General features: G+C 66.7%; 55 protein-coding genes and 1 tRNA gene (1 of these 56 running past the window's edge). 39 read left to right on the forward strand and 17 right to left on the reverse strand.

Annotated elements, in window-relative coordinates; genetic code table 11:
* Positions 1–408 precede the first annotated feature (408 nt).
* Together ACFPOB_RS13950 and ACFPOB_RS13955 are read left to right on the forward strand one after the other, a co-directional pair.
* Positions 409–1443 carry an aspartate-semialdehyde dehydrogenase gene (locus ACFPOB_RS13950; protein ID WP_377799071.1) on the forward strand — a complete coding sequence of 345 codons (1035 nt, stop codon included), beginning with the start codon at positions 409–411 and terminating at the stop codon, positions 1441–1443.
* A 261-nt stretch (positions 1444–1704) separates the two neighbouring features.
* The gene (locus ACFPOB_RS13955; protein WP_377799072.1) at positions 1705–2652 is read left to right on the forward strand and encodes a DMT family transporter; all 948 of its coding nucleotides are present in this window, start codon (positions 1705–1707) and stop codon (positions 2650–2652) included.
* Between the two features lie 25 nt (positions 2653–2677).
* Here the strand turns inward: ACFPOB_RS13955 and ACFPOB_RS13960 are convergent, their stop codons facing one another.
* Complete coding sequence (locus ACFPOB_RS13960; protein ID WP_377799073.1) at positions 2678–3346, reverse strand: TetR/AcrR family transcriptional regulator; 669 nt, start codon at positions 3344–3346, stop codon at positions 2678–2680.
* Between the two features lie 149 nt (positions 3347–3495).
* Between ACFPOB_RS13960 and ACFPOB_RS13965 the strand changes: the two genes are divergently transcribed.
* The 6 genes from ACFPOB_RS13965 (at position 3496) to ACFPOB_RS13990 (ending at position 8851) form a co-directional block, all read left to right on the forward strand.
* On the forward strand, positions 3496–4701 hold the full coding sequence (locus ACFPOB_RS13965; protein ID WP_377799074.1) for an HlyD family secretion protein: 1206 nt from the start codon (positions 3496–3498) through the stop codon (positions 4699–4701).
* A gap of 162 nt (positions 4702–4863) precedes the next feature.
* Positions 4864–6453 (forward strand): DHA2 family efflux MFS transporter permease subunit, encoded by a 1590-nt coding sequence (locus ACFPOB_RS13970; protein WP_377799075.1) that lies wholly within the window; start codon positions 4864–4866, stop codon positions 6451–6453.
* A gap of 311 nt (positions 6454–6764) precedes the next feature.
* A complete protein-coding gene (gene irrA, locus ACFPOB_RS13975) occupies positions 6765–7298 on the forward strand; it encodes an iron response transcriptional regulator IrrA (RefSeq protein ID WP_092156793.1) in 534 nt (177 codons plus the stop codon).
* A complete protein-coding gene (locus ACFPOB_RS13980) occupies positions 7295–7582 on the forward strand; it encodes a (2Fe-2S)-binding protein (RefSeq protein WP_377799076.1) in 288 nt (95 codons plus the stop codon). The genes irrA and ACFPOB_RS13980 overlap by 4 nt, the downstream gene beginning before the upstream one ends.
* Positions 7583–7693: 111 nt before the next feature.
* Positions 7694–8182 carry a bacterioferritin gene (gene bfr / locus ACFPOB_RS13985; protein WP_092156792.1) on the forward strand — a complete coding sequence of 163 codons (489 nt, stop codon included), beginning with the start codon at positions 7694–7696 and terminating at the stop codon, positions 8180–8182.
* A 129-nt stretch (positions 8183–8311) separates the two neighbouring features.
* The gene (locus ACFPOB_RS13990; RefSeq protein ID WP_377799077.1) at positions 8312–8851 is read left to right on the forward strand and encodes an MOSC domain-containing protein; all 540 of its coding nucleotides are present in this window, start codon (positions 8312–8314) and stop codon (positions 8849–8851) included.
* A 105-nt stretch (positions 8852–8956) separates the two neighbouring features.
* Here ACFPOB_RS13990 and ACFPOB_RS13995 read toward each other — a convergent pair whose 3' ends face one another.
* The 4 genes from ACFPOB_RS13995 to ACFPOB_RS14010 form a co-directional block, all read right to left on the reverse strand.
* Entirely contained in the window at positions 8957–9607 is a 651-nt protein-coding gene (locus ACFPOB_RS13995; RefSeq protein ID WP_377799078.1) for a cold-shock protein, read from the reverse strand.
* A 179-nt stretch (positions 9608–9786) separates the two neighbouring features.
* Positions 9787–10512, reverse strand: a complete 726-nt coding sequence (locus ACFPOB_RS14000) for a carbonic anhydrase (RefSeq protein ID WP_377799174.1) — start codon at positions 10510–10512, stop codon at positions 9787–9789.
* A 78-nt stretch (positions 10513–10590) separates the two neighbouring features.
* On the reverse strand, positions 10591–10899 hold the full coding sequence (locus ACFPOB_RS14005) for a DUF167 family protein (protein ID WP_377799079.1): 309 nt from the start codon (positions 10897–10899) through the stop codon (positions 10591–10593).
* Between the two features lie 4 nt (positions 10900–10903).
* Positions 10904–11194, reverse strand: a complete 291-nt coding sequence (locus tag ACFPOB_RS14010; protein ID WP_092156787.1) for a YggT family protein — start codon at positions 11192–11194, stop codon at positions 10904–10906.
* A gap of 109 nt (positions 11195–11303) precedes the next feature.
* Between ACFPOB_RS14010 and ACFPOB_RS14015 the strand changes: the two genes are divergently transcribed.
* From ACFPOB_RS14015 to ACFPOB_RS14025, 3 genes are all read left to right on the forward strand, one after another.
* Positions 11304–11379 (forward strand) — tRNA-Ala (locus ACFPOB_RS14015).
* 126 nt (positions 11380–11505) lie between these two features.
* Complete coding sequence (locus ACFPOB_RS14020; protein WP_377799080.1) at positions 11506–12363, forward strand: LysR family transcriptional regulator; 858 nt, start codon at positions 11506–11508, stop codon at positions 12361–12363.
* A 188-nt stretch (positions 12364–12551) separates the two neighbouring features.
* Positions 12552–13907: an amidohydrolase family protein gene (locus ACFPOB_RS14025; protein ID WP_377799081.1), complete on the forward strand. Its 1356-nt coding sequence runs from the start codon at positions 12552–12554 to the stop codon at positions 13905–13907.
* A 65-nt stretch (positions 13908–13972) separates the two neighbouring features.
* On the opposite strand, the gene ACFPOB_RS14030 is transcribed toward ACFPOB_RS14025, so the two are convergent.
* Positions 13973–14428, reverse strand: coding sequence for a hypothetical protein (locus tag ACFPOB_RS14030; protein WP_377799082.1), 456 nt, complete (start codon positions 14426–14428; stop codon positions 13973–13975).
* Positions 14429–14562: 134 nt separating this feature from the next.
* Between ACFPOB_RS14030 and ACFPOB_RS14035 the strand changes: the two genes are divergently transcribed.
* Together ACFPOB_RS14035 and ACFPOB_RS14040 are read left to right on the forward strand one after the other, a co-directional pair.
* On the forward strand, positions 14563–14769 hold the full coding sequence (locus ACFPOB_RS14035; RefSeq protein WP_377799083.1) for a hypothetical protein: 207 nt from the start codon (positions 14563–14565) through the stop codon (positions 14767–14769).
* Positions 14770–14846: 77 nt separating this feature from the next.
* Complete coding sequence (locus ACFPOB_RS14040; protein WP_377799084.1) at positions 14847–15482, forward strand: hypothetical protein; 636 nt, start codon at positions 14847–14849, stop codon at positions 15480–15482.
* 14 nt (positions 15483–15496) lie between these two features.
* Here the strand turns inward: ACFPOB_RS14040 and ACFPOB_RS14045 are convergent, their stop codons facing one another.
* The 7 genes from ACFPOB_RS14045 to ACFPOB_RS14075 form a co-directional block, all read right to left on the reverse strand.
* Positions 15497–15772 (reverse strand): hypothetical protein, encoded by a 276-nt coding sequence (locus ACFPOB_RS14045; protein WP_377799085.1) that lies wholly within the window; start codon positions 15770–15772, stop codon positions 15497–15499.
* 149 nt (positions 15773–15921) lie between these two features.
* Positions 15922–16674 (reverse strand): hypothetical protein, encoded by a 753-nt coding sequence (locus ACFPOB_RS14050; protein WP_377799086.1) that lies wholly within the window; start codon positions 16672–16674, stop codon positions 15922–15924.
* Entirely contained in the window at positions 16671–17474 is an 804-nt protein-coding gene (gene iolB, locus ACFPOB_RS14055; protein WP_377799087.1) for a 5-deoxy-glucuronate isomerase, read from the reverse strand. The genes ACFPOB_RS14050 and iolB overlap by 4 nt, the downstream gene beginning before the upstream one ends.
* A 14-nt stretch (positions 17475–17488) precedes the next feature.
* Positions 17489–18388 (reverse strand): myo-inosose-2 dehydratase, encoded by a 900-nt coding sequence (gene iolE / locus ACFPOB_RS14060; protein ID WP_377799088.1) that lies wholly within the window; start codon positions 18386–18388, stop codon positions 17489–17491.
* 14 nt (positions 18389–18402) lie between these two features.
* Positions 18403–20244 carry a 3D-(3,5/4)-trihydroxycyclohexane-1,2-dione acylhydrolase (decyclizing) gene (gene iolD, locus ACFPOB_RS14065; RefSeq protein WP_377799089.1) on the reverse strand — a complete coding sequence of 614 codons (1842 nt, stop codon included), beginning with the start codon at positions 20242–20244 and terminating at the stop codon, positions 18403–18405.
* Between the two features lie 11 nt (positions 20245–20255).
* Complete coding sequence (locus tag ACFPOB_RS14070; RefSeq protein WP_377799090.1) at positions 20256–22157, reverse strand: bifunctional 5-dehydro-2-deoxygluconokinase/5-dehydro-2-deoxyphosphogluconate aldolase; 1902 nt, start codon at positions 22155–22157, stop codon at positions 20256–20258.
* Positions 22150–22986, reverse strand: coding sequence for a MurR/RpiR family transcriptional regulator (locus ACFPOB_RS14075; protein WP_377799091.1), 837 nt, complete (start codon positions 22984–22986; stop codon positions 22150–22152). The genes ACFPOB_RS14070 and ACFPOB_RS14075 overlap by 8 nt, the downstream gene beginning before the upstream one ends.
* A 134-nt stretch (positions 22987–23120) precedes the next feature.
* On the opposite strand from ACFPOB_RS14075, the gene ACFPOB_RS14080 reads away from it, so the two are divergent.
* The 4 genes from ACFPOB_RS14080 (at position 23121) to ACFPOB_RS14095 (ending at position 26022) form a co-directional block, all read left to right on the forward strand.
* The gene (locus ACFPOB_RS14080; protein WP_377799092.1) at positions 23121–23921 is read left to right on the forward strand and encodes an SDR family oxidoreductase; all 801 of its coding nucleotides are present in this window, start codon (positions 23121–23123) and stop codon (positions 23919–23921) included.
* 125 nt (positions 23922–24046) lie between these two features.
* A complete protein-coding gene (gene iolG / locus ACFPOB_RS14085) occupies positions 24047–25048 on the forward strand; it encodes an inositol 2-dehydrogenase (RefSeq protein ID WP_377799093.1) in 1002 nt (333 codons plus the stop codon).
* A complete protein-coding gene (locus tag ACFPOB_RS14090) occupies positions 25048–25848 on the forward strand; it encodes an inositol monophosphatase family protein (RefSeq protein ID WP_377799094.1) in 801 nt (266 codons plus the stop codon). The genes iolG and ACFPOB_RS14090 overlap by 1 nt, the downstream gene beginning before the upstream one ends.
* A 3-nt stretch (positions 25849–25851) precedes the next feature.
* A complete protein-coding gene (locus tag ACFPOB_RS14095) occupies positions 25852–26022 on the forward strand; it encodes a hypothetical protein (protein ID WP_377799095.1) in 171 nt (56 codons plus the stop codon).
* A gap of 22 nt (positions 26023–26044) precedes the next feature.
* Here ACFPOB_RS14095 and ACFPOB_RS14100 read toward each other — a convergent pair whose 3' ends face one another.
* Positions 26045–26875 (reverse strand): MipA/OmpV family protein, encoded by an 831-nt coding sequence (locus ACFPOB_RS14100; RefSeq protein ID WP_377799096.1) that lies wholly within the window; start codon positions 26873–26875, stop codon positions 26045–26047.
* A 406-nt stretch (positions 26876–27281) separates the two neighbouring features.
* Here ACFPOB_RS14100 and ACFPOB_RS14105 point away from each other — a divergent pair, with 406 nt between their 5' ends.
* Genes ACFPOB_RS14105 through ACFPOB_RS14115 form a run of 3 tightly spaced genes read left to right on the forward strand, consistent with a single transcriptional unit; the run spans position 27282 to position 33635 of the window.
* Entirely contained in the window at positions 27282–28067 is a 786-nt protein-coding gene (locus ACFPOB_RS14105; protein ID WP_377799097.1) for an IclR family transcriptional regulator, read from the forward strand.
* On the forward strand, positions 28064–31912 hold the full coding sequence (locus tag ACFPOB_RS14110) for a hydantoinase B/oxoprolinase family protein (protein WP_377799098.1): 3849 nt from the start codon (positions 28064–28066) through the stop codon (positions 31910–31912). Before ACFPOB_RS14105 ends, ACFPOB_RS14110 begins: the two co-directional genes overlap by 4 nt.
* Positions 31913–31961: 49 nt before the next feature.
* Entirely contained in the window at positions 31962–33635 is a 1674-nt protein-coding gene (locus tag ACFPOB_RS14115) for an OPT/YSL family transporter (RefSeq protein WP_377799099.1), read from the forward strand.
* Positions 33636–33705: 70 nt separating this feature from the next.
* Here the strand turns inward: ACFPOB_RS14115 and ACFPOB_RS14120 are convergent, their stop codons facing one another.
* The 3 genes from ACFPOB_RS14120 to ACFPOB_RS14130 form a co-directional block, all read right to left on the reverse strand.
* A complete protein-coding gene (locus ACFPOB_RS14120) occupies positions 33706–34650 on the reverse strand; it encodes an ABC transporter permease (protein WP_092156755.1) in 945 nt (314 codons plus the stop codon).
* Positions 34616–35575: an ABC transporter permease gene (locus ACFPOB_RS14125; RefSeq protein ID WP_377799100.1), complete on the reverse strand. Its 960-nt coding sequence runs from the start codon at positions 35573–35575 to the stop codon at positions 34616–34618. Before ACFPOB_RS14125 ends, ACFPOB_RS14120 begins: the two co-directional genes overlap by 35 nt.
* A 146-nt stretch (positions 35576–35721) precedes the next feature.
* Entirely contained in the window at positions 35722–37509 is a 1788-nt protein-coding gene (locus tag ACFPOB_RS14130; protein WP_377799101.1) for a peptide ABC transporter substrate-binding protein, read from the reverse strand.
* A 502-nt stretch (positions 37510–38011) separates the two neighbouring features.
* Between ACFPOB_RS14130 and ACFPOB_RS14135 the strand changes: the two genes are divergently transcribed.
* The 19 genes from ACFPOB_RS14135 to ACFPOB_RS14225 all read left to right on the forward strand — a co-directional run.
* Positions 38012–38248, forward strand: coding sequence for a hypothetical protein (locus ACFPOB_RS14135; RefSeq protein ID WP_377799102.1), 237 nt, complete (start codon positions 38012–38014; stop codon positions 38246–38248).
* A gap of 63 nt (positions 38249–38311) precedes the next feature.
* Positions 38312–40063, forward strand: a complete 1752-nt coding sequence (locus tag ACFPOB_RS14140; RefSeq protein ID WP_377799103.1) for an ABC transporter permease — start codon at positions 38312–38314, stop codon at positions 40061–40063.
* A 24-nt stretch (positions 40064–40087) separates the two neighbouring features.
* Positions 40088–41419 carry an ABC transporter ATP-binding protein gene (locus tag ACFPOB_RS14145; protein ID WP_377799104.1) on the forward strand — a complete coding sequence of 444 codons (1332 nt, stop codon included), beginning with the start codon at positions 40088–40090 and terminating at the stop codon, positions 41417–41419.
* A 79-nt stretch (positions 41420–41498) separates the two neighbouring features.
* Positions 41499–42575, forward strand: coding sequence for a sensor histidine kinase (locus ACFPOB_RS14150; RefSeq protein WP_377799105.1), 1077 nt, complete (start codon positions 41499–41501; stop codon positions 42573–42575).
* Complete coding sequence (locus ACFPOB_RS14155) at positions 42568–43194, forward strand: response regulator transcription factor (protein ID WP_377799106.1); 627 nt, start codon at positions 42568–42570, stop codon at positions 43192–43194. The genes ACFPOB_RS14150 and ACFPOB_RS14155 overlap by 8 nt, the downstream gene beginning before the upstream one ends.
* Positions 43191–44111: a LysR family transcriptional regulator gene (locus ACFPOB_RS14160; RefSeq protein ID WP_377799107.1), complete on the forward strand. Its 921-nt coding sequence runs from the start codon at positions 43191–43193 to the stop codon at positions 44109–44111. Before ACFPOB_RS14155 ends, ACFPOB_RS14160 begins: the two co-directional genes overlap by 4 nt.
* Before the next feature lie 86 nt (positions 44112–44197).
* Entirely contained in the window at positions 44198–45031 is an 834-nt protein-coding gene (locus tag ACFPOB_RS14165; RefSeq protein WP_377799108.1) for an NAD(P)-dependent oxidoreductase, read from the forward strand.
* Positions 45031–46014, forward strand: coding sequence for a Bug family tripartite tricarboxylate transporter substrate binding protein (locus tag ACFPOB_RS14170; RefSeq protein WP_377799109.1), 984 nt, complete (start codon positions 45031–45033; stop codon positions 46012–46014). The genes ACFPOB_RS14165 and ACFPOB_RS14170 overlap by 1 nt, the downstream gene beginning before the upstream one ends.
* 3 nt (positions 46015–46017) lie before the next feature.
* Positions 46018–47118, forward strand: a complete 1101-nt coding sequence (locus tag ACFPOB_RS14175) for a 4-oxalomesaconate tautomerase (RefSeq protein ID WP_377799110.1) — start codon at positions 46018–46020, stop codon at positions 47116–47118.
* The gene (locus ACFPOB_RS14180) at positions 47115–47837 is read left to right on the forward strand and encodes a PIG-L deacetylase family protein (protein ID WP_291673854.1); all 723 of its coding nucleotides are present in this window, start codon (positions 47115–47117) and stop codon (positions 47835–47837) included. Before ACFPOB_RS14175 ends, ACFPOB_RS14180 begins: the two co-directional genes overlap by 4 nt.
* Positions 47834–48523, forward strand: coding sequence for a 4-carboxy-4-hydroxy-2-oxoadipate aldolase/oxaloacetate decarboxylase (locus ACFPOB_RS14185; RefSeq protein WP_377799111.1), 690 nt, complete (start codon positions 47834–47836; stop codon positions 48521–48523). The genes ACFPOB_RS14180 and ACFPOB_RS14185 overlap by 4 nt, the downstream gene beginning before the upstream one ends.
* 51 nt (positions 48524–48574) lie before the next feature.
* Positions 48575–49747 carry an ABC transporter substrate-binding protein gene (locus tag ACFPOB_RS14190; RefSeq protein ID WP_377799112.1) on the forward strand — a complete coding sequence of 391 codons (1173 nt, stop codon included), beginning with the start codon at positions 48575–48577 and terminating at the stop codon, positions 49745–49747.
* Between the two features lie 21 nt (positions 49748–49768).
* Positions 49769–50626 (forward strand): branched-chain amino acid ABC transporter permease, encoded by an 858-nt coding sequence (locus ACFPOB_RS14195; protein WP_377799114.1) that lies wholly within the window; start codon positions 49769–49771, stop codon positions 50624–50626.
* Positions 50623–51630, forward strand: a complete 1008-nt coding sequence (locus ACFPOB_RS14200; RefSeq protein WP_377799115.1) for a branched-chain amino acid ABC transporter permease — start codon at positions 50623–50625, stop codon at positions 51628–51630. Before ACFPOB_RS14195 ends, ACFPOB_RS14200 begins: the two co-directional genes overlap by 4 nt.
* On the forward strand, positions 51627–52379 hold the full coding sequence (locus ACFPOB_RS14205) for an ABC transporter ATP-binding protein (protein WP_377799116.1): 753 nt from the start codon (positions 51627–51629) through the stop codon (positions 52377–52379). The genes ACFPOB_RS14200 and ACFPOB_RS14205 overlap by 4 nt, the downstream gene beginning before the upstream one ends.
* Positions 52372–53079: an ABC transporter ATP-binding protein gene (locus ACFPOB_RS14210; protein WP_377799117.1), complete on the forward strand. Its 708-nt coding sequence runs from the start codon at positions 52372–52374 to the stop codon at positions 53077–53079. Before ACFPOB_RS14205 ends, ACFPOB_RS14210 begins: the two co-directional genes overlap by 8 nt.
* A gap of 31 nt (positions 53080–53110) precedes the next feature.
* Positions 53111–54220, forward strand: a complete 1110-nt coding sequence (locus ACFPOB_RS14215) for a 5-methyltetrahydropteroyltriglutamate--homocysteine S-methyltransferase (protein ID WP_377799118.1) — start codon at positions 53111–53113, stop codon at positions 54218–54220.
* The gene (locus tag ACFPOB_RS14220; protein WP_377799119.1) at positions 54217–55173 is read left to right on the forward strand and encodes a catechol 2,3-dioxygenase; all 957 of its coding nucleotides are present in this window, start codon (positions 54217–54219) and stop codon (positions 55171–55173) included. The genes ACFPOB_RS14215 and ACFPOB_RS14220 overlap by 4 nt, the downstream gene beginning before the upstream one ends.
* Before the next feature lie 209 nt (positions 55174–55382).
* A protein-coding gene (locus ACFPOB_RS14225; protein ID WP_377799120.1) for a response regulator crosses the window boundary here: on the forward strand, positions 55383–55415 show its start. 687 nt of this gene lie beyond the right edge of the window; only the first 33 of its 720 coding nucleotides appear in the window; its start codon is at positions 55383–55385; its stop codon lies beyond the right edge, outside the window.

A 55415-nucleotide genomic window follows, 5' to 3' on the forward strand; every position in this document is an offset into this window, starting at 1 on the left:
ACCATCGCCTCCGCGACGGCCTTCCTCTACGCAGCCGCCGCCATGGTTCTTATCCGCCGCATCGCGCGAGCGTCATGAGTTCCGGGACGGACTCTAAGGAGGCAGGGTTAATGGCGATGCGCCCGCAGGACGATTGACTTTTTGTGGCGGCTTGTGTTTGGGATTGCGGGCCGGGTTCCTATCTCCCGGCTTCGCGATGATGCTCAGGTTGGCTCAGTGACGTTCCGTCTGACGACGAAAACCACGACCAAAACGACGGCCGGGAAAACCCGGACGTCGCACTGACACGTCGCCTCGATTCCGGGTTCTCCCCCCCGGCCGGGGTAATCGGCCGAACCCGCAAGCGAGATCAGCGGCGACGGCCTCCCGGGGAGGCACAACCGGTTTCGCCAGAAGGAATTCTTAGAGATGAGCTTCAAGGTCGCGGTCGTCGGCGCCACGGGCAATGTGGGCCATGAAATGCTCGACATCCTCGCCGAGCGCGCTTTCCCGGTCAGCGAGGTGGTGGCGCTCGCCTCCTCCCGCTCCGTCGGCACCGAGGTCTCCTTCGGCGACAAGACGCTGAAGGTGAAGGCGCTCGAGCATTACGATTTCTCCGACACCGATATCTGCCTGATGTCGGCGGGCGGCGCCGTCTCGAAGGAATGGTCGCCGAAGATCGGCGCGCAGGGCGCCGTCGTGATCGACAACTCCTCGACCTGGCGCATGCATCCCGACGTGCCGCTGGTCGTGCCGGAGGTCAACGCCGCCGCGGCCGCCGGCTTTAGCAAGATGAACATCATCGCCAACCCGAACTGCTCGACGGCGCAGCTCGTCGTGGCGCTGAAGCCGCTGCATGAGCGCTTCGGCGTCAAGCGCGTCGTCGTATCGACCTATCAGTCGGTCTCCGGCGCCGGCAAGGAGGCGATGGACGAGCTCTTCAACCAGACCCGCTCCGTCTTCGCCGCCGGCGAGGTCGAGGCCAAGAAGTTCCCCAAGCGCATCGCCTTCAACCTCATTCCGCAGATCGACGTCTTCATGGAGGACGGCTTCACCAAGGAAGAGTGGAAGATGATGGCGGAGACCAAGAAGATCCTCGATCCGAAGATCAAGCTGACCGCCACCTGCGTGCGCGTGCCGGTCTTCATCGGCCATTCCGAGAGCGTCAACATCGAGTGCGATAAGCCGGTCACCGCCGACGAGGCGCGCGAGGTGCTGCGCACCGCCCCCGGCATCCTCGTGATCGACAAGCACGAGCCCGGCGGCTACATCACCCCGCACGAGGCGGCCGGCGAGGACGCGACCTATATCTCGCGCATCCGCGAGGACGCCACGGTCGAGAACGGCCTCGCCTTCTGGTGCGTCTCTGACAATCTGCGCAAGGGTGCGGCCCTCAACGCGGTCCAGATCGCCGAGGTGCTGGTCAACCGCAAGCTGATCCAGCCGCGCAAGCAAGCCGCCTGAGTTCAGCGCGCTTCCTTTAAAGAAAATTTCAAGGCGGGCCAGAGCATGTTCCGCAAAAGTGGGAACCACTTTTGTGATCAGAACATGCTCCACTTTTAAAGCTGCGCGAATTCTTGTCGCTCGGCCGAGAAATCGGCCGAGCGGAACGCGCGCTGCCCGCCTTTTTCTTGCGCGCACGCATGGCGGCCGTGCCGGATTTGCGCGAGGGATCGCCGCGATCATCGGCTAGGGTCGGCTTCTCCTAGAAATTCACCGAAGACCTTGCCCGACACCCTGACCAGAGTGCCTCTGCCGGTCGAACCAGCCCCGGCCGAGCCGCCGCAACGTCCCGCGCCGCGACGTGACAACAGCCTGCGCGGCATCGGCCTGATGCTGCTCGGCAGCGTCTTCCTCTCCGCCGCCGACGTCGCCTCGAAATACCTCACTGCCACGACGCCGGCGATCCAGGTCGTCTGGCTGCGCTATGCCGCCTTCGCGCTGATCATGCTGGCAGTCGCCGCTCCCGGCGGCTTCAAACAGCTGAAGCCGCGGCGCGCGGGCATGCAGATCCTGCGCGGCGTCGCCGTCACAGTCTCCTCGATCCTCTTCGTCTCGTCGCTCAAATACCTGCCGATCGCCGATGCGACCGCGACGAGCTTCGTCGCCCCGCTGTTTGTCACGGCGCTGTCGATCCCGATCCTGCGCGAGAAGATCGGCTGGCGGCGCTGGACTGCCACGGCGGTCGGCCTGATCGGCGTGCTGATCGTCGTCCGTCCCGGCGGCAGCGATTTCCAGCTCGCCTCGATATTGCCGGTGCTGTCGGCGGTGACCTGGGCCTTCGCGCTGATCGTCACCCGGATGATGAGCGCGACCGAGAATCCGGTGACGACCCTCGCCTGGTCGGCAGTCGTTGGCTGCATCGTGCTCTCCGCGCTGCAGCCGCTGACCTGGCAAGCGCTGTCGACCGAGGCGGTGCTGGTCGGCCTCTTCATCGGCGTCTCCTCGACCGTTGGGCACTGGTTCGTGATCCAGGCATTTCGGCACGCCGACGCCTCGCTGCTGGCGCCTTTCTCCTATGTCCAGTTGCTCTGGGCCTCGGCCTTCGGCTTCATCCTGTTTTCAGTGCTGCCAGACGCCTTCACCTGGGTCGGCTCCGCGATCATCATCGCGTCAGGCCTCTATACCGCCCATCGCGAGCGCATCAGGGCACGCAAGGTGACCGGGCACTGAGCCCGCGACGGCGCGTTGAGCCACCTCAGGGCTTCTTTACGCCGTAACGCATCATGAACATCGCCACCGCCTCGCCGACGACACGCGCAATCTCATCCTCGCTCGGCGGGGTGCGCACCGCGTTGAACAGGCGCGGGCGCATCAAGGTCGATTGCGCGAGATCGACGAACTGCGCCGCGGCAAGGGCGGTGTCGTCGATCGCCAGTTCGCTCTTGGCGACACGCTGGTCGAGGAATGCGGCGAGCCGCTGCGCGCCCTGCATCGGGCCGCGCTCGTAGAATTCGCGGCCAAGATCGGGCATGCGCTCGGCGACGCCCAGCACGATCCGATGGGCGCTCAGCGCGAACGGATTGGTCAGTAGACGCACCAGCCCGCTGCCGAAGTTCGTCAGCGCCTGTTCGAGGCCAGGCTCCTCCGCCAGCGCTTCGTACATACCCTGTTTCTGCTTTTCGCGCTCGCGCTCGATCAGCGCGACGAAAAGGTGCTCCTTGTCCTCGAAATAGACATAGAGCGTGCCCTTGGAGACGTTCGCCGCCGCGGCGATGTCGTTCATGCTGGCCGCGTCGAAGCCCCGCGCGGTGAACACAGCATGCGCCCCTTCGAGGATCTGATGACGCTTGTCCGGATCCGCGCCGGCGACACGCCGGTTGCGGGAGATTGCCTTGACATGTCGCGGCTCCAGCGTCGCGCTCATCCTGTTCCATCCGTTTTGCGCATGTTCGCGCTTGCAAAAATAATCGAACCGCCCGGTTCGATTTCCCCTTGATATGCACCGCCGCTGGCGCTATTTCAACCTCAATCGAACCGAGTGGTTCGAATTGTGATTGTCAGGGCACAGCAACCATGACTGTCGAATCCGCCATTGAAAAGCGCACCGAGCCCCGTCGCGACCGGCTGAAGCTGGTCGACCCAGTGCTCGAACAGACGCCGGCCGTCGTCGAAGCCCGCAAGGCGGATGGGGAGCGTGCCCCTCCCCCGCAGGCCAGCGACAAGCCGGCCCCGAAGCGCAGCGGCGGCAAGCGCATCGCGCTAGTCCTCGTCGCCGGCACCGCACTCGCGGCCGGTCTCTGGTTCGGTATCGACTGGTGGCGCAATGGCCGCTTCATCGTCTCCACCGACGACGCCTATGTCGGCGCCGAGATGGCGACGATCTCGGCCAAGCTGCCCGCCAACATCGCCACGATCTCAGTGAAGCAGAACCAGGAGGTCAAGGCCGGCCAGCCTCTGGTCGCGCTCGATCCCGGTGACCAGCGCATTGCGCTGGAGAGCGCCCAGGCCAAGAGCGCGACCGCCAAGGCGACGCTCTCGCGCATCGATGCCCAAGTCGAGGCAGCCCGCGCCAGCCTGCAGCAGGCACAGGCGCAGCAGGCTTCGGCCGAGGCCGCCGTCACCCGCACCGCCGCCGATTTCGACCGCGCCAGCAACCTTGCCGCCAAGTCCTATGGCTCGCAGGCGACGCTCGACGCCGCCACCGCAGCGCGCGATCAGGCCGTCGCCTCGCTCGCCAGCGCCAAGGCCGGCGTCGTGCAGGCGCAGGCCAATATCGAGGTGCTGAAGGCGCAGCGCGTCGAGGCCGCCCGCCAGATCGACGAGCTCAAGGTCGCCGAGGACAAGGCGGGGCGCGACCTCTCCTTCATGACGATCTCGGCGCCGATCGACGGCCTCGTCGCCAATACCAACATGCAGCTCGGCGACCTCGTGAGCGCCGGCAAGCGCCTGATGTCGATCGTCCCGCTCGACCAGGTCTATGTCGACGCGAACTTCAAGGAGACGCAGGTCGGCCCGCTGAAGATCGGCGACAAGGCGACGATCACCGTCGATGCCCTGCCCGGCCAGGTCTTCGACGGCACCGTCAGCGGCATTGCCGGCGGTACCGGCTCGGTCTTCACCCTGCTGCCGCCCGACAACGCCACCGGCAACTTCACCAAGATCGTCCAGCGCGTGCCGGTCCGCATCACCCTCTCGCAGGAGGCGGCGGGCAAGCACGTGCTGCGTCCGGGCATGTCGGTCGTGGTCTCGATCGATCCGCGCCCGAGCGCACAGAAATAAGTTTCCGGGCCCTCGACCCGAGGAGCCGTTCCCGACCGGGGAATGGCGATGTGCCAAGGCTCAATCGCCCCTTCTGGGCCAAAGCGCACCGCGCCTCACGGCGCTCCTCGGGCCGGGGGCCCGGCTTCAAACCAAAGCTGAAGCCCGAAGCTGGAGGCCGGCATGGCCACCGCCACGACCACCATCCCGGCCGCTGCCGCGCCGGCCGAGGACGCCATTCCGATGCGCCGGATCTTCGCCTTCATGGCGATGGTCTTCGGCATGTTCATGGCGATCCTCGACATCCAGATCGTCTCGGCCTCGCTCGCCGAGATCCAGGCGGGCCTGTCGGCCTCCAGCGACGAGATCGCCTGGGTCCAGACCGCCTATCTGATCGCCGAAGTGATCATGATCCCGCTCTCCGGCTATCTCAGCCGGGCGCTCTCGACCCGCGTCTTCTTCTCGATCGCCGCCGCCGGCTTCACCATTTCGAGCGTGCTCTGCGCCATGTCGAGCTCGATCAACGAGATGATCCTGTGGCGCGCGGTCCAGGGCTTCATCGGCGGCGGCATGATCCCCGGCGTCTTCGCCGCTGCCTTCACCATCTTCCCGGCCTCGAAACGGCCGATCGTCTCGCCGCTGATCGGGCTCATCGCGACGCTCGCCCCGACCATCGGCCCGACGGTCGGCGGCTATCTCAGCCATGCCTTCTCCTGGCACTGGCTCTTCCTGGTCAATGTCATCCCCGGCATCGGCGTCACCATCGCCGCCTGGAACCTGATCGACTTCGACAAGCCGGACCACAGCCTGCTCAAGCGCTTCGACTGGGTCGGGCTCGGCGCCATGGCCGCCTTCCTCGGCAGCATGGAATACGTGCTCGAGGAGGGTACGCGGCTCGACTGGTTCGAGAGCCACGAGATCGTGCTCTTCACCGTCGTGATGATCGTCGGCGCGGTGCTGTTCTTCTGGCGGGCGCTGACGCGCGACGATCCGCTCGTCGACCTCTACGCCTTCAGGAACCGCAACTTCGCCTTCGGCTCGTTGTTCTCGTTCACCATGGGCATCGGCCTTTACGGCCTGACCTATCTCTACCCGGTCTATCTCGGGCGCATCCGCGGCTATGACGCGCTGATGATCGGCGAGACCATGTTCGTCACCGGCCTCGCCATGTTCCTGACCGCGCCGATCGCCGGGCGCCTCTCGGCCAAGCTCGACCCGCGCATCATGATGATGATCGGCTTCGGCGGCTTCGCGCTCGGCACCTGGATCGCGTCCTTCATCACCGCCGACTGGGACTTTCACGAACTCTTGATCCCGCAGATCCTGCGCGGCTGTTCGCTGATGTTGTGCATGGTGCCGATCAACAATCTCGCCCTCGGCACCTTGCCGCCACAGCAGCTGAAGAATGCCTCGGGCCTCTACAATCTCACGCGCAATCTCGGCGGCGCGGTCGGGCTCGCCGTGATCAACACCCTGCTCAACAGCCGCACCGACCTGCACATCGCCCGTCTGCATGAGGCCGTCGCCGCCGGCCGCCAGATCGCCGAGGAAAACCTCGCCGCGATGGTCCAGCGTTTCGCAGAATATGGCGACGCCGCCCAAGCCATGGCACTGAAGCTGCTGACCCAGCGTGCCCACAAGCAGGCGCTGATCATGGCCTTCGGCGACGTCTTCCTCGGCCTGACCGTGATCTTCGGCGCCCTGGTCGTGCTCGCGATTTTCATGAGCAAGCCGCCAGCGCCTAAGCCCGGAGCAGGCGGCGGCGGCCACTGATTGAAGCTCTCCCGTCTTTCCAAGGCAGGCCGCAGGCCTGAGCCCGGAACCCAGAGCCGATGCCATCTCCGGAAGAGCGCGTCGATCGTAGCGGCAAGATTGCTGCCGGCATCGGTTCTGGGTTCCGGGCTCACTGCTGCGCAGCGTCCCGGAATGACACTCCTGCGCCGTGGACAACCCCCCGATGCGTCTTGCCGCAGCTGCGAAGAGATTGACAGTCGGCTTCGCAGGCGTCAAAAATACTAACAATATCAGTAGTTTAGATGAATTCTAAACTGCAGTGAGACCGATCTGCGAGTTGGAAGGCGTTCATGAGCATTCTGTCCCTCAAGGATGGCAACCCGGTGCGGACCCAGGCGGAGCAGATTCCGTGGCCGCAGAAAGCCCCGGCCGCTTGCCCGATCAGCGCGGTCAAGGCGCGCCTGCGCAGCGTCGGCCTGAGGCCCACCCGCCAGCGCATGGCGCTGGGCTGGCTGCTCTTCGCCAAGGGCGACCGCCATGTCAGCGCCGAGATGCTTTATGAGGAGGCGCTGCGCGCCCGCGAGCCGCTCTCGCTCGCGACCGTCTACAACACGTTGCGCCAGTTCTCCGAGGCCGGCCTGTTGCGCCAGGTCTCGGTTTCCGGACCCAAGACCTTCTTCGACACCAATGTCTCGGAGCACCACCACTTTTACAACGAGGACGACGAGACCGTCGTCGACATCCCCGGTTCCGAGATCCAAGTCTCCGGCCTGCCGGTCGCGCCGGAAGGCATGATGGTCTCCTCGGTGGAAGTGATCGTCCGCCTGCGCCGCGCCGATGCTGAGGAGACAGCGACGAAGCTCGCCGGGGGCCAACGGGCGTGATCGTTTGCTCCTGCAACGTCCTCTCCTGCCGGCAGATCAAGGGCACAATTGCCCCTGACGGCAGCGGTCCGCGGACTGCGGGCGAGGCTTATGACTGCCTCGGCTGCAGCCCGGATTGCGGCCGTTGCGCTCGCGAGGTCCGCTCTCTGCTCGCCGAGGCGCGCGCCGCCTGCGCCAGCCAGTGCCATAGCTGTGCCAGCCACAATGTCGAATGCGCCGTGCATGTCTCGGTCGGCCTGATGATGGCAGGCATGGAAGAGAACGACGACCGAGTCGCCGCCTGATCGGCGCGGCGCGATTTTTCTCCCTCGACCTGTACGATCGCCCCTTCCCTTTCGCTCACCCACTCTCTACATTAGGATCATTCTAATGTAGTCGATTGCGAGGAGAGCGGCATGAAGGGCGACAAGAAGGTCATCGAATACCTCAACAAGGGCCTGCGCTCCGAGCTCACGGCCATCAACCAGTACTGGCTGCACTACCGGATGCTCGACAATTGGGGGCTGAAGGACATGGCCAAGACCTGGAAGAAGGAATCGATCGAGGAGATGGTCCATGCCGACCGTTTCGTCGACCGCATCCTCTTCCTCGAAGGCTTCCCGAACCTGCAGACCCTCGACGCGTTGCGCATCGGCGAGAACGTCAAGGAAGTGATCGAGTGCGATCTCAAGGCCGAGGTCGAGGCCCGCGCCCTCTATCAGGAAGCGGCGAAATACTGCCGCGATGTCGGCGACTACCCGTCCGAGGACCTGTTCAAGGCGCTGATGAAGGATGAGGAGGGCCATATCGACTTCCTGGAAACCCAGCTCGACCTGATCGGTCGCATCGGTCTCGAGCTCTACACCCAGAAGCATGTCGGCGGGCTCGAGGGCGACGAGCACTGAGCGGCGACAGCCGTTTCAAACGGGCGCTCGACCGGGCCTGGTGACAGGCCCGGTTTTTTGTTGCGCAGGCTGCTCCCCAAACGCCGCGCCTCATGCCAGAGAACGACGATCAGCATGGAGACCGCGCGAATGGCTACGATCGTCGCAGTGGCGCGAGACGAGGGTCACCGCTTCAGCAAGCCGATCCTACCGTCCATTCGGCTGCTCACCGGACTCGGCATTGAAGGCGATGCCCATTGCGGTGAAACCGTCAAGCACCGCTCGCGCGTCAAGGTCGATCCGACCCAGCCGAATCTGCGCCAGGTCCATCTGATCCATGAGGAACTGTTCGGCGAGCTCGCAGCCGGCGGCTTTTCTCTCCGGCCCGGCGATCTGGGCGAGAACATCACCACGCGCGGCATCGATCTGCTCGCTTTGCCCGTCGGCACGCGCCTGCAGCTCGGCGCCGAGGCGCTGGTTGAGATCACCGGTCTGCGCAACCCGTGCATCCAGATCGAGGCGTTCCGGCCCGGCCTGCTCAAGGCCGTGCTCGGCCGCGACGCCGACGGAAACCTGATCCGCAAGGCGGGGATCATGGCGATCGTGCTCGAAGGCGGCGAGATCCGCCCCGGCGATTCGATCGGCGTCACGTTGCCGGCCCTGCCGCACCGAGCCCTCGAACGCGTTTGAGGCGGCGAAGCCTCTCGGCTCGCCGCCTCATCGATTTCGTCAGAGCACCGCATTGATCAAGGCTGATGTCAGCCTGACCGGCGAGATGTGCTCGCAACCAGCCTCTTAGAGGAAGCTGATATTCGCGGCCTCGGGGCCCTTCTTGCCGGCGCGGATCGAGAAGCGCACGCGCTGCCCGTCCATCGGCGGCTGCAGGCCGCTGCGGCTCAGTGATGAGACGTGCAGGAACACGTCCGGCCCGCCCTTGTCAGGGGCGATGAAGCCGAAGCCGCGATCGGTGTTGAAGAACTTAACCGCGCCGTCGAACGGGCCTTCCATCGGGGCGCTGGCGCCACGATCGAAACCGCCGCGATCGCCGCGGTCGAAGCCACCACGGTCGCCGCGGTCATAGCCGCCACCACCGCCATAGCCGCCGCCGAAATCGTCGCGCGGCGGCCGCGGCGAGAACGGACGCCCACCGCCGCCGGGGCCACGCGGCGCAGCGGGGGTTGCGGTCGAGGCGTCGATCTCATGGACCGCGACGACCTGCAGGCCGCGCCTGCCTTCGCCGAGATCGCAGATGATGGTCGCACCGGGCTGCAGGTCTTGCGGATCCTGCGGGCCGATGGACGATACGTGGACGAAAACATCGCCAGAGCCGTCCGCCGGAGAAGCAAAGCCGAAGCCTTTCTCCGGGTCGAACCACTTGATCTTGGCTTCGACATTCTCGTGGGTGACGAAGGGCGCCGGGGCGGCGGGCTTACGACGATCGAACATGCAGCTTCAAATCATAGTGACCGGGAGCGCGCAATCTAGCGCAAGCCGCCGGGTTCGTCATCGGGGCGGCGCAGCAAAAATGCATGTCCGGCGAAATGCTGCCGGATGGCGTTTTTTTCTCAGCGACCGCCACTTCTGTAGGCGGAATATCTAAAAAGACACCCAACTCGGACGCTACGTCAACCTCCGGATTCCGGTTCGGCCTCCGAGCAGCGGATCATCTGCACCTTTTTCGGCATCTCGCCGACCGCCGGCACGAACTGCCCGGTCTGTGGGTCGAGCAGCATCAGCATGCCGGTCGCAACTGCGAAATAGGCGCCGTGCAGATGCAGCCGGCCCTTGCTTTCCAGGATGTTGATGCAGGGGAAGGTGCGCAGATTCGCGAGCGACTGCTGCACCGAGAGCAAAGCGAGGCGCTCGACGTAATCGTCCAGGGTCTCGTTCCGGCCGCGCCCGCCCGAGCGCCTTGCCGCAGGCTCGACCAGCGTGATCCACCGGCCGATGAAGTCGCCGGACGAGAGCGGGCCCTGCGCATCGTCGGCAAAGGCTTTGATACCGCCGCAGCGGCCATGCCCGAGCACGACGATATGTTCGACCTTGAGCGCCTGGACGCCGTATTCGAGCGCAGCGGAGGTGCCGTGCAACTGGTCATCGGGCGAGAAGGGCGGGATCAGATTGGCGATGTTGCGGACCACGAACATCTCGCCCGGGCTCGCATCGAAGATCACCTCGGGCGAGACGCGCGAATCGCAGCAGCCGATCAGCATGATCTTCGGCGTCTGCCCGCTCTCGGCGAGCTTTTCGTAGCGGCTCTGCTCGCGGATGAAACGATCGTCGAGGAAGGCGCGATAGCCCTCCGTCAGGCGCTGCGGGAATGGCTGGGGCTGGGGGCTTGGCTCGTCCATGGCCGCTAGTTGGGCCAGAAGCCGCAGGCTCACGTCAAGAGCCAACGGCGCTGATTCTGCTGCGATGCAGCATTAAAACTAACAAAGCTGCCTTTGCAATTGTGCCGCCAATGCCTCCGCATCGCCGCGAACGACGATTCGCTTCAATCGCGCGCCCGCCCCCGCCGTCAGCGTCATCTGCGAGCGCGAGGTCTGGAGCTCTTTGGCGAGGAGCGCGATCAGCGCAGCATTGGCCTCGCCTTCGCTGGGAGCGGCCCGAACCCGGGCCTTCAATACCTGTCGGCCGTCGGCCAGCGTCTCGATGCCATCAAGACTATCGCGCCCGCCGCGCGGCGTCAGTCGGATCGCGATCGCAAGCCCGTCCGGCGTAACGGACCAGGCGGCCATCCGGCTAGAAGACGTTAGGGTAGATGTAGCGCTGGATCACGCTCTGGATGAAGAAAATCGCCAGCAATAGGATGATCGGCGAGATGTCGATGCCGCCGAGATTGGGCAGCATATTGCGGATCGGTCGGAGCGCCGGCTCGGTGATGCGGTAGAGGAAATCCCAGACCGTCGAGACGAACTGGTTGCGCGTGTTGACCACGTTGAAGGCGATCAGCCAGCTCAGCACCGCCGAGGCGATCAGCAGCCAGACATAGAGGTTCAGCGCCAGCATCACGACGTCGAGAACGGCACGCATCGAGTAGCATCTCCGAGAAGACCGGGCGCTCCGCCGGAGCCACCCACAAAACTCCTGTCGCAAGCGATTGACAGAAGCGCGACGCAGGGCCTAGAAGGCCAGCGCCTTGGGGGCTGTAGCTCAGATGGGAGAGCGCTGCAATCGCACTGCAGAGGTCAGGGGTTCGAATCCCCTCAGCTCCACCAGGCCCGACGACTGATCGTCGATTTCCCAAACTCAATCGCTGAATCGCCTCGAGCAATAGCTTTGGGCGCAGGCGCTTGCGCTGCATACTATCGGGCAATCGGCCCGAACCGCCCGGCAGCGCGACGATGACCCGCTACCCCATGTTCAACCCGCAGCTGCTGCAGAGCTTCGTCGCTGTCTGCGAGAGCATGAGCTTCACTCGCGCCGCCGAGCGGGTGTCGCTGTCGCAGTCCACCGTCAGCCAGCAGGTCCGGCGGCTGGAGGAGATGCTGGGCAAGCCGCTGTTCGAGCGCAACCCGCATCGGGTGCAATTGACCGAGGAAGGCGGCAGGCTTCTCAGCTATGCCAGGCGCATCCTTGCTCTGCATGAAGAGGCGCATGACGCGCTGACTGGGTTCTGGCGCGACGGCGTGCTCAGGCTCGGCATGCCCGAGGACTTCACCGTGCCGACCGCCGGCCTCTTGGCGCAGTTCAGCCTGGCCGAGCCGCATCTGCGTCTCGACGTGACCAGCGGCCTCAGCGCCGACCTCTATAGCGCCTATGAGCGCGAGGAACTCGACCTCGTCCTCGTCAAGCAGCGCCGTCGCCAGCCGCCGCGTGCGGCGCGGCCCGAACCGCTGCTCTGGCTCGACAGCCTGGCCCGCCCCGCCATCGAGCGTGCACCGGTGCCGCTGGCGGTCTTCCCGCTCAACGGGCTCTACCGCGAGGAACTGTGCGAGACATTGGATGGCCTCGGCATGCGCTGGCGCGTCAGCTACGCCAGCACGAGCCTGGCTGCACTCGTCGCCGCCTCCGCGGCCGGCCTCGGCCTGACCCTGCTTCCCGCGAGCTGCCGGCAGCAAGGCCACCGCGTGCTCGGAGCTGCTGAAGGCCTGCCGGAGGTGACCGGCTTCGAGCTGGCGCTCTACTACCGCGACAACGCCCCGGGTGCGACCGCGGCCCTCGCCGGGGCACTGGCCAGCTTCTGCGGCCTCCAGCCATAGCGCGATCTCTGGCGCTCATTGCTGGCTATCGATTTGAACGCATTGATCATTGCCGAATCGAATGATCATTATGGGCAAAGATCGCTGCCAATGCTCGCGAAGCTCCCCTAGTGCGGAGCCACAAGCTCACACCAGATCGGGGAAACACCATGGGCAGCGTGCAGCATCAGAGCCGCAGGGGCTTTCTCATGCGGACCGGCCAGCTCACCACCTCGGCGGCGATCATCGGCCTGGCCGGTGGCAGCGCCGAGGCCGCTCCGGGCAAGGCCGGGAACGACGATGCCAAGGCCGGCGTCACCGCGTTGAACGACCACCACTACTATCTCGTCGGCGTCCGGCTCGAGGACGGCTTCGACTATGACGGCGACATCGTGGTCGGCACCCGCACCGGGCTGTATACGCTGGAGATCAAGGACGGAAAGATCGCCGCCCTGCATCCGGCCGGCGCCGCCCTCTCCCCCACATTGCCGCGCTACGACGCCGGCGGCCAGCTCGCGCTGCCGGCGATGCGCGACATGCACATCCACCTCGACAAGACCTTCTATGGCGGCCCCTGGCAGGCTCCGCGCCCACGCCAGGGCAAGACGATCATGGACATGATCGCGCTGGAGGAGAAGCTGATCCCAACGCTGCTGCCGACCTCGCAGGAGCGCGCCGAGGGCCTGATCGCCCTGCTGCAATCGAAGGGCACCACCACCGCTCGCAGCCATTGCAACATCGACCCGGTCAGCGGGCTGAAGAGCCTGGAACATCTGCTGCTCGCGCTCGAAAAGCATCGTGACGACTTCTCCTGCGAGATCGTCGCCTTCCCGCAGCACGGCCTGCTGCACTCCAAGGTCGACGGGCTGATGCGCGAGGCCATGACGATGGGCGTGCAGTATGTCGGCGGCCTTGACCCGACCAATGTCGACAAGGCGATGGAGAAATCGCTCGACGCGATGTTCCAGATCGCGCTCGACACCGGCAAGGGCGTCGACATCCACCTGCACGAGACCGGCCCGTCCGGCGCCGCCGCGGTCACCTACATGATCGACACGGTCGAGAAGAACCCGGCCCTGCGCGGCAAGGTGACGATCAGCCATGGCTTTGCGCTCGCGACCATGGCGCCCGGCCTGCAGGCCGAGACGATCGCGCGCCTCTCGGCCCAGAAGATGACGATCGCCTCGACCGTGCCGCTCGGCGCCCTGACCATGCCGCTGCCCCAGATGCAGGACAAGGGCGTCTTCGTGATGACCGGCACCGACAGCGTCATCGACCACTGGTCGCCCTTCGGCAGCGGCGACATGCTGGAGCGGTCCTATTTCTACGCGCAGGTCTACCGGAATTCCGACGAGTTCCGCCTGTCGCGCTCGCTCGCCATCGCCACCGGCGGCGTGCTGCCGCTCGATGACGAGGGCAAGCGCGCCTGGCCGAAGGTCGGCGACGACGCCGCCTTCACTTTGGTCGGCGCCAGCTGCTCGGCCGAAGCGGTCGCGCGCGTGCCGGCGCGGAGCGCCACCTTCCATCGGGGGCGCATGGTCTATGGTAGCGTCGGCAAGGCCTGAGGCTTCGCAACGCTCGACCGAGCACTGGAGCGCCCGGCATCCGGGCGCACCGCGCGGTCTTCAGCTCAGCCCTTGAGCCTGGTGTTGCACTGGCTCCAGTAGCCGCCGCCCTTCTCGATCCATTTCAGGTCGCCATTGGCATTCGCAGCCTTGTTGGCGTTGTACTGGTCGACGCAGGTCTTGAGGCGCGCCTTGCCGGCGGTCTCGTCGGAATATTTCGGCGACACGGCCCTCGGGAACACCGCGGGCTTGGCCTTGCCGGCCGGCTTGGCCGGCGTTGTGGCGGCCGGCGTCGCCGCCGGAGCATCCGTCACCGCCGCGGCGGCATCGTTTTCCGAGGCGTCGTCATCGGCGCAGTTGGCCTTGCGGAAATCGTTCCACTTCTGGCCCTTCAACGTGTTCGCCTTCTTGGCGTCCTGATACTTGGCGCTGCACTCTTTCATGGTCAGCGCCGAGGCTGGCGCGCCGGCTAAACCCATGGTCATCAGAGCGAGGGCGGTGGAGAACAGAAGCGTCTTCATGAGCAGTCTCCCTGGGCGATGAGTCGAGCTCGCCGCAGCGAGCTTAACCAACGGCTGAAGCCTCTGCCATTGCCTTGCGGCAACTTCTGGGCCGGTCGAGCGTTTACAGCGCGGTCAATAAAGAGGATCAAGCCATGAAGACATTCACGCTCGCCGCCCTTGCCGTCACCGCCCTGGGTCTGACTGCGTGCTCGACCACGGAGGAACGCATCGGTGGTGCCGCTGTCGGCGCCGGAACCGGCGCGGTTGTCGCGGGGCCGGTCGGTGCCGTCGTGGGCGGGGCTGCCGGCGCCGTCACCGGGCCGACAGTGGCTCGCACCACGCGACGAGCAGTGCGTTAAACGCGATCGGCGGCGGAACCCTGCCGCCGCTCTTTCGTTTCGACCATTGAAGCTATTCGAGCCCATGGAGTCGAATGATGGACAATGACAAGCGCCTGCCGCCGGATGTGCCCGTAAGCGAGGATGAATTCGACCGGGCTACCGGGAGTGTGGCTGCGCGTGCTGCTGACCTCGCGAGCCGTACTGCCGAGACGGTCAAGGACGGTTATAGCCGAGCCAAGGAGCGGCTCGCCGAGATCGATCCGCGCGACACGTTGCGCGACGCCGCCAATTATGCCCAGGAAACCGGCGAGGCCGCTGTCGAGACCGTCAACCGGCATCCGTTTGCGGCGTTTGCGGTCGGAGCGCTCAGCGTCGGCTTGATCGCCTGGGCGATGACGCCTCGCCGCTCGAGCTGGCAGCCCGACACATCTGGCTGGAGCCGGATGCTCCGTGACTACAGCGATCAGGCGCTGCGCGCCGGGCGCGATCTCGTCGGCAGCGGCCGCGAGCAGCTGGATCGCGGCCGCGATTATGCCGCGCGCGGGCAGGACTATCTCGACATCGGCCGCGACTATGCCCGCGAAGGCGGTCAGATGCTGATGAAGCGCGGCGAACGCGAACCGCTCGCCGCCGTGATCGGTGTCGGCCTCGCGCTCTACGTCATCGGCTCGCTGCTGAGCAGCAACGGTGGTCAGTCGCAGCCCGCCGCCCGTCGGCGCGCCAAACGCTGATCGGCCAGCAGTCGTCAGTTCCGGCGGGAGGCCTTCTCCGCCTGCCGGGCAGCCTGCTTCTCGGCTTCGCCGGCGCGCACCAGGCTCTTGATGGCGAGGGGTCTCCTGCCCGACTTCTCGGCGATGATGCGGTCCTGCTCCTGAATGGCCTCCAGGGCGGGATCGTCACCATCGATACCGCCGAGGAGTTCGCTCGGCACGCGGCGATTGGAGCTGCGCGAGCCGTCTTCGTAGAACACGTCGAACAGCACGAAGGCGGCGTCGAGCGGCTTTGATTTCTTGCGAGCCATGGTTTGGATCCTGTCGGTTGGGCGATCCACCCGGCCGCGGCGCTGATGGCGGGCCGAATGATCGCGAGGCCGCGCGAGGCAGCAGAATGCGATGGGGGCGAGGTAGACCCGTCCGGTCGGCATGGCAAGCCGGAACGGCCATCTGCCGGTTATGTCAGGCTCAGCGTCTCGACGATCTCGGAATCGAGCACGAGGTCGTCATTGGCACCCATCAGCCAAAGCGCATGGGCGGTGAAGCGCAGAATCGGCCGGTCCCACCAGCGCTTGATCAGGCCTGAGAGTGCTGCAGCCTCAGCCATGTCGAGGTCATTGCTCAGGTTCCAGATCCCCACGACATAGAGATCGCTGGTCGGCCGCCCGAGCGCTCGCTGGAAGAGGTGGAGCGCGTTCTGTCCGTCCCGACGCTCCGGATAGAGCCGCAGATAGAGCCGGCCGCGATTGACATTGCCCGAAAACAAGCCGCGCACCTCCACGGCGACCGGCCCGATGCGCGACAATGCCTCGCGCGCCGCAGGATCGATCACCGGCGGCGCGCCGATCGAGAGCGAACCGCAGACCGTCGCATGCAGCTTGGCCTGCCGCCTTGCGACGATCTCCCAGGCGATCTTTCCCGCGAAAGGAGCCTCACGCAGCTCCTGCTCCAGCTCCAGGTAAGTCGGCGCCTCCTGCAAGCCCGGCGTCGGCATCACCAGCGAGTAGATCGGCGGGTGCCGGCCATTGTCGTAAAGCGTGCCGTCCTTGCACGCGATCGCCCTGGGATGGGCGGGGTCGATCAGTGGCAGATGTGCCAGGCGGTAGCCGTCATCGAGTGCCATGCCGGCACCTGCAACGAAGGCCGTGCGGCTTTCGAGATAGGCGAGTTCCTCGTCGCCGACCAGTTCGATCCCGGCCGCCTCGCTCACGCCTTCAGCATCCACTCATGTGCGGGATCGTTGTGGAATTTCCAGATCCGCTTCGGCCCGGCCATGACGTTGAGATAATAGAGTTCGTAGCCATGCGGCGCGCCGACCGGGTGATAGCCCCTCGGCACCAGTACGACGTCGCCATCCGAGAACGCCATGGTCTCGTCGAGCGAGCGGTCGTCGCTATAGACGCGCTGGAAGCCGAAGCCTTGCGGCGGATTGAGGCGATGGTAATAGGTCTCCTCCAGCAGCGATTCAGCCGGCAGATTGTCCTTGTCATGCTTGTGCGGCGGATAGCTCGACCAGCAGCCGGACGGCGTGATCACCTCGACGACGAGCAGGCCGTCGGCGCTTTCCGTCTCCGGCAGGATGTTGCGGACATGGCGAGTGTTGCTGCCCTCCCCGCGCGTCAGCGAACCGACATCGGCCGGGCCGATGATGCGGGCAGGTCGCGCCCCGGCCGCACCCGGCGCCGAGCAGATCGCAAGCTCGCATGGCCCCTGTGCGGTGAGGCTCCAGTTCGAGCCGGCCGGCACATAGAGCGACCAGGGATCGGGCTCGAAGGGCGAGGAACGCCCGCCGATCACGCCGAAACCCTGGCCTCCGGCGCTGGCCGCAACCTTGCCCGAGAGCAGCACGAGACAATGCTCCCTGTCCCCGGTCTCACGCGACAGGCTCTGCCCGGCGGCCAGCTTGTACACGGCGAAGCCGACATGCTCCCAGCCGGCCGTCTCGGGCGTGACCTCATGGATGCGCCCCTCGGCATCGGGCGCCTGCGGCTTGACCAGCAGCTTCGACATGATCGCTTCCGAGCTCAGGCGAGCCCGGCCTCCTTCAGGCTCTGCTTGAGATGGGCGACGCCCTTCTTGGCATAGGTCAACGGATGCGCCTTTTCGGGATCCTGCTCGGCCTCGACCACAACCCAGCCGGAATAGCCCGGCAGCGCCTTGAAGACGGCGGGGTAGTCCACCATTCCGTCGCCCGGCACGGTGTAGACGCCAAGTTCCCGACCCTTGCCGAGGATGGCGTCGAGGAAGCTCCAGTCCTCCTTGCGCGCCTGCTCCATCACGCCCTTGCGCACATCCTTGGCATGGACATGGCTGATACGCGACCGGTAGCGCCCGGCGAGCTTGACCGGGTCGGCCCCGCCCCAGGTGGCATGACCGGTGTCGAGCAGGAGATGCACCGCCTCGCCCGTCGCGGCCATGAAGGCGTCGATATCCGCCTCGCTCTCGACGATCGTGCCGATATGGTGGTGGTAGACCAGCCGAACGCCCTCGGCGAGGGTGCGCTCGGCGACCTCGGTGATCCTGCGGCCGAACTGCGCCCAATCGCCGGCTGCCATCACCGGCCGCTGCGACAGGGGCTTGCCGCGGTCGCCATGAATAGCGTTCGAGGTCTCGGCAAAGACCAGCACGGTCGAGCCCATCGCCTTGAGCAGGTCGAGATGGGGTCGCAGATGCTTCATCTCCTCATCAGCGTCGCGCTTCAGCAATTCGGCCGAATACCAGCCGGAGATGCAGGCCATGCCGAAGGGGTCGAGCGCGGCCTTCAACGCCAGCGGTTCGCGTGGAAACTTGTGGCCGAGCTCCATGCCGACGAAGCCGGCTTCGCGGGCCTCGGCCAGGCAGGTTTCGAGGGGCGTCGCGCCGCCGATGTCCTGGAGGTCGTCATTCGACCAGCCGATGGGGTTGGCGCCGATACGGATAGGCATGTCGTCCTCTTTGATCAGTTGTCGCGCGCGGCGAGCGCGCTGTCATAGCGCTTGCGCGCCGCCTTGACCTCGTCGCGCCCCGAAACCTCGGGCACTGCGACCTCCCACCAGTGGCCGCCGGCATCGGTCGAGATCAGCGGGTCGGTGTCGATGACGATGACGCTGGTGCGATCGTGGCCTCGCGCCTCGGCGAGCGCCGCTTCCAGCTCCGCCAGACCGGCGACCTTGCGCGAGATCGCCCCCATCGAACCGGCATGCGCGGCGAAGTCGATCTCGGGCAGCGTCTCATGGCGAGTGTCGCGGAGGAGATTGTTGAAGGAGGCGCCACCTGTCGCGTTCTGCAGGCGGTTGATGCAGCCGAAGCCGCGATTGTCGAGCACGACGATGATGAGCTTGACCCCGAGCATCACCGAGGTCGCGATCTCCGAGTTCATCATCAGATAGGAACCGTCGCCGACCATGACGAAGACCTCGCGCGCGGGGTCGGCGAGCTTGGCGCCGAGCCCGCCGGCGATCTCGTAGCCCATGCAGGAATAGCCGTATTCCATATGGTAGCCGCCGGGCGCGCCCGCTTGCCAGAGCTTGTGCAATTCGCCCGGCAGGCCACCGGCGGCGCAGAGCACGACATCGCTCGTCCGGCTCTGGCGCTGTAGCGCGCCGACAACCTGCGCATCGCTCGGCAGGGCCTGGTTGCCCATCGCCGTGTAACGCGCAGCGGTTTCAAGCCAGGCGTCGCGCGACGCCTGCACCTGCGCGCTCCAGCCTGCCGGCGCCTTCCAGCCTGCCAGTGCGGCTTCCAGCTCGGCGAGGCCAGTCTTGGCATCGGCGACCAGCGGCTGCGCGCCATGCTTGCCGGCATCGAAGACTTGCGTATTCAGTCCGATGATCCGGCACGCCGGATCGGCGAAGAGCGCGCGCGAGCCGGTGGTGAAGTCCTGCAGGCGCGTGCCGACCGCGAGCACCACATCGGCATGCTTTGCGGCATCGTTGGCCGCGCCGGTGCCGGTGACGCCGATCGCGCCGAGATTGAGCGGGTGGTCATGCGGCAGGGCGCTCTTGCCGGCTTGCGTCTCGGCGCTCGGGATACCGTGCGCCAGGCAGAAGCGGGCGAGCTCGCCTTCGGCCTCGCTGTAGAGCGTGCCGCCGCCGGCGACGATCAGTGGTCGCTTCGCGCCTTTCAGCAGCGCGACCGCCTGCGCCAGCTCCTGCTCGTCCGGGCGCGTCCGCCGCGGCTGCCAGATCCGCTCGGCGAAGAAGCTTGCTGGATAATCGAACGCCTCCGTCTGCACGTCCTGGCACAGCGCCAGCGTCACCGGCCCACACTCCGACGGGTCGGTCAGCACCTGCATCGCCCGCGCGAAGGCGGGGATGATCTGCTCCGGCCGGGTGATCCGGTCGAAATAGCGCGAGACCGGCCGGAAGCAGTCATTGGCCGAGACAGTGCCGTCGCCGAAATCCTCGATCTGCTGCAGCACCGGATCGGGCCGGCGCCCGGCGAAGACGTCGCCCGGCAGCAGCAGCAGCGGCAGGCGGTTGACATGCGCAACGGCCGCGGCCGTCACCATGTTGGTAGCGCCCGGCCCGATCGAGCTTGTCACGGCCATCATCCGGCGCCGGCGCGAGGCCTTGGCAAAGGCGATCGCGGAATGCGCCATCGCCTGCTCGTTATGCGCGCGCAATGTCGGCAGGATGTCACGCGCGCCATGCAGCGCCTCGCCGAGCCCCGCGACATTGCCATGGCCGAAGATCGCCCAGACGCCGGCGAAGAGCGGCAGCGTCCTGCCACCGACCACCGTCTTCTGCGCGGCAAGAGCCGCCACCAGCGCCTGCGCCATGGTGAGCCTGATCGTGCTCATGATCTGTCTCCTCAGCGCGCTTCCCAGGCGTCTACCAGTCGGCCGAAGCGCTCGGCCATCATTGCGGTCGCAGCCTCGTCGTCGAGCGTCCCCGCAAGCCAGCCGCGCGCCGCCTCGCCAAAGATCGAGCGGCCGATCGCAAAACCCTTCACCGTCCGGGCGGTCTGCGCCAACCGGAACGCCGCCTCCAGCTCCGGCAGCGGCGCGTCGAGCCCGAGCAGGACGACGCCGCGGCAATAGGGATCATTCTCCGCGATCGCGGCATCGACCGCGGCCCAGGCCGCTGCGCTCGGCTGCCCCTCGAGCTTCCACCAGTCCGGCTTGATCCCGATGTCGTAGAGCCGGCGCATGACTGACGCCATGGTGTCGTCGCCGACCGGGCCGTTCTTCGAGCAGATGATCTCGACCAGAAGCTCGCGCCCGACCTGCCGACAAGCGAGTGCCACCCGCTTCAGGACCGCTTCCTGCTCTGCCTTCAGCGCCGCATCGTCATCGGGATGATAGAAGGCCAGCACCTTGACGACATGGTCGACCGGCCACTCGTTCAGCACCGCTCCAAGCGAACCGTCGGCATCGGTTTCGAGTCGCAGCGGCCGCGAACCCGGCAGTTCCAGCGGCCGCGCCACCCAGAAGCCGTGATCGCCGGCCCGAAACAGCGCCTCGCGGCCATGGCGACCGTCGAGCAGCATACCGAAGCCCTCAGCACCCTTGGCGATCCGCGCCGCCGCATCGACGGCGAGCCGTTTGAACGCCGCGATGCGCTCGTGCGGCACGCCGGCCTCATCCGCCATCGCCTCGATCTGCGAGCGATGATCGATGGCGAGCGCCATCAGCGTTTCGGCTTGCGGTCGGCGCGTCGTCGCCCAATGGACATGGTTGATCGCCACATCATGACGCAGCGCCCGGTGCGGCGAGCCGTGCTTCAGGAAGAACTGCAATTCGGCGAAGGTCGGGCTCTCCGGCGAGCAGAGCAGGCGCGAGACGGCGAAGGCGCCGCAGGCATTGGCCCAGGTGCAGCAGGTCTCGATCGGCTCGTCGCGCAGATAACCGCGCAGGAAGCCGGACATGAAGGCGTCGCCCGCCCCCAGGACATTGTAGATATCGACCGGAAAGCCCGGCCCCTTGATGCCATCCTCGATTGATTCCGGGATGGCCTCGGGGAAGACGACGCAGCCCATCGGCCCGCGCTTGCAGACGATCGTCGCCTGGCTCAGCGCGCGGATATTGCGGATTGCGGCGAGCGTATCCTCCGAGCCGCCCGCGGCGTGCAGTTCCTCCTCGGTGCCGACGATCAGGTCACACTCCGGCAGGATCGCCTGCAGATGCTGGGTGACGCTGTCCGAGCGGATATAGCGCTCCTCGCCTGCGCCATGCCCGGCGAGCCCCCAGAGATTGGGCCGGTAGTCGACGTCGAACACGACCTTGCGGCCATGCTTGCGGGCGAACGCGATCGCCTTCCGCTGCGCCTTGGCGGCGTTCGGAATCGCAAAATGCGTACCGGTGACCACCACCGCCTTGGCCGAGGCGATGAAGGCCTCGTCGATCTCGCTCTCGTCGAGCGCCGCGTCGGCGCAATCGGTGCGATAGAAGATCAGCGGGAAGGTCTTCTCGTCGCGCACACCGAGGATCACGAGCGAGGTCAGGCGCTTGGGATCGACGACGACGCCTTTGGTCTCGACGCTCTCACGCTGCAATTGCTCCAGGATGAAGCGGCCCATCTGCTCGTCGCCGACGCGGGTGATCACCGCCGATTTCAGGCCGAGCCGGGCGGTGCCGATCGCGATATTGGTCGGGCAACCGCCGACCGCTTTGGAGAACGAGGCCATGTCCTCGAGCCGGCCGCCGATCTGCTGGCCGTAGAGATCGACCGAGGAGCGGCCGATCGAAATGAGGTCGAGCACGGGTTCAGGCATCGGGACGGGCTTTCTCGGCGGTGCCGACGGCGAGCGTCATGGCGAGCGCGAAGGTGGCCGACATCGAACGGAAGGCGCCGTAATCGGCCTCATCGACTTCCAGCCAGAGCGAGCAATGCTGGGCGAGCGGGCTGAGCGCGCTGTCGGTGATCGCGATCACCGGAATGTCCTTGGCATGAGCCTGAGCCGCGATTGCGACCGTCGCGGGCGTATAGGGCGCGCAGCTGACGGCGATGACGACATCGCCCTCGCGCGCGATCGCCGCCTGCTCAGGCCCGAGCGCAGCGATATTGTCGACCAGCACGGCGCGGATTCCGAGCTTGCCGAAGGCATAGGCGAGATAGGACACGACCGGGAACATCCGGCGCGCGCCGACCAGGATGATCGTCTCCGCCCCGGCGAGCAGGTCGGTCGCCCTGTCGACGTCGCGGTACTTCACGGTCGATTGCAGCCGCGCCAACGAACTGCGGCTGGCCTCGACGAAGCCGTCGAGCAGCACCTGCGCCATGTTCGGCCCGGCCGCGCCTTCGTCGCGCAAGGCCGCCAAACGCTCACGATAATCGGGGAATTGCTGGCGCAGCCGCGAGCGGAAGAGCTGCTGCAATTCGCTGAAGCCGGAATAGTCGAGCGCCTGGGCGAAGCGCACCAGTGTCGAGGCCTGCACGCCCGCTTGCTGCGCCACCTGCGCTGCGGTGCTGAGCGCCATGTCGTCGGGATTGGCGAGCGCGTAGTCGGCAACCTGCCGCAGGCGTTTCGGCAGGTTCGGCCCGCGCTCGCGCAGCAGCGCAACGAAGCCGTCGAAATCGTCCTTTGGCGTTTCCTGCTGCATTGGTGATGTCATCGGGAACAGGGGCTCTCGCGGCCTTGACTTGCGCCACCAGAGAATGGAATATTTGTTCCATTAGTCAAGCGCAATAAAAATAATGTGCCATTATGACGGTGGCGCCGCCGGGAGAACGCAGGGTGCCTGAGCCAACCGACTTCCGCCCCGATCTCGACGGGAAGGTCGCCATCGTCACCGGCGGCAGCCAGGGCCTCGGGGAAGCGATCGCCCGCGAATTCGCCGCGCGCGGTGCCGCCGGCCTCGTCCTCACCGGCCGCAATCGCGAGCGCGGCGAGGCGGTCGCCAACAGCCTGAAGGCCACCGGCTGCAATACCCTCTTCCACGCTGCCGATCTCGCCGATCTCGACGCCGTCCGCGGAATCGTCCCCGCTGCCGAGAAAGCTTTCGGCCGGCTCGACATCCTCGTCAACGCTGCCGGCGACACCGACCGCGGCACGATCTTCGACACCAGTCCTGAGCTCTATGTCCGCATCATGGCGGTCAACCTGACCGCGCCCTTCTTCCTGATCCAGGACGCAGCGACCCTGATGCGCAAGCACGGCATCCAGGGGTCCATCGTCAACATCCAGTCGATGTCGGCCCATGGCGGCCAGCCCTTCCTAGCCGCCTACAGCGTCTCGAAGGGCGCGCTCGCGACGCTGACGAAGAACGCCGCTTACGGGTTGCTATCCGACCGCATCCGCGTAAACGGCCTGAACATCGGCTGGATGGCGACGCCGGGCGAGGACGCGATCATGCGCCTGCGCCATGATGCGCAGGATGGCTGGCTGGAGAAGGCGCAGGCCGGCCGCCCCTTCGGCCGGCTGATCGATCCGCGCGAGGTCGCCAAGGCCGTCGCCTATCTGGCGTCATCCGAATCGGGGCTGATGACCGGCGCCAATATCGACTTCGACCAGACCATTCTCGGCGCGCATGATTGAGAGTCCGTTTGAAACCCACAGCCCTCATCCTTCGAGACGCGATCTTACGATCGCTCCTCAGGATGAGGGCTGAGTTGCCAATCAGGCTCTGAGCCGCCGCACACTCGAACCGCAGGACCACGGACGTGATGAGATTTGGATTGCTGGGCGCCGGCCGCATTGGGCGCATTCACGGGCTCAATGTCGCGGCGCGCTCCGATGCGCAGCTGGTTGCGCTCTCCGACGCCTCGGCCGAGGCCGCCGCCTCCCTCGCCCAGGCGTCGGGCGCGAAGGTCGCCAGCACCGAAGCGATCCTCGCCGATTCAGCTATCGACGCCGTGGTGATCTGCACCCCGACCGACACCCATGCGGACCTGATCGAGGCGGCCGTCTCAGCCGGTAAGGCGGTGTTCTGCGAGAAGCCTGTCGATCTCGACGCCAGCCGCATCCGCCGCTGCCTCGAAGTCGTCGCAAAGTCCGGCAAGCCGCTGATGATCGGCTTCAACCGTCGCTTCGACCCGAACTTCGCAGCGCTGGAAGGCCGCCTGCGGGCGGGCGAGGCCGGCGCGATCGAGCTCGTCAGCGTGATCTCGCGTGACCCCGGCCCGCCGCCGGTCGAGTACGTCAAGCGTTCGGGCGGGCTCTTCCGGGACATGATGATCCATGATTTCGACATGGCCCGCTTCCTCCTCGCCGAGGAACCGGTCGAGGTCTTCGCGCTCGGCTCGGCACTCGTCGATCCGGCGATCGGCCAGGCCGGTGACGTCGACACCGCCGCCGTGCTGATGCGCACCGCGGGCGGCCGTATCGCCCAGATCTCGAACTCGCGCCGCGCCACTTACGGCTACGACCAGCGCATCGAGGTGCACGGCTCCAAGGGCATGCTGCGTGCCGGCAACATTCACGAGACCACGGTCGAGATCGCGACCGGCGCCGGCTTCCGCGCCGATCCCGTGCAGAACTTCTTCCTCGAACGCTACGCCGCCGCCTATCGCGCCGAACTCGACGCCTTCGTCAGCGCCTGCCGCGACAAGCGCGCCCCCTCGCCGTCCGGTCTCGATGGGCTGAAGGCCCAGATCCTGGCCGATGCCGCGACGGAATCGCGCCGCACCGGCAAGCCGGTTGCCGTCTCGCTGGAATCGCTGTGATGACGCCCGCCGAACTTGAACTGCGCGACTATGCCGTGCTCGGCCTCGTCGCGGAGGCCAGCCATCTCGCGCTCGATTATTTCGGGCGCAGCGACTCTCTGAACATCACGATGAAGGGCGCCCAGGACTGGCTCACCGCCGCCGACGGCGCCGTCGAGAGCTTCCTGCGCGAGCGGCTCGAACGGCTCTTCCCCTCCGATGCCGTGATCGGCGAGGAAGGCGGCGGCGACGCCGCCGATGCAGTCTGGATCATCGACCCGATCGATGGCACCGCCAATTTCGCTCATGGCGATCTCAACTGGTGCATCTCGATCGGCCTCGTACTCCATGGGCAGCCCGAGATCGGCGTCATCGCGGCGCCAGCGCTTGGCGAGGTCTATCGCGCCCGGCGCGGCAGCGGCGCCAGCCTGAACGGCCGCCCGATCCGGGTTTCGGGCACCAGCGACATCGGCCGGGCCAGCCTCGAATTCGGCTGGTCGAAGCGCCGGCCGCTCGAGAGCTATATCGATATCGTCAAGCGCGGCTTTGAAGCCGGCGCGGCGGTCAAGCGCCCCGGCGCCGGCGCGCTCGGGCTCTGCCACGTCGCCTGTGGCCGGACCGACGCCTATGCCGAACTGCACATCAACTCCTGGGACGTCGCCGCCGGCCTGGTGATCGCGGCCGAGGCCGGCGCCGACGTCAACGACTTTTTCGCTGGCGACGCGATCAAGGCCGGCAACCCGGTGCTGTGCTGCACGCCGGAGCTGACGGCCGAGCTGGAGCGCATCACCGGGATAGTAAGCCGGCGCAATAGCCGTTGATCTTTGCCGACGACCGGTCACTATCGATCCAACAAGAACAACCATCTCGACCTGATGATCGAGACCACCGTTGGCGAACTCTTCGTCATCAGCCACGATGTCGACGATGTGCTGTTGCCGGGCGCGCCGGTCTGGCTCTCCTTCGCCAGCTCGGGCGTGATCCTGGTGCCCTGAACACCTGCCGGCCAACAGGCCTTCAGCCGCCGACCTGGAAGGAATAGCTCGCGCCGATACCGAACAAGAACTGGTTGCGCTCCCCCAGCCTGTCGACCAGTCGCGAGTTCCCGGCGTCGCCGACCAGCCGGTCATAGCGGGCGAAGACAGTGGTCGAGAGGCTCGGCGACCACGTATATTCCAGCGACGAGGCGAAGCCGACCGACTTGGCGCCAGCGCCGGGCTTATAGGCGGGGATCGTGCCGTTGAGCGCCGCCTCCGCTGGTAGGACGCCGAAATTGCGACGCATGTACGAGGCGCTGCCGAGCGATAGACGCGGGCCGATGGCGAAAGTGAAACTGCCCAGTCTCTCGACCCAGTCGGCCGAGAGATCGGCGACGACGCCATGGTGGCCGTTGAAGCCCTGGCGGACCTCGATGCGGGTGCGCAAACGATCGGGAACAACCCAGTACTCGGCGAAGACGCCGGCTTCGATCGCCCAGGGCACGTCACGCATGCCGAAGAGCCGGAAGCTCGAGCCGGAATAGCGACCGGAACGATAATTGCCGACGACGCCGACATCGAAGCGGTCGGTATCGTAGATGGCATAGTCGAAGCTGTCGTCCGGCGCGCTGAAGCCGGCGGGCTCCCCGACTCGCCGCCACGCGAGCGACGGCATGAAGGACGGGCCGAAGGCCTTCGCGCCGTCATATTTCGGACCGACCTGGAACGAGCCGCCCAGCGTGACGATCCAGCCCTTGGCCGGCGTCGGATCGGTCAGGACCCGCTTGGTATCGTCATCATCATCGTCATCGTCGTCATTCGCGCTTGCCGCGCCGTTGGCGAGGCTCAGCAGGACGGCGATCCCGGCCAAGATGCCCGCATGCCGACGCCGACCGCGAGGTAAGCGCTCGTGACGTAAGGGAGAAAGCATGGAAAGGCCTGTCCCGTGTCGCGATCCGCGATCGCACGCTCCAGCTTACTATCGGGTTTCTTGACATGCCGCTAAAGGCACCTGCCGCTATGCTTAGCGATTTCGCAGCGCCGCAGCGGACTACAGCGCCTCGCCGATCCCCGCGCCCGGCATCGGCCTTTCGACAAGCGCAGAGATGCCCGCAACAGGCTCCGCCCTGGCGCTTTCCTCCTCGGTACGAACACAAGCAACAATCGGAAGCCCTTCCACGACACGAACAGTCTTGACTGTTCGTTAGCTCAGCGTATTGTTCCCTTAATTGGAACTTAAGTTCCATTTTATGGAACTTTTTTTGGAAGCGACCCGGATGTCCATCCTGACGGCAGCCGCAGACGTGCTTCGTTGCTTTTCCAGTACGCGTCACGACCTGACCGTGACCGACCTCGTGACTCTCCTCGGCATGCCGAAGAGCAACGCCTCGCGCCTGCTCAGGGCGATGCGCGACGAGGGACTTCTGGAGACGGTCGGCGACAGCAAGCGCTATCGCCCGGCGCTGCTGCTCGCCCAGATCGGCCAGCTCTATCGCTTCGCCGCTTCGCTGATCGATCGCGCCGACGCCGTGGTCGGACGCGTCTCCGATGAGATCGGCCACACCGGCTATATCAGCGTGCGCCGCGGCACTGAGATCATCGGCGTCACCGCCCATCCCGGCCGGCATGCGCTCAGGGTCGTCACGTCGATCGGCGACCGCATCCCCGCCTTCGCCTCCAGCACCGGCCGCGCTCTGCTCGCCAGGCTCCCCGACGCCGAGGTCCGCGCGCTCTACCCTGAGGGCTTCGTCGCGCCGTCCGAGACCGCGCCCCGCGACATGGACGAGCTTTTGGCGCGGCTGGCCGAGACCCGCCGCAACGGCTTTGCCGAGTCCCATGACGAGGCGGTGCGCGGCGTGCGCGCCATCTCGGTCGGCCTCGGCGATCCCGCCACCGGCGACGAGGTCGCGCTCTGCATCTCCTTCCCGGCTGCGACGGTCGAGCCGAGTGAGCGCCTCGCCATCATCAAGTCCCTGGCCGAAGGCGCCGCCGAGATCGCGGCACTGACCCAGGACAAGCGCTTCTTTCCCTTGAACCTCTCATCTTCGGAGACCGCTCCATGAGCAATCGCTGGCGCATCGGCTTCGACATCGGCGGCACCTTCACCGACTTCATCCTCTATGACGGTGAGAAGCGCTCGGTCCTTCTGCACAAGCGCCTGACCACTCCGCACGATCCGTCCGAGGCAGCGCTGATCGGCCTTGGGGAACTCGTCGAGATGGCCGGGATCACGCTCGCCGATGTCGGCGACATCGTCCACGGCACGACACTCGTCACCAACGCCGTGATCGAGCGCAAGGGCTCCAGGCTCGGCCTGATCACCACCAGGGGCTTCCGCGACATCCTCGAAATGGGGACGGAGCAGCGCTACGACATCTACGATCTCTTCCTGACCTTCCCCGATCCGCTGGTCTCGCGCGAGCATCGCCTCGGAGTGCCCGAGCGCATGGACCGCGACGGCAAGGTCGTGACCGCGCTCGACGCCGAAGCGGTGCGCAAGGCCGCCCGCGAGCTCGCCGCCGCCGGCTGCGAGGCGATCGCGATCTGCTTCCTCAACAGCTACCGCAACCCCGCCCATGAGCAGGAAGCCGGGCGCATCGTCCGCGAGACCTGTCCGGAACTCACGGTCTCGCTGTCGAGCGAGGTCGTCGCCGAGATCTGGGAATACCAGCGCTTCGTCACCACCGCCGCCAACGCCTATGTCCAGCCGCTGATGCGGCGCTATCTGGAGCGGCTGGAGCGCGAGCTCGCCGCCCGCTCCTTCCGCGGCGCGCTGCGCCTTATGCACTCGGCCGGCGGCCTGGTCTCGCCCGAGACGGCCCGCACCTTCCCGATCCGCCTGCTCGAAAGCGGCCCGGCCGGCGGGGGCCTCGCCACGGCCCTGTTTGGCGAGCTCGCCGGCCATAAGGACGTGATCTCCTTCGACATGGGCGGCACCACCGCCAAGGCCTGCATGATCGAGGATGGCCGCGCCGAGATCGCGCCGATGCTGGAGGCCGGCCGCGTCAACCGCTTCGCCAAGGGCTCCGGCCTGCCGATCAAGGCCCCGGTGATCGACATGATCGAGATCGGCGCCGGCGGCGGCTCGATCGCGGCGATCGACGAGGTCGGCCTGCTCAAGGTCGGCCCGCATTCGGCCGGCTCCGATCCCGGCCCTGCCTGCTATGGCATGGGCGGCACCAAGCCGACCGTCACCGACGCCAATCTCGTGCTCGGCTACTACGATCCCGGCTTCTTCCTCGGCGGGCGCATGGCGCTCGATCTCGACGCCGCGCGCCAGGCCGTCTCGACCGTGGCCGAGCCGCTCGGCCTCTCCATCGAGGAAGCCGCCTGGGGCATCCACAAGGTCGTGGTCGAGAGCATGGGCGCGGCCGCCCGCGTCCATCTCGTCGAGAAGGGCAAGGACCCCCGCCACTACGCCATGGTCGGCTTCGGCGGCGCCGGCCCGGCTCATGCCGTCGACGTCGCCCGCGTGCTCGGCGTCAGGCAGGTCATCATCCCGCCGGCCTCAGGCGCAGCCTCCGCGCTCGGCTTCCTCGCCGCGCCACTCTCTTTCGATCAGGTGCGCTCGCTACCGGTCGAGTTCTCCGAAGGCTTCGATGCCGCCGCGGTCAATCGCGTACTGACCGAGCTGGAAGAGGAAGGCCGCAAGCACCTGATCGAGGCCGGCGTGAAGCCGGGCGACGTCACGGTCGAGCGCTCGGCCGATATGCGCCTCGTCGGCCAGATGCACGACATTTCCGTGCCGCTGCCGTCAGGCGCAATCGACGCGTCCAGCTTGGAAGCGATCCGCGCCGCCTTCAGCAAGACCTATTCGGCCCGCTACACCTCTGTCTACGAGGGCGCCCGGCTGGAAGCGATCAACTTCCGCGTCCGCTGCGCCGGCCCGGTGCCGACGCTCTCGCTCTCCGGCGCGGCCGGCGGCGGCGACGCCACCAACAAGATCAAGGGCAGCCGCCGCGCCTGGTTCGAGGGCGGCTGGAGCGAGGCTCAGGTCTATGACCGCTACGCCCTGCGCGCCGGCGACACGATCAAGGGCCCGGCGATCATCGAGGAGCGCGAGGCGACCACGATCGTCCCACCCGGCGACAGCGTTACGATCGACGACGTCCTGAACCTGATCGTCCATGTCGGCCAGGCCAACGCAGCCGAGACCACGATCACCGCCGACATGCCTCTTGCCGAAGCCGCGCGGCGCATCGAGGCCGATCCGATCTCGCTGGAGATCATGTGGAGCCGGATGATCAACGTCGTCGAGGAGATGTGGCTGACCGTCTGCCGCACCGCCTTCTCGCTGGTGATCTCCGAGGCGCAGGACTTCGCCTGCGAATTGCTCGACCCCGAAGGCGAGACGCTGGCGCACAGCCCACGCGCCATGCCGGTCTTCAACCTGACGCTGCCGCGCGCGGTCAAGGCGCTGCTGGAGCGCTATCCGGCGCAGACCCTGAAGCCCGGCGACGTGCTGATCACCAACGACCCCTGGCTCTGCGCCGGCCATCTTTTCGACATCGCCATCGTCACCCCGGTCTTCCTGGGGGACCGCGTAGTCGGCCTGATGGGCACCGTCGGCCATGTCTCCGACATCGGCGGCACCAAGGACTCGCTGCGCGCCCGCGAGATCTACGAGGAAGGCTTCCAGATCCCGCCGATGAAGCTCTACGAAGCCGGCAGGATCAACGAGACGCTGGTCCGCCTGCTCGCCGAGAACGTGCGCAATTCCGAGCAGGTGCTCGGCGACCTGCACTCCTTCGTCGCCGCCAACGCCATCGGCGCCGAGCGCCTGCAATCCTTCCTCACCGATTACGGCATGCAGGACCTCAGGGCTCTCGCCCATGTCGTGCAGAGCCGCTCCGAGAAGGCGATGCGCGAGGCGATCCGCGCGCTACCCGACGGCACCTATCACGGCACCGTCTCGAACAACCCGCTCGGCACGCCGATGACCTATCCGCTGGCGCTGACGGTCAAGGACGACACCATCCATCTCGACTTCGCCGGCGCGCCGCCGCAGCTTCCGCAGGGCGGGCTGAACTGCACGCTGAACTACACGATGGCGCACGCCACCTACCCGCTGAAATGCATGCTGACGCCGTCGGTGCGCGGCAATGCCGGCTGCTACCGCGCCTTCTCGATCGATGCGCCCAAGGGCTCGATCCTGAACTGCGACAAGCCGCTGGCGGTCAATTTGCGCACCCGCACCGGCTGGTATCTGGCGCCGAACATTTTCCGCGCCCTGTCGCAGGCGGCGCCCAAGCAGGTTCAGGCCTTCACCGGCCTGCCGGTGGCGGCCAGCGTCTATGGCCGCGACCAGGCGGGCGACACCTATTCCGACATGCTCTTCGTCGGCGGCGGCCAGGGCGGCTCGGCCCATGGTGACGGCAAGTCCGGCCTGCTCTACCCGACCTCGGCCGCCAACACCTCGATCGAGACCTTCGAATCTCGGGTGCCCGTGCTGGTGGTCGAGAAGACCTATCTGACCGACTCCGGCGGCGCCGGCCGTCAGCGCGGCGGCCTCGGCCAGCGCGTGCGCCTGCGCAAGCTCTCCGATGACGGCCTGCCGACTTTGGTCTCGCTCTATCCCGAAGGTGTCGACAATCCGATCCCGGGCCTGTTCGAGGGCAAGGCCGGCGGCGGCGCCTCCGGCCGGATCATCGACGAGCAGGGCCATGTGCTGAAGGACGTCGGCACGGGCGAGCTCGTCCAGGTCAGGCAGCCGCATGAGATCGTCGAGCTCGTGCTCGCCGGCGGCGCCGGCTACGGCCCGGCCTCCGAGCGCCCGCGCGAGGCGATCGCCCGCGACATCGCCCTCGGCCTCGTCTCGCCGGAAGCGGCCAGGCGCGATTACGGCATGCATGCCGCCCATGCCTCCCAGGATGTCGGCGAGGCCAAGACCGGCATCCTTGTTGCCTGACTGATCAAGCGAAAGACGCCCGCTGAGGGCCAATAAGGGGACGTAAGGCATGACGACGCAGAATGACGGAGTGCCTCAGCGGCACCCCAGCCTGTTCGAGCCGGCGACGCTGGCGCTGATCGCGATCCTCTGCGTCTTCGGCGCAATCATCGGGATGCAGCTGCTGGTGTCGCTCGGCATCACCGCGAACACCTCGCTGATCGGCGCGCTCGCCGCCATGGCTCTGGCGCGCGTCCCGCTCGCGATCTTCGCGCGCTATCGCTCGATCCACGTCCAGAACCTCGCCCAGAGCGCGATCTCCTCGGCCACCTTCGGCGCCGCGAACAGCCTCTTGCTGCCGGTCGGCATCCCCTGGCTGCTCGGCCGGCCTGACCTCGTCCTGCCGATGCTGGCGGGCGCCTTCTTCGCCATGCTGCTCGACGGCTACCTGCTCTATCGGATGTTCGATTCCCGCGTCTTCCCGGCGACCGGCGCCTGGCCGCCGGGCGTCGCCGCCGCCGAGGCGATCAAGGCCGGCGACGAGGGCGGGCGCAAGGCAGTGCTGATGGGTGTCGGCTTCGTCACGGCGATCCTCGTCGGCTTCGTCAAGGCGCCGCTCGCATGGATCGGTTTCGCCGGCTCGGCCGCGATGTCCAGTATCCCGATGTCCGCCTTCGGCGTCGCCTTCATCGGCAATATCTGGGCGCTGGCCATGTTCGGCATCGGCCTCCTGCTGCGCGGCTATTCCAGCCAGATCTTCGGTGGCCCGCTCTTCGAGACCATCATTCCGAAGGGCGACCTGATGGCCGCCTATATCCCGCACGGCTTCATGATCGGCGCCGGCCTCGTCGCGCTGCTGCAGGTGGGCATGCTGCTCTTCCGCCGCAGCGAGGCGCAAAGAGAGGCCGAGGCTGCCGCGGGCACCACCGACGCCGAAGTCAAGCGCGCGCTCGGGCTCGGCACCATCGGCTATCTCGTCATCGCCGTCTTCCTGGCCGTGGTCGGCGGGCTCATGACCGACATGTCGATCGGCATGCTGATCCTGTTCGTGCTCTACGCCGCCTTCGCCGCCTATGTGCACGAATTGATCGTCGGCCTCGCCGCGATGCATTCCGGCTGGTTCCCGGCCTTCGCGGTCGCGCTGATCACCCTGATCATCGGCATGCTCCTCGGCTTCCCGATGCCGGCCCTGGCGCTGCTTGTCGGCTTCTCCGCCGCGACCGGTCCCGCCTTCGCCGACATGGGCTATGACCTCAAGGCCGGCTATCTCCTGCGCGGCAACGGCGCCGACCCCGCCTTCGAGCGCGAAGGCCGCCGCCAGCAGCTCTTTGCCGCGATGTTCGCCTTCGTCGTCGCCGGCGCGGTCGTGCTGGTCTCCTACCAGTCCTTCTTCGACCGGAACCTCGTCGCCCCCGTCGACAAGGTCTATGCCGCGACGATCAAGGCTGGCGTCGCGCCCGGCGTCGCCTGGCAGCTCTTCCTCTGGGCGATCCCCGGCGCGATCCTGCAGTTCATCGGCGGGCCGAAGCGCCAGATCGGCGTGCTCTTCGCCACCGGCCTTCTGATAAACTTCCCGATGGCAGGCTGGGCGGTGCTGGCCGGCATCCTCTGCCGGTTGGTCTGGGAGAAGCTGCGCGGCGCCAGCGGCGAAGGCGACATGGAGGTTTTCGCCGCGGGCATCATCGCCGGCGACGCGATCTTCTCCTTCTTCGACTCCGTCTCGAAGAATTTTTTCAAGCGTTGACACCGAAAGGGCCCGGGCCGTCACCGGCCCGGGCCTCTTGATTTCAGGAAGGGCGAGCCCCTCCCCCGCCTCAGATCACGCGGCGCGGATCAAGCGCGTCGCGCAGGCCGTCGCCGATGAAGTTGATCGACAGGACGGTCAGGAAGATCGCCGCACCGGGGAATAGCGCCCAGTGCGGCGCGGAGTCGAGATGGTCCTTGGCGTCGAAGAGCAGACGCCCCCAGGTCGGGATGTCCGGCGGGAAGCCGAGGCCGAGGAAGGACAGCGTCGATTCCGCGATGATCGCCGAGGAAACCTCGATCGTCGAGGCGACGATGACCGGTCCGACCGCGTTGGGCAGGATGTGCCGCGTCATCTGGCGGAACTTGGTGGCGCCCTGAGCCTTGGCGGCCTCGACGAACTCCTTCTCGCGCAGCGAGAGGAACTGCGCCCTGACCAGCCGCGCGACCGGCATCCAGCGCAGGCCGCCGATCACCACGACGATCAGGATGAAGACACCGCCCTCGACGCCGAACACCGCCTTGAGCTGCTCGCGGAACAGGTAGATCACGAGCAGCAGCAGCGGCAGCTGTGGCAGCGACAGGAAGAGGTCCGTCACCCACATCAGCACGGGGTCGGCGACCTTGCGCGACATGCCTGCCGTCGCGCCGATCACGACGCCGACAGTGGTCGCGACCACCATGGCGGCGAGGCCGACGGCGAGCGAGATGCGCCCGCCATACATCATCCGCGCCAGGATATCCTGGCCGAGATCGTCGGTGCCGAACGGATGCGCCAGCGACGGCCCCTGCAACGTCGCCGAGAAGTCGATGTCGTTGATCGGGATGGTCCAGATCCACGGGCCGACGACGACGCCGAGGATCAGCGAGGCGAGGATGACCGCGCTCGCCATGGCGAGCTTGTGGCGGCGGAAACGCCGCCAGGTTTCGCGGCCGGGCGAGACCGATACGGTCGCGGCGGCCACTGCGGCCACGGCCGGGTCAGCCGAAGGAGATGCGAGGGTCGAGCCAGCCATAGAGCAGGTCCGCAATGAGGTTGAACAGGACGACCAGGCAGGCGAAGACGAAGGTCACAGCCATGATCACGGGGGTGTCGTTGGCGAGGATCGCGTCGATCAGCAGCGAGCCGATGCCGGGGATCCGGAAGATCTGCTCGGTGACGATGGCGCCGCCGAAGACGGCAGGCATCTGCAGCGCGACCAGCGTCACGACGGGGATCAGCGCATTGCGGGTGATGTGCCGCAGCGTGACCCGCTTCTCGCTGAGGCCCTTGGCCCGCGCCGTGGTGACGTAGTCCAGCCGGATCACGTCGAGCACGGCCGAGCGGACATAGCGTGTATAGGACGCCGCCTGGAACAGGCCGAGCACGGTGATCGGCATGATCGCCTGGCGGAACATCTCCCAATACCAGCGCCAGCCGGTCGCGGCGATGTCGGAACGATAGACGAAGGGGAACCAGTCGAGCTTGATCGAGAACAGCAGGATCAGCAGCAGGCCGGTGAAAAAGGTCGGCAACGAGAAGCCGACGAAGGCAAGCGTGTTGGCGATCTGGTCAAAGACCGAATAGGGCCGCGTCGCCGCGTAGATGCCGACCGGCAGCGCGATGCACAGCGCCAGGATCTGCGAGGTGCCGACGACGAAGAGCGTGGTCGGCACGCGCTGCAGGATCAGAGTGTCGACATCGATGCGGCTGGCGAAGGAAAAGCCCCAGTCGCCCTGCGCCATGGCCGAGAGCCAGCGCAGATAGCGCACCATGATCGGGTCGTTGAGGCCGAAGCTGGCGCGCAGCGCTTCGCGCACTTCGGGCGGGACGTTGGGATTGGTCGCCATCTCCGAGAACGGATCGCCCGGAGCCAGTGCCAGGACCGTGAACAGGATCAGGCTGATGCCGAGCAGGCTCGGTATGGCGATCAGCAATCGCCGCAGAAGATAAGTCGCCATCAAGGATTCCCGTGAAGCGGGGTGTCGCTAAAGCGAACCGCGCGGGCTGATGGCGACGAGACACCACCGGGCCGAGTCGGCTCGCGCGGAAGCGGCAGGAGACCGCTCGCGGACGGGTCAACCGTCCGCGAGCGGTCTTGCTAGCCTCAGCTGCGATACCAGGCAGCCACGTTCCAGGTGTCGACGTCCCAGCCGCTATGGTCGTGCATGAGGTTGGTCACCGAAGCGGCGACGCGAGTGCGCGAGAGCAGCGGCAGGATCACATTGGCTTCACAGAAGATCTCGTTGACCTTGATCAGCAGCGCGGCGCGCTTGGCCGGGTCGAGTTCCTTCTGGGCAGCCTTGTAGGCCTTGTCGGCCTCCGGGTCGGAATAGCGCGATACGTTCCGGCCCAGCCATTTGTTCTCCTTGGTGGCGATCTCCCAGGAGACGAACTGGTTGAGGAAGCGCTCCGGATCGGGCTGCGGCTGCGTGGTCGTATACATCTCCATGTCGACATAGAGCTTGGTGTAGGTGTCGGGGTTCGCGACGTCGGAGGAGAAGAACACCGATGCCGTCACCGACTTCAGCTCAAGGTCGATGCCGGCCTTCTGGCAGGCCTGCTTGATGATCGCTTGCGTCTTCTGGCGCGGGGCGTTGATCGAGGTCTGGTAGACGTATTTGAGCTTCTTGCCGTCCTTCTCGCGGATGCCGTCAGAGCCCTTCTTGTAGCCGGCGTCGTCGAGGATCTTGTTGGCCTTCTCGATGTTGAACTCGTATTTCAGCTTCTGCGACTTGAACTGCTTGGGCTCGTTGACGAAGCTCGCCGTCGCCGTGCCGCCGCGGCCATAGATGAATTTCTGGATCGAATCGCGGTCGATCAGCAGATTGATCGCCTCGCGCACCTTGGGATCCGACAGGGTCGGGTGCTTGGTCTTGACGCTGGAGCGCTCGCCATCGACCTCGGTCCACGGGTCGGTGGTGTTGAGGATGATGAACTCGATGTCCCCGGATGCGACCGCGCTGACCTTGCCGCGGCCGCCGGTCTCCATCTTCTTCAGGACCTCGTCCTCGACCTGCAGATTCCAGGCATAGTCGAATTCGCCGGTCTGCAGCACGGCCCGCGCCGCCGAGACGGCATCGCCGCCACCCTTGACCTCGATCGTGTCGAAATGCGGCTGGTTCTTGACGTGGTAATCCTCGTTGCGCACGCCGGTGAGGATGTCGCCCGGCTTGAAGTCGGTAAACTTGTAGGGGCCGGTGCCGACCGGCTTGAGATTTGCCGGCGCCTCGCGCGACTTGGCGCCCTTGTACTCGGCGAAATGGTGCTTGGGCAGGATCTGGCCGACCACGCCGACGAAGGGATCGGCCCAGAACGGCGTCGGCTCCTTGAAGATCACCTTGACGGTGTGGTCGTCGACCTTCTCGACCTTGATGTTGGTGTAGGAGCCGGTGGTGTAGGCGGCTGTCGCCGGATCAGCGGCATATTCCCAGGTGAAGACGACGTCGTCGGCGGTGAATGGCTTGCCGTCATGCCATTTGACGCCCTGCTTCAACTTCCACGTCACCACCTTGCCGTCTTCCGAGAGGCCGCCATTGGCGCGGCTCGGAACCTCGGCGGCGAGTTGCGGGGTGAGGTTGCCCTCCTTGTCCCAGCCGGCGAGCGGCTCGAAGAAGATGCGGCCAGCGATCTGGTCCTTGGTGCCGCTGGCGAAATGCGGGTTCAGCAGCGTCGGAGCCTGCCAGAGAAGGATCTTCAGCGGCCCGCCGCCGCCGGCCTTGGTCGGCTTGTACTGCAGCGAGGCCTGCGCCATGGCGACGTCGTTCCAGGCCAGGATCTGCGAAGCGATCGGCGCCGTGATGCCGACGGCAGCCAGTCTGCGAATGAAGGAGCGGCGGGAGATCGCACCGTCCTTCACGTTCTCGATCAAGCTGCTCAGTGTACGCTCGTCCATTACAATCCCCTGTTTTAGCTGGCCTATTGTGAGGTGGCCGGTAAGGGAGCGTAATGCATGCTTGCCTCGGGGGCTATGCCCTGTTTTGGCCGCAGATCCGGCATTCCGCCTGGATAAAGGGCATAGCCTTGCGTCAGCTGGTCGCGATCTCGCGTGCGAGATTGGCAAGATGGCCGCACTTGTCGGCGGATTCGTTGTTCCACCACATTGCGCAAAGATTGTGTGCGGAGATCGGCGGATCGGCTTCGAACACCCGCAGCGCTGGCGGGCCTATACCAAGGTATCGGCCGCGATCCCATCGTCCGATTGATCGCCATCGCCTTGAGGCGCAAGAGGCGATGACTTCGCGGCGCTGACGGCGAGGCGCTTTCGCAACTGCCGGCTTTCCGTCGCAGGGACGTGGCCATGCCGACCGATCGCATGCAGCCATCGCTGCGGCGTGCGTCGTCGTGGGCGCCCGTTCGCGCGTCGGACGGCCCCACCGGGATGGAAGAGGTGGGCCATGAACAATGTCGTCGCGTTTCGGCACTCTGTAGTCTCGCGAGCGCTGGCCTCGCCGAACTTGCGCCCGAGCAACGGCACTCTCCTGCGCAGGGCTGCACAGAAGCGATCAGGGCTGGTTGCCGAATGGCGCATCAGCGCGGCGGACGGGCGCCTGGAATGCCGCTGGCGCAGCGAGGGCGGGGAGCAGCGCGACGAGGAAGGCAGTTGCCGCTCAGGGTGCAGGCGCGCCGCCTGACCAAGTCGCTCAGCCCGCAGGCCGGCCACCGGCCGCAGTCACCTCCATCCCGCCGAGGTTCCCATGGCGTTTCTGTCGAACCGCGATACGAGGTCCAGTGCGCTCGCCGCGCTGACGCGCAATCGTGTCCTGCCCAACCCCTATGATCTGGCGGCGTTCGCGCTGCTGGCCGCGCTCGCCGTCCTGGCGCTACATGGCGCAGCGGCGATGCGCGCGCCACTATCCGGCCTCGCCACCGAGCCGGTTGTGCTCGATCCGGCGCTGCTGCCGGACTATGCGCTGCGCACGACGATGCGGATGTTCGCCGCGATCATCGCCTCGCTCGCCTTCACCTTCACCATCGCGACGCTGGCGGCCAAGAGCCGGCGCGCCGAGATGGTGATCATCCCGGCGCTCGACATCCTGCAATCGGTGCCGGTGCTCGGCTTCCTGACCTTCACCGTCACCTTCTTCATGGGGCTGTTCCCGGGCAGCCAGCTCGGCGCCGAATGCGCCTCGATCTTTGCGATCTTCACCAGCCAGGCCTGGAACATGGCCTTCTCCTTCTACCAGTCGCTGCGCACGGTCCCCCGCGATCTCGACGAGGTCAGCCGCAGCTTCGGCCTGTCGTCCTGGCAGCGCTTCTGGCGGCTGGAGGCGCCCTTCGCCATGCCGGGCCTGGTCTGGAACACAATGATGTCGATGTCCGGCGGCTGGTTCTTCGTCGTCGCCTCCGAGGCGATTACCGTGGGCGATACCACCGTGCAGTTGCCGGGCTTGGGCTCCTGGCTGGCGCTCGCGATCAAGGAGCAGAATTTCGCAGCCGTGGCCTGGGCCGTGCTGGCGATGGCGATCGTGATAGGTCTCTACGACCAGCTGCTGTTTCGGCCGATCGTCGCCTGGGCCGACAAGTTCCGTTTCGAGCAGACCGCCGGCCAGCGGAAGCCGCGCTCCTGGGTGCATGGCCTCGCTCGTCGCACCCGCCTGCTCAAGCGCCTGACAGCTCCGCTCGCCTGGCTGGGCGGCCGGCTGCTGCTGGTGCGGTTCCGCAGTGCGCCGCCGCTGCGCCATGAGGTCAGCGCGGGGACCAGCAAGACGCTCGACCGGGCCTGGCTCGTCCTGATTCTCGCCATCGGTGCCTGGGCGATGTGGACCGCCATCGCTTATCTCGGGCAGAGCCTGTCCTGGTCAGATGCCTGGGATCCGCTGGCGCGCGGCCTCGTCACCCTGCTGCGCGTCACCCTGCTGATCGCCGTCGCCAGCGTGATCTGGATCCCGCTCGGCGTCTGGATCGGCCTGCGCCCGGGAATCGCCGAGCGCGTCCAGCCGGTGGCGCAGTTCCTCGCGGCCTTCCCGGCGAACGTGCTGTTCCCCTTCGCCGTCATCGCCATCGTCGCGACCGGCGCCAGCCCCGACATCTGGCTCTCGCCGCTGATGGTGCTCGGCACGCAATGGTACATCCTGTTCAACGTCATCGCCGGCGCGAGCGCCTTCCCGACCGATCTGCGCGAGGCGGCGAGCGTCTACCAGTTGCGCTCGTGGACGTGGTGGCGGCGCGTCATGCTGCCGGGGATCTTCCCCTATTACGTCACCGGCGCGCTGACCGCGTCTGGCGGCTCCTGGAACGCCAGCATCGTCGCTGAAGTCGCGAGCTGGGGCGACACCAAGCTCGAGGCGTATGGCCTTGGCGCCTACATCGCCAACGCGACCGAGGCCGGCGACTTCCCGCGCGTCGTGCTCGGCATCGCAGTCATGTCGCTCTTCGTCACGCTCTTCAACCGTCTGCTCTGGCGCCCGCTCTATGTGATGGCGGAACGCCGGATGCGCCTCGACTGACCCCTTTCGCAGGAGGATGCCGCCATGAACGAGATCATCGCGACCCGCGATTTCACGGCCGAGAAGGCCACGCCGCTCGTCAGCGCCAAAGGGGTCTGCCAGAGCTATGACAAGGGCGCGGCCGGCTCGCTGGTCGTGCTCGACAAGGTCGATGTCGATTTGCGCCCCGGCGAGATCGTCGGCCTGCTCGGCCGCTCCGGCTCGGGTAAGTCGACGCTGCTGCGGGCGATCGCCGGGCTGATCCAGCCGAGCGGCGGCACCGTCACCTTCGAGGGGCGGGCCGTGACCGGGCCGAGCTCGGGCGTCGCCGTGGTGTTCCAGAGCTTTGCGCTGTTTCCCTGGCTGAGCGTGCTGGAGAATGTCGAGCTCGGTCTGGAGGCGCAGGGCGTCGCGCCGGCCGAACGGCGCAAGCGCGCGCTCGCTGCGATCGACCTGATTGGCCTCGACGGCTTCGAAAGCGCCTATCCGAAGGAGCTCTCCGGCGGCATGCGCCAGCGTGTCGGGCTCGCCCGCGCTTTGGTCGTGCACCCCAAGGTGCTGCTGATGGACGAGCCGTTCTCGGCGCTCGACGTCCTCACCGCCGAGACGCTGCGCACCGATCTGCTCGACCTCTGGTGCGAGGGCAGGATGCCGATCGAGGCGATCCTCATGGTGACGCACAATATCGAGGAGGCCGTGCTGATGTGCGACCGCATCCTGATCTTTGGCTCCAATCCGGGCCGCGTCATCGCCGAGCTGAAGGTCGAGCTGCCGCAGCCGCGCGACCGTCTCGATCCCGCCTTCCGCACCTTGGTCGAGGACATCTATGCGCGCATGACCGCGAAGGCCGGCGCGCCGGCACGTGACGGCGTCTTCCCCGGAACCGGCATCGCCATGGCGCTGCCGCGGGTCTCGACCAATCTGATGGCCGGGCTGATCGAGACGATCGCGGGCGCGCCCTATCGGGGCGAGGCCGACCTGCCGCCGCTCGCAGCCGAACTGCACCTGGAGATCGACGATCTCTTCCCGGTGGCCGAGACGCTGCAGCTGCTGCGTTTCGCCGATCTCGAAGGCGGCGACATCAGGCTGACCGCCGCGGGCTTGCGCTTCGCCGACGCCGATGTCGACGGACGCAAGCGCCTCTTCGCCCAGCAGCTCGCGGCCTATGTGCCGCTCGCCGCCCATATCCGGCGGGTGCTGGACGAGCGCTCCAGCCACAGGGCGCCTGCGCCACGCTTCCGCGACGAGCTCGAAGACCACATGTCGGAGGACTATGCCGCGACGACGCTGAAGGCGGTGACGAACTGGGCCCGCTATGGCGAATACTTCGCCTATGACGAGGATGCCGACCTGTTCACGCTGGACAATCCGAGCTGATAGACGGGCTGGACAGAGCGCTCGGCCATCTGTCTTGTCCGATAGCTTGACTGGGTAGGCCGGTGGCGAAGGGCAGGGCATGAGGCGCGATCGCGAGCGCATGCGCATCGAAAGACCATGGCTCTGGCTCGGCCTGATCGCGTCGATGGCTGTGATCTTCGCGGCCGACACCTTCACCAATCTGGAGATCGCCGTCGCCGTCCTCTATGTCGCGGTGATCCTGATCTCGGTCAGGTTCGACCGTCCCGCCACGGTCGTCCGGTTCGGCGCGGCCAGCGCCATCCTGACGATGCTGAGCTATCTGCTGACGCCGCGCGGAATTCACGAGACCGGGCTGGTGAACAGCGCGCTCAGCCTAATCGCCATCGGGGCGACGACCTATCTCGCCTTGCGGATCGAGGCCGCCGAGGCGCGCATCCGCCAGACCCAGGCCGAGCTGGCCCATATGGCGCGCGTCACCACCATGGGCGAGCTGGCCGCCTCGATCGCGCACGAGGTCAGTCAGCCGCTGGCCGGGATCGCCGCCAGCGGCCATGCCGCCCTGCACTGGCTCGCGGCGACACCGCCCGATACCGGGGAGGCCAAGCGGGCCCTGCAGCGCGTCGTCGCCGATGCCGATCGCGCCGGCGAGGTGATCGGGCGCGTACGCAACCTCGTGGCCAAGGCTCCGCCCTCGCGCGACAGGCTCGATATGGTCGCACTGATTGAGGAGGTTCTGGCCCTGACCCGCGGCGAATTGCGCAGGCACCGCGTGATGCTCCAGACCGATCTGGCCGATGACCTGCCGCAGCCGCTTGGCGACAAGGTTCAGCTCCAGCAGGTCGTGCTCAACCTGGTGATCAACGCGGCCGAGGCGATGGGCGGCCTGGAGACAGGGCCGCGCGACCTGCTGGTCGGCGCTGCCAGCGATGGAGACAGGATCACGGTGAGTGTCCGCGATACCGGCGTCAGCCTGGCGCCGGCCGCGATCGAGCAGGTGTTCGAGGCCTTCCACTCGACCAAGCCGGGCGGGATGGGCATGGGCCTGGCGATCAGCCGCTCGATCGTCGAGGCGCATGGCGGGACGATCTATGCCGCCGCCAATCATCCGCGCGGCATGGTCTTCGGCTTCACCTTGCCGGTGGCCGGCACAGAATCGGACGAACGCCATGGATAAGCCGGCGACCGTCTTCGTCGTCGATGACGATGGCTCTGTCCGCGAGGGGCTCGACAGCCTGCTCCGCTCGGTCGGCTATGTGGTATCGGTTTTCGCATCGGTGCGGGAGTTCGCGCTGGCCCGGCGTCCCGACACGCCCTCCTGTCTCGTCCTCGACGTCAGGATGCCAGGCCCAAGCGGCATGGATTTCCAGGCCGAGCTGGCCACGCTGAACGATCCGATCCCGATCGTCTTCCTCACCGGCCATGGCGACGTGCCGATGGCGGTGCGGGCGATCAAGCTTGGGGCAGTCGAGTTCCTGCTGAAGCCGTTCCGCGAGCAGGACCTGCTGGATGCGGTGCGTGTGGCGATCGGGAAGGACGAGGCGAGGCGCCGGGACGAGGCGGCACTCGCCGAGCTGAAAGAGCGCTTCGCGACGCTGACGGTGCGGGAGAAGGAGGTTCTCGCCTTCGTCGCGCAGGGGCGCCTCAACAAACAGATTGCTGCCGATCTCGGCCTGAGCGAGGTGACCGTGAAGGTGCATCGCGGCCAGGTGATGCGGAAGATGGGCGCCGCGACGCTGGCCGAGCTGGTCCGGCTTGCCGATCTCATCGCCGGACAGGAGCGTGCGATCCGATGAGGGTGGACGTTCTCGGGCTGCAGGCCTTCGTCAGCATCGCAGAGCGCGGCAGCTTCCGCGCCGCCGCCTCGCATCTCAACCTGTCGCAGACGGCGCTCAGCCACCGCATCCGCAAGCTCGAGGAATCGCTGGGAACGCCGCTCTTCCTGCGCACGACGCGGCAGGTCTCGCTGACCGCGGCCGGCACCACCCTGCTGCCGCGGGCGCGGCGCATCTTCGAGGACCTTGGCTTCGCCATCAACGAGGTCAGGGTCGACCTGCGCGAGGGCGACGAGCAGGTCTCGCTCGGCTGCCTGCCGACGGTGGCGGCGCATTGCATGCCGGGCGTGATCGCTGCCTTCGCCGCGCGCCATCCCGGTGTCGGCGTCCGCATCCACGACAACTCGGCGTCCGAGATCGCCGACAAGGTCCAGTCGGGCGAGGCCGAGTTCGGCGTCACCATCGTTGCCGCCAATCGCTGGGACCTCGAGCTGAAGCCGGTCGTCAAGGAGCCGTTCGTGCTGGTCAGCCATCGCTCGATGCCGCTGGCGCAGGAGGTGTCGCTGACCTGGGCGCAATTGCAGGACGAGCCGCTGGTGCGGATCAGCGCCGAGACCGGCAACCGCATCCTGATCGACGATGCGCTCGGCGCCAGGCGAGAGAGCCTGACCTGGCGCTACGAGGTCCAGCGCGTCGTCACCGCGGTCAGCCTCGTGCGCTCGCGCATCGGCTACGCGGTGGTGCCGCAGCTTTCGCTCGATATCGTCGATGCCGGCGAGCTCGTCGCGATCCCGCTGCGCTCCCCGGCTGTGACCCGCACGCTCGGCATCATCACGCGCAAATCGGTGCCGCTGCGCCCGGTGACGCGTGACCTGATCACGCTCTTGAGCCAGGCGCTCAAGCGCAGCGTCGTGCCGCGGCGAGATGAAGAAAAGTAATCAATCGCTGCATTCTTATCATTTGATGGCAGAATGGCTTTGGCCGACCCTCGCGGCGGGATGAAACGCGCGAGGAGAAGCCAGCAATGGCAGGCGCCAACACGACGGCGATCGCCTTCATCGGCTTCGGCGAGGTCGGCCAGACCTTCTCGCGCGGCCTGTTGGCCAATGACGGCGTCGCTATCCGCGCCTATGACTTGCTCTTCGGCAGCGACGCCGGCGCCCGTCTTGAAGCGGCGGCGCAGGAACTCGGCGTCGTCCGTGCGCCCTCGGCGCAGGAGGCCTGCGCAGGCGCGACCTTCGTCTTCTCGGCCGTCACTGCCGACCGCGCCGAGGCGGTGGCTACCGAAGCTGCGGCCTGGCTGAAACCGGGCCAGGTCTTCGTCGATGTCAATTCGGCCGCGCCCTCGACCAAGCAGCGGGCGGCGCAGGCGGTGACCGCAAGCGGTGCCGACTATCTCGAGGCCGCTGTGATGGCGCCGGTGCTGAAGCCTGGCCTCAAGGTCGCGATCCTTTCCGGAGGGCCGCAGGCGCAGGCTGCGTCCGAGGCTCTGAATGAGCTCGGCATGAACCTGACGCCGGTCTCGGAGGTCTATGGCCGGGCCTCGGCGATGAAGCTCTGCCGCTCGATCGTGATCAAGGGGCTGGAGGCGCTGATGGTCGACTGCGCCGCCGCCTGCGAGGCCTGGGACGTCAAGGCCCCCGTCTTCGCCAGCCTCAACGCGACCTTCCCGTCGATCGACTTCCATGCGCTCGCCGCCGACATGCGCGAGCGCGTCGCCACCCACGGCGTGCGCCGCTCGGCCGAGATGCGCGAGGCGGCCGAGATGCTCGGCGTTGCCAATCTCCACCCGGGCCTCGCCCAAGCGGTTGCCGACGCCCAGCTGCGCGGGGCTCGCCGCAAGGAAGGAGCGCGGTGATGCTGGATCGTCGCTCCGTCCTTGCCGGCCTCGGGCTCGCCGGTTTCACAGGTTTGGCGCCGGCGCGGGCCCAGCCGGAGTGGCCGAGCCAGCTGATCCGGATCGTCGTGCCGTTCACGCCCGGCGGCAGCACCGACGTGCTGGCGCGACTGATCGCCAGCAAGCTCGAGCGCAGCATTCCCGGCAAGGGCTTCGTGATCGAGAACCGGCCGGGCGCCGGCGGCATGACGGCCTCGGGGCAGGTCGCCAGATCCGATCCCGATGGGCACACGCTGATGATGGGCCATATCGGCACGCTCGCCTTCGCGCCCTCGCTCTATCCGAACGTGCCCTATGACCCGGTCAAGGATTTCCAGGCGGTCGCGCTCGTCGCCATGCTGCCGAACATCCTGGCGATCAATCCGAAGCTGCCGGCCAAGACGCTCGCCGAGTTCATCGCCTACGCCAAGGCGAACCCCGGCAAGCTGAACTACTCGTCGGGCGGGCAGGGCAGCGCTGCCCATATCGCCACCGCCTATTTCTGCCATCGCGCCGGCATCGAGGCGACGCATGTGCCCTATCGCGGCACGGCGCCTTCGGTGAACGATCTCGTCGCCGGCAACATCCAGTTCACGCTGACGGGCGGGCCGGCGGTTCTGCCCTTGGCGGAAGGTGGTCAGCTCAGGGTGCTCGGCGTCGCGGCGCGCGAGCGCGTCGGCTTCGCGCCTGACCTGCCGACGCTGTCCGAGAGCGGCCTGCCGGGTTTCGAGGCGGTGCAATGGTACGGGATCGTGGCGCCGGCGCGCACGCCACGTCCCGTCGTCGAGCGGCTTAACCGCGAGATCAACGCGCTGCTCGGCCAGCCGGACTTTGCCGGGGCGCTCGCCAAGGACGGTGCCATCGCCCGGCCGGAGACACCGGAGGGTTTCGGCAAGCTGATCGGCTCGGAGCTCGAGCTCTGGCGCGAGGTCATCACCCGTTCCGGCATCAAGGCGGCGGAGTGAGCGATGGGCCAGCTCGCCATCCCCTGCATGCTGATCCGCGGCGGCACCTCCAAGGGCGCCTATTTCCTGCGTGACGATCTGCCAGCGGATGTCGCTGCCCGGGACGCCTTCCTGCTCGCGGTAATGGGCTCGCCCGACAAGCGCCAGGTCGACGGGCTCGGCGGCGCCCACCCGCTGACCAGCAAGGTCGGAATCGTCTCGCTGTCCGACGAGCCGGGATGCGACATCGACTTCCTGTTCGCGCAGGTCGGCATCGAGACGGCTTCGGTCGATACCACCCCGAATTGTGGCAATATCCTCGCCGGGATCGGTCCGTTCGCGCTGGCGCGCGGACTGGTCAAGGCGAGCGGGGCGCGTACCACGGTGCGGGTCCGCACGATCAACACCGGCACCATCGCCGATCTGACCATGGACACGCCGGACGGGCAGGCGAGCGCCGAGGGGGCAGCGCGCATCGACGGCGTGCCGGGAACCTCGGCGCCGATCGATATCGGCTTCCTCGATGCCGAGGGCTCGGTCTGCGGGGCGCTCTTGCCGACCGGCAACGTCGTCGACGTGATCAAGGGCGTGCCCTGTACGCTGATCGACAACGGCATGCCGGTGATCGTCATGCGGGCTGCCGATGTCGGGCGTACAGGCTATGAGCCGCGCGAGCAGCTCAACGAGGATGACGAGCTCAAGGCCCGGATCGAGGCCATCCGGATTGCCGCCGGGCCGCTGATGAATCTCGGCGATGTCACGAAGAAGGTCGTGCCGAAGATCGCGCTTGTCGGGCCGCCACAGGCGGGTGGGGCGATCTCGACCCGCAGCTTCATTCCGCATGAATGCCATGCCTCGATCGGCGTCTTCGCCGCGGTGACGGTTGCCACCGCCGCCGTCTTGCCGGGCTCACCTGCGGCTTCGGTCGTCGTAATGCCCGAAGGACGCGAGCGGACGCTTTCGGTCGAGCATCCCACCGGCGAGTTCACGGTGACGCTGACGGTCGGTGGAACCGCAGAGCAGCCGGTGGTCGAGCGGGCCGGGCTGCTGCGCACCGCCCGCATCCTGATGGCAGGACAGGCCTTCGTGCCGGCCGCTAGAGTGCAAGAGGAGCGCATGCCATGAGCGCCCAGAAGACAGGCCTGGTGATCACCGCCCATCCCGGCGATTTCGTCTGGCGCGCCGGCGGCGCGATCGCGCTGCATGCCAAACGCGGCATGCGCGTCAAGATCCTCTGTCTGTCCTATGGCGAGCGCGGCGAGAGCCAGTTCGCCTGGAAGAAGGCGGGCGTGCAGATGGCCGAGGTCAAGGCGCAGCGCCGCGAGGAGGCCGAAGCTGCCGCTGCCGCGCTCGGCGCCGAGATCGAGTTCATGGATGCCGGCGACTATCCGCTGCGGACAACACCGGAGATGCTCGACCGAGCGATCGACATCTTCCACGAACTCAATCCGAGCTTCGTGCTGACCCATGCGCTCGAAGACCCCTATAATGTCGACCATCCCGAGGCGACGCGCTTCGCCCAGGAGGCGCGCATCATCGCGCAGGCCGCCGGCCACAAGCCCGATCCCAATCGCGCCTATGCCGCGCCACCGGTCTTCCTGTTCGAGCCGCACCAGCCCGAGCAGTGCAATTTCAAGCCGAACGTCATCCTCAACATCGACGAGGTCTGGGAGCAGAAGCGCAAGGCGTTCGAGATTCTCGCGGCGCAGAAGCATCTCTGGGAATACTACACCCGCGTCGCGCTCAACCGCGGCATGCAGGGCGGGCGCAACTCCGGCAAGGCGATGACCTATGGCGAGGCCTATCAGCGCCTCTTCCCGGAAGCGCTGGAGACGCTGGCATGAATCCCGTCGTCATCCGCACCAGGAAGCGCGCGCCCGCCGCAGCGATGGCCGATCTCGCAGCGCTCGGCGTCTCGACCACGCATGAGGCGATGGGCCGGAGCGGCCTGCTGAAGCCTTATATGCGGCCGATCTATGCCGGCGCGCAGATCGCCGGCGGGGCGGTGACGGTGCTGGCCCAGCCCGGCGACAACTGGATGATCCATGTCGCGATCGAGCAGGTGCAGCCGGGCGATGTGCTCGTCGTCGCCTGCACTGCCGACAATACCGACGGCATGTTCGGCGACCTGCTCGCGACCTCACTCAAGGCGCGCGGCGGCATCGGCCTCGTCATCGATGCCGGTGTGCGCGATGTGCGCACCCTCACCGAAATGGGCTTTCCGGTCTGGTCGCGGGCGATTTCGGCCAAGGGCACGGTCAAGGCGACGCTGGGGAGCGTCAACGTTCCGGTGGTCTGCGCCGGGGCGCTGATCCATCCCGGCGACGTGATCGTCGCCGATGACGACGGGGTTGTTGTCGTGCCCAGGCGCGATGCCGAGGCGGTCGCTGCCGCCGGCCGCAAGCGCGAGGCCAATGAAGACGAAAAGCGTAGACGCCTGGCTGCTGGCGAACTCGGCCTGGACATGTACGCTATGCGCGACGGCCTCGCCAAAGCGGGCCTCGTCTATCGCGACGATGACGGCGAATAATCCAACGAAAGCCCCGGCAAGGGGATTGGCCAAACACTCGGGAGGAACGACATGACCATTCGCAGGACGGTTCTCAAAGGAATGCTCGGCCTGGCTCTGGCCGCCTCGGTCAGCGGCGCGGCTCTGGCGCAGGACGCGGTCAAGATCGGCCTGATCCTGCCGATGACCGGCCCCTTCGCTTCGACCGGACGACAGATCGCCGCGGCCGCCAATCTCTATGTCCAGGAGAAGGGCGCAAGCGTCGCTGGCAAGAAGGTCGAGCTGATCATCAAGGACGACACCGGCACCGCCGACGTCACCCGCCGCATCGCGCAGGAACTGATCGTCAACGACAAGGTCACCGCGATCGCCGGCTTCGGCCTGACGCCGCTGGCGCTCGCGACCGCGCCGCTGGCGACGCAGGCGAAGACGCCGATGGTGGTGATGGCGGCGGCGACCGGCATCATCACCGAGCGCTCGCCCTTCATCGTGCGCACCAGCCAGGTCGTGCCGCAGATCGGCGCGCCGTTCGGGACCTGGATCGCCAAGCAGGGCACCAAGCGCGTCATCACCATCGTCTCGGACTATGGCCCTGGCCATGACGTCGAGAGCTCGTTCTCGGAGGCGTTCAAGGCCGGCGGCGGCCAGGTCGAGAACATCCGCGTGCCCCTGCAGAACCCGGACTTCTCGCCCTTCCTGCAGCGCGTCGCCGATGCCAAGCCGGAGGCGCTGCTGGTCTTCGTGCCATCCGGCGTCGGCGCCCAGTTCATGAAGCAGTTCGTCGAGCGCGGCCTCGACAAGAGCGGCATCAAGCTGATCGGCACTGGTGACCTGACCGATGACGACATCCTCAACGGCATGGGCGACATCGCCCTCGGCGTCATCACCGCCCAGCACTATTCCGCCTCGCATGACAGCCCCGAGAACAAGGCCTTCGTCGAGGGCTTCAAGAAGGCCAATCCGGGCCTGCGCCCCAACTTCATGGCGGTCGGCGGCTATGACGGCATGCACGCGCTCTATGAGGGCCTGAAGAAGACCAAGGGCGAGGGCGGGCAGGCCCTGGTCGACGCGATGAGGGGGATGAGCTGGACAAGCCCGCGCGGACCGATCTCGATCGACCCCGAGACCCGCGACATCATCCAGAACGTCTACATCCGCAAGGTCGAGCGGGTGAACGGCGAGCTCTGGAACCAGGAGTTCGAGACAATCCCGAACGTCAAGGATCCGACCAAGGCCAAGAAGTAAGTCGGCTCAAGGCTTTCCGCCGTGCTCACGATCCTGTTCGACGGCGTCGCCTACGGCATGATCCTGTTCGTGCTGGCCTGCGGGCTGTCCGTGACCATGGGGTTGATGAACTTCGTCAACCTCGCTCACGGCGCCTTCGCCATGTTCGGCGGCTATGTCACCGTGCTGGCGATGCAGCGGCTCGGCCTGCCCTTCCTCTGGGCGCTGCCGGCGGCCTTCCTCGCCGCGGCGCTCGCAGGGCTGGTGCTGGAGCGGCTGGTCTACCGGCCGATGTACGCCAAGAGCCATCTCGACCAGGTGATGTTCTCGATCGGGCTGGTGTTCATGGCCGTCGCTGGTGCCGACTACCTGATGGGCTCGACCCAACAATTCGTGCAGCTGCCGGCCTGGCTGAGCGGGCGCTTCGATCTCGCCGGCATCGGCGTCGGCCGCTACCGGCTCTTCATCATCGTGCTGTGCGGCGCTTTGGCCTTCGCGATGCAATGGGGCTTCACCGGCACGCGCTTCGGCAGCCGGCTGCGTGCCGCCGTCGACGACGCCAGGGTGGCACGCGGGCTCGGCATCCCGGTCAACCGCCTGTTCGCGCTGACCTTTGCGTTTGGTTCCGGCCTTGCCGGCCTCGGCGGCGCGCTCGGGATCGAATTGATGGGGCTCGACCCGACCTTCCCGCTGAAGTTCATGATCTACTTCCTGATCGTCGTGACCGTCGGCGGCACCTCGACCATCTCAGGTCCGTTCTTCGCGGCGATGCTGCTCGGGGTCGCCGATGTCGCCGGCAAGTACCTGGTGCCGCAGCTCGGCGCCTTCATCATCTACGCGCTGATGGTCGTCCTGCTGATCACCCGGCCCCATGGCCTTTTCGCGCGGAGCCGGGCATGAAGGCCGAAAACCTCGAGGCGCGCGTCCAGCGCTCGCTCTATGGCGCGCGGCGCTGGCATCCGGCCGAGATCGTGTTCTGGGTCCTGGCGCTGGCGGCCTTCTTCCTGCTGCCGCGCCAGCTCCTGATCCTCAACGAGATCGCGATCCTCGGGCTGTTCGCGCTCTCGCTCGACCTGATCCTCGGCTATGCCGGCATCGTCTCGCTGGGGCATGCCGCCTTCTTCGGCTTCGGCGCCTATGCGGCCGGGCTCTTCGCCAAGCACGCGAGCGCCGATCCCCTGGCGGGGCTCGCGGTCGGCATGGGAGCCGCCGGCCTGCTCGGGCTGATCAGCAGCCCGCTGATCCTGCGCGGCAGCGACCTGACACGCCTGATGGTGACGCTCGGCGTCGCGCTGATCCTTGGGGAATTGGCCAACTCGCTCGGCTGGCTCACCGGCGGCGCCGACGGCCTGCAGGGCATCATGATGGGGCCGGTGCTCGGCCTGTTCGAGTTCGATATCTTCGGCAGCGTCGCCTATCTCTATTCGCTCGCCGTGCTGTTCGTGCTGTTCGTGCTGGCGCGGCGCATCGTCGGCTCGCCGTTCGGCCTTTCGCTGCGGGCGATCCGCGACAACCCGCTGCGCGCTTCCGCCTCGGGCGTGCCGCTGCACTGGCGGCTCGTCGCGGTCTATACGCTGGCGGCCGCCTATGCCGGGGCGGCGGGGGCGTTGCTTGCCCAGACCACGCAGTTCGTCTCGCTCGACGTGCTCGCCTTCCATCGCTCGGCCGACCTGATGCTAGTGCTGATCATCGGCGGCGCCGGCTATCTCTATGGCGGGTTGATCGGCGCCATCGCCTTCAAGCTGCTGCAGGACGTGATCGCGAGCTTCACGCCGCAATACTGGATGTTCTGGATCGGGCTGTTCCTCGTGCTGTTCGTGCTCGGCGGCCGCGAACTGATCCATGGCGGGATCAAGGCGGTGGTGAGCCGGATCACGCGCTTCGGCCAGAGGGCGCCGACATGAGCGTGGCGCTCCAGACCTTCGACCTCTGCAAGAGCTTCGGTGGCATCACCGCGACCGACCATGTCGACTTCATGCTGGCAAAGGGCGCGCGCCACGCGCTGATCGGTCCGAACGGCGCCGGCAAGACCACCTTCGTCAACCAGCTCACCGGCGTGCTGCGGCCGAGCTCCGGCCGGGTCGAGCTGATGGGCGAGGACATCACCACGCTGCCGCGCGAGGCGCGGGTCGGGCGCGGGCTAGCGCGCACCTTCCAGATCAACCAGCTCTTCGGAACGATGACGCCGGTCGAGATGATCGCGCTCGTCACCTCCGAGCGGCTCGGCCGCGGCCGGCAGCCGCTGCGGGCGCTCGACCGCGACGCCGACCTCGTCGCCGAGACGGCCGAGATACTCGCCCGCTTCAGGCTCGACGACATCATGGACGCGCGCATCGCGACCTTGCCCTATGGCAAGCAGCGGCAGATCGAGATCGCCGCCGCCTTCGCGGCGAGGCCGAGCGTGCTCCTTCTCGACGAGCCGGCGGCGGGCGTGCCCGAGGTCGAGCGGCGCGAGCTGATGGCGACGGTCGCAGGCCTGCCGGACGATGTCTCCGTCCTGCTGATCGAGCACGACATGGACCTCGTCTTCCGTTTCGCGACGCGGATCACGGTGCTGGTCAATGGCCGCCTGCTCGCCGACGGCACGCCGAGCGAGATCGCCAATGATCCGGCCGTTCGCGCTGCCTATCTCGGGGAGCATGGCCATGGCTGAGCTCCTTGAGGTCGAACGCCTCAGTGCCGGCTATGGCGAGGCCCAGGTGCTGTTCGACATCGATCTTTCGCTCGCCGAGGGGCGCTCGCTAGCGCTGCTCGGCCGCAACGGCGTCGGCAAGACCACGCTGGTCAACAGCATCATCGGCGTCACCCGCCGCCGCGGCGGCCGGATCGTGCTTGCCGGGCGCGACCTCACCACGGCCTCGCCCGAGCAGCGCGCCCATGCCGGCATCGGCTGGGTGCCGCAGGAGCGCAACATCTTCAAGTCATTGACCGTGCTGGAGAATCTGACGGCCGTGGCGACGCCGGGTGCCTGGACGACAAGCCGCGTCTTTTCGATGTTCCCGCGCCTCGCCGAGCGCAAGGGCAATCTCGGCAACCAGCTTTCCGGCGGCGAGCAGCAAATGCTGGCGATCGGCCGGGCGCTGATGCTCAATCCCAAGCTGCTGTTGCTCGACGAGCCGACCGAGGGCCTCGCGCCGATCATCGTCGAGGAATTGCTGCGCGCCCTGAAGCGGCTCGTCCGCGATGAGGGACTCTCGGCGATCGTGATCGAGCAGCACGCCCGCAAGATCCTCGAACTCACCGACGAGGCGATCGTGCTCGAGCGCGGCCGCGTCGTCCTCGCCGCGGGGAGCGCCGAGCTCCTCGCCGACCCGTCACGGCTGGAGCGCCATCTCGGCCTCGCCGCCGCCTGAACCAACGACAGAACCAGTGAAAGGAAACGCCATGAGCCAGAGACAGAAGCCGCCGTTCCGGGGCGACATGGTCGGCAGCCTGCTGCGCAGTGCGCCGGTGAAAGATGCCCGCGCCAAACATGCGGCCGGCGAGATCGGCCAGGCTGAGTTGACCGCGATCGAGGACGAAGAGATCAGGAAGCTCGTGCGCAAGCAGGAGGAGGTCGGGCTGCAGGCGGTGACCGATGGCGAGTTCCGCCGCGCCTTCTGGCATTTCGACTTCCTCGACGGCCTCTCCGGCGTCACCAGCTTCGAGACCGATTCAGGCATCCAGTTCAAGGGCGTCACCACCAAGGGCCATGCGGTCCGCGTCACCGGCAAGCTCGACTTCCCGGACGACCACCCGCATCTCGCCCATTTCAAGTTCCTGGCCTCGACGACCGATCGCGTGGCGAAGATGACGATCCCGAGCCCGTCCATGCTGCACTACCGCGGCGGCCGGAAGGCGATCGATCCGAGCGCCTATCTTCGGATCGAGGACTACTACGAGGATCTCGGCAAGGCTTACGCCAAGGCGATCAAGGCCTTCTACGACGCCGGCTGCCGCTATCTGCAGCTCGACGACACCAGCCTGTCCTATTTCTGCGATCCCGAGCAGCGCAAGATGCTGGCCGAGCGCGGCGACGACCCGGAACAGCTGGTCTTCATCTATCGCGACGTGCTCAACGCGGCGCTGAAGGCCAAGCCCGCCGACATGCAGATCACCACCCATACCTGCCGCGGCAATTTCAAGTCGACTTTCATTGCCTCGGGCGGCTACGAGCCGGTCGCCGAGATGGTCTTCAACGAGATCAATGTCGACGGCTATTTCATGGAGTGGGACGATGATCGTTCCGGCGGCTTCGAGCCGCTGCGCTTCCTGCCCAAGGGCGACAAGCAGGTCGTGCTCGGGCTGGTGACGTCGAAGTTCGGCGAGATCGAGAGCAAGGACAACCTCAAGCGCCGGATCGAGGAAGCGTCCAAGTACGCGCCCCTGGAGCAGCTTTGCCTGTCGCCGCAATGCGGCTTCGCCTCGACCGAGGAAGGCAATGTACTCGCCGAGGACGAGCAATGGGCCAAGCTCTCGCGCATCCTCGAAGTGGCGAAGGAAGTCTGGGGATGAGCAGCGAGCCCTGCTTCGACATCGCCCATCTCGGCCATGTCGAGCTCTTCACGAACAGGCCGCAGGAGAGCCTCGACTTCTTCGTCGAGATCTTCGGGCTGACGGAGAGCGGGCGCGAGGGCGACAGCGTCTACTTGCGTGCCTGGGACGACTACGAGTTCCACACGCTGAAGCTCACCGCGGCGAAGACGACCGGTGTCGGCCATATCGGCTATCGCGCCTCGAGCGAGGCGGCGCTCCTGCGCCGCGTCGCGGCGATCGAGGCGATGGGCTGCGGCATCGGCTGGAGCGAGGGCGATCTCGGCCATGGCCAGGCCTATCGCTTCCGCGATCCGGACGACCATGTCTTTGAGATCTATTTCGAAACCAATAAGTACGTCGCTCCCGAGAAGGAGCGGCCGGCGCTCAAGAACCAGGCGCAGCGCAACCATGGCCGTGGCTGTGCCGTGCGGCGGCTCGACCATCTCAACCTGCTGGCACAGGATGTCGCCAAGATCCGCGAGTTCATGCCGAAGGCGCTGGGCAGCCGGGTGACCGAGCAGATCGTGCTCGATTCAGGCGAGGTCGGCGGCTGCTGGTTCACCGTCAACAACAAGAGTTACGACATCGCTTACACCCGCGACCATACGCCGGCGCGCGGGCGCTTCCACCATGTCACCTATGCCGTCGACCAGCGCGAGCACATCCTCGAGGCGGCCGATCTCTTCCTGGAGAACGGCGTCTTCATCGAGACCGGGCCGCACAAGCACGCGGTGCAGCAGACCTTCTTCCTCTACGTCTACGAACCCGCGGGAAACCGCGTCGAGATCGCCAACGCCGGCGCGCGCCTGATCCTCGATCCGGACTGGCAGGCGGTGACTTGGACGGAAGAGGAGCGGAAGAAGGGCCAGGCCTGGGGGCTGAAGACAATCGAGAGTTTTCATACCCACGGCACGCCGCCTTCGAAGGGTTAAGGGCGCTCCACGCGCGTGCGAGCGGTGGCGCGCCTCTGCTCCATGCCGCTGATGTGATATTGTCGGGGATGAAGGCTCGGCCTTCGCCTGCGGCGTGAACGGTCGTCCATAATCGGGCTCCCTTTCGCTTGCGGTGCGGTGCGTCCTGTTGAATCGTCCGCGCGGCCAGCCATAGCGGACCGAACGCCTGGCGAGGAAATTCAGAGCTGATGGATGCGACCTCCCAGGAACGGCTCGTCATC

This window comes from Allobosea eneae, assembly GCF_042657265.1.
In the GTDB taxonomy this organism is placed as follows: domain Bacteria; phylum Pseudomonadota; class Alphaproteobacteria; order Rhizobiales; family Beijerinckiaceae; genus Allobosea; species Allobosea eneae.

What these genes read in the sequence shown, in the direction of transcription:
- ACFPOB_RS13950 (WP_377799071.1), top strand. Translation starts at nt 409, where the DNA reads ATGAGCTTCAAGGTCGCGGTCGTCGGCGCCACGGGCAATGTGGGCCAT.
- ACFPOB_RS13960 (WP_377799073.1), bottom strand. Translation starts at nt 3,346, where the DNA reads ATGAGCGCGACGCTGGAGCCGCGACATGTCAAGGCAATCTCCCGCAAC.
- ACFPOB_RS13965 (WP_377799074.1), top strand. Translation starts at nt 3,496, where the DNA reads ATGACTGTCGAATCCGCCATTGAAAAGCGCACCGAGCCCCGTCGCGAC.
- ACFPOB_RS13970 (WP_377799075.1), top strand. Translation starts at nt 4,864, where the DNA reads ATGGCCACCGCCACGACCACCATCCCGGCCGCTGCCGCGCCGGCCGAG.
- irrA (WP_092156793.1), top strand. Translation starts at nt 6,765, where the DNA reads ATGAGCATTCTGTCCCTCAAGGATGGCAACCCGGTGCGGACCCAGGCG.
- bfr (WP_092156792.1), top strand. Translation starts at nt 7,694, where the DNA reads ATGAAGGGCGACAAGAAGGTCATCGAATACCTCAACAAGGGCCTGCGC.
- ACFPOB_RS13990 (WP_377799077.1), top strand. Translation starts at nt 8,312, where the DNA reads ATGGCTACGATCGTCGCAGTGGCGCGAGACGAGGGTCACCGCTTCAGC.
- ACFPOB_RS13995 (WP_377799078.1), bottom strand. Translation starts at nt 9,607, where the DNA reads ATGTTCGATCGTCGTAAGCCCGCCGCCCCGGCGCCCTTCGTCACCCAC.
- ACFPOB_RS14000 (WP_377799174.1), bottom strand. Translation starts at nt 10,512, where the DNA reads ATGGACGAGCCAAGCCCCCAGCCCCAGCCATTCCCGCAGCGCCTGACG.
- ACFPOB_RS14005 (WP_377799079.1), bottom strand. Translation starts at nt 10,899, where the DNA reads ATGGCCGCCTGGTCCGTTACGCCGGACGGGCTTGCGATCGCGATCCGA.
- ACFPOB_RS14010 (WP_092156787.1), bottom strand. Translation starts at nt 11,194, where the DNA reads ATGCGTGCCGTTCTCGACGTCGTGATGCTGGCGCTGAACCTCTATGTC.
- ACFPOB_RS14020 (WP_377799080.1), top strand. Translation starts at nt 11,506, where the DNA reads ATGACCCGCTACCCCATGTTCAACCCGCAGCTGCTGCAGAGCTTCGTC.
- ACFPOB_RS14025 (WP_377799081.1), top strand. Translation starts at nt 12,552, where the DNA reads ATGCGGACCGGCCAGCTCACCACCTCGGCGGCGATCATCGGCCTGGCC.
- ACFPOB_RS14030 (WP_377799082.1), bottom strand. Translation starts at nt 14,428, where the DNA reads ATGAAGACGCTTCTGTTCTCCACCGCCCTCGCTCTGATGACCATGGGT.
- ACFPOB_RS14035 (WP_377799083.1), top strand. Translation starts at nt 14,563, where the DNA reads ATGAAGACATTCACGCTCGCCGCCCTTGCCGTCACCGCCCTGGGTCTG.
- ACFPOB_RS14040 (WP_377799084.1), top strand. Translation starts at nt 14,847, where the DNA reads ATGGACAATGACAAGCGCCTGCCGCCGGATGTGCCCGTAAGCGAGGAT.
- ACFPOB_RS14045 (WP_377799085.1), bottom strand. Translation starts at nt 15,772, where the DNA reads ATGGCTCGCAAGAAATCAAAGCCGCTCGACGCCGCCTTCGTGCTGTTC.
- iolB (WP_377799087.1), bottom strand. Translation starts at nt 17,474, where the DNA reads ATGTCGAAGCTGCTGGTCAAGCCGCAGGCGCCCGATGCCGAGGGGCGC.
- iolE (WP_377799088.1), bottom strand. Translation starts at nt 18,388, where the DNA reads ATGCCTATCCGTATCGGCGCCAACCCCATCGGCTGGTCGAATGACGAC.
- iolD (WP_377799089.1), bottom strand. Translation starts at nt 20,244, where the DNA reads ATGAGCACGATCAGGCTCACCATGGCGCAGGCGCTGGTGGCGGCTCTT.
- ACFPOB_RS14070 (WP_377799090.1), bottom strand. Translation starts at nt 22,157, where the DNA reads ATGCCTGAACCCGTGCTCGACCTCATTTCGATCGGCCGCTCCTCGGTC.
- ACFPOB_RS14075 (WP_377799091.1), bottom strand. Translation starts at nt 22,986, where the DNA reads ATGCAGCAGGAAACGCCAAAGGACGATTTCGACGGCTTCGTTGCGCTG.
- ACFPOB_RS14090 (WP_377799094.1), top strand. Translation starts at nt 25,048, where the DNA reads ATGACGCCCGCCGAACTTGAACTGCGCGACTATGCCGTGCTCGGCCTC.
- ACFPOB_RS14105 (WP_377799097.1), top strand. Translation starts at nt 27,282, where the DNA reads ATGTCCATCCTGACGGCAGCCGCAGACGTGCTTCGTTGCTTTTCCAGT.
- ACFPOB_RS14110 (WP_377799098.1), top strand. Translation starts at nt 28,064, where the DNA reads ATGAGCAATCGCTGGCGCATCGGCTTCGACATCGGCGGCACCTTCACC.
- ACFPOB_RS14115 (WP_377799099.1), top strand. Translation starts at nt 31,962, where the DNA reads ATGACGACGCAGAATGACGGAGTGCCTCAGCGGCACCCCAGCCTGTTC.
- ACFPOB_RS14120 (WP_092156755.1), bottom strand. Translation starts at nt 34,650, where the DNA reads ATGGCTGGCTCGACCCTCGCATCTCCTTCGGCTGACCCGGCCGTGGCC.
- ACFPOB_RS14125 (WP_377799100.1), bottom strand. Translation starts at nt 35,575, where the DNA reads ATGGCGACTTATCTTCTGCGGCGATTGCTGATCGCCATACCGAGCCTG.
- ACFPOB_RS14130 (WP_377799101.1), bottom strand. Translation starts at nt 37,509, where the DNA reads ATGGACGAGCGTACACTGAGCAGCTTGATCGAGAACGTGAAGGACGGT.
- ACFPOB_RS14135 (WP_377799102.1), top strand. Translation starts at nt 38,012, where the DNA reads ATGAACAATGTCGTCGCGTTTCGGCACTCTGTAGTCTCGCGAGCGCTG.
- ACFPOB_RS14140 (WP_377799103.1), top strand. Translation starts at nt 38,312, where the DNA reads ATGGCGTTTCTGTCGAACCGCGATACGAGGTCCAGTGCGCTCGCCGCG.
- ACFPOB_RS14145 (WP_377799104.1), top strand. Translation starts at nt 40,088, where the DNA reads ATGAACGAGATCATCGCGACCCGCGATTTCACGGCCGAGAAGGCCACG.
- ACFPOB_RS14150 (WP_377799105.1), top strand. Translation starts at nt 41,499, where the DNA reads ATGAGGCGCGATCGCGAGCGCATGCGCATCGAAAGACCATGGCTCTGG.
- ACFPOB_RS14155 (WP_377799106.1), top strand. Translation starts at nt 42,568, where the DNA reads ATGGATAAGCCGGCGACCGTCTTCGTCGTCGATGACGATGGCTCTGTC.
- ACFPOB_RS14160 (WP_377799107.1), top strand. Translation starts at nt 43,191, where the DNA reads ATGAGGGTGGACGTTCTCGGGCTGCAGGCCTTCGTCAGCATCGCAGAG.
- ACFPOB_RS14165 (WP_377799108.1), top strand. Translation starts at nt 44,198, where the DNA reads ATGGCAGGCGCCAACACGACGGCGATCGCCTTCATCGGCTTCGGCGAG.
- ACFPOB_RS14170 (WP_377799109.1), top strand. Translation starts at nt 45,031, where the DNA reads ATGCTGGATCGTCGCTCCGTCCTTGCCGGCCTCGGGCTCGCCGGTTTC.
- ACFPOB_RS14175 (WP_377799110.1), top strand. Translation starts at nt 46,018, where the DNA reads ATGGGCCAGCTCGCCATCCCCTGCATGCTGATCCGCGGCGGCACCTCC.
- ACFPOB_RS14180 (WP_291673854.1), top strand. Translation starts at nt 47,115, where the DNA reads ATGAGCGCCCAGAAGACAGGCCTGGTGATCACCGCCCATCCCGGCGAT.
- ACFPOB_RS14185 (WP_377799111.1), top strand. Translation starts at nt 47,834, where the DNA reads ATGAATCCCGTCGTCATCCGCACCAGGAAGCGCGCGCCCGCCGCAGCG.
- ACFPOB_RS14190 (WP_377799112.1), top strand. Translation starts at nt 48,575, where the DNA reads ATGACCATTCGCAGGACGGTTCTCAAAGGAATGCTCGGCCTGGCTCTG.
- ACFPOB_RS14200 (WP_377799115.1), top strand. Translation starts at nt 50,623, where the DNA reads ATGAAGGCCGAAAACCTCGAGGCGCGCGTCCAGCGCTCGCTCTATGGC.
- ACFPOB_RS14205 (WP_377799116.1), top strand. Translation starts at nt 51,627, where the DNA reads ATGAGCGTGGCGCTCCAGACCTTCGACCTCTGCAAGAGCTTCGGTGGC.
- ACFPOB_RS14210 (WP_377799117.1), top strand. Translation starts at nt 52,372, where the DNA reads ATGGCTGAGCTCCTTGAGGTCGAACGCCTCAGTGCCGGCTATGGCGAG.
- ACFPOB_RS14215 (WP_377799118.1), top strand. Translation starts at nt 53,111, where the DNA reads ATGAGCCAGAGACAGAAGCCGCCGTTCCGGGGCGACATGGTCGGCAGC.
- ACFPOB_RS14220 (WP_377799119.1), top strand. Translation starts at nt 54,217, where the DNA reads ATGAGCAGCGAGCCCTGCTTCGACATCGCCCATCTCGGCCATGTCGAG.